This is a genomic window from Noviherbaspirillum aridicola (assembly GCF_019656455.1).
Taxonomy (GTDB): domain Bacteria; phylum Pseudomonadota; class Gammaproteobacteria; order Burkholderiales; family Burkholderiaceae_D; genus Noviherbaspirillum; species Noviherbaspirillum aridicola.
Genome location: NZ_BPMK01000012.1, coordinates 111,149 through 160,725, shown reverse-complemented (window position 1 = coordinate 160,725; position 49,577 = coordinate 111,149). Strand labels below are relative to the sequence as shown.

At 65.4% G+C, this 49,577-nt stretch carries 45 protein-coding genes and 1 rRNA gene (1 of these 46 cut by a window edge); 18 read left to right on the top strand and 28 right to left on the bottom strand.

What is annotated here, in order from left to right; all coding sequences use genetic code 11:
* Positions 1–211 (bottom strand): 16S ribosomal RNA (locus NCCP691_RS14650); the annotation flags it as partial.
* A gap of 471 nt (positions 212–682) precedes the next feature.
* Here NCCP691_RS14650 and acnB point away from each other — a divergent pair.
* The gene (acnB, locus tag NCCP691_RS14645; protein ID WP_220809283.1) at positions 683–3,268 is read left to right on the top strand and encodes a bifunctional aconitate hydratase 2/2-methylisocitrate dehydratase; all 2,586 of its coding nucleotides are present in this window, start codon (positions 683–685) and stop codon (positions 3,266–3,268) included.
* Positions 3,269–3,606: 338 nt separating this feature from the next.
* On the opposite strand, the gene NCCP691_RS14640 is transcribed toward acnB, so the two are convergent.
* The 6 genes from NCCP691_RS14640 to NCCP691_RS14615 all read right to left on the bottom strand — a co-directional run bounded on the left by NCCP691_RS14640 (position 3,607) and on the right by NCCP691_RS14615 (position 13,995).
* Positions 3,607–4,863 carry a metal-dependent hydrolase gene (locus NCCP691_RS14640; protein WP_220809282.1) on the bottom strand — a complete coding sequence of 419 codons (1,257 nt, stop codon included), beginning with the start codon at positions 4,861–4,863 and terminating at the stop codon, positions 3,607–3,609.
* Positions 4,864–4,921: 58 nt separating this feature from the next.
* Complete coding sequence (locus tag NCCP691_RS14635) at positions 4,922–7,774, bottom strand: insulinase family protein (protein WP_220809281.1); 2,853 nt, start codon at positions 7,772–7,774, stop codon at positions 4,922–4,924.
* Between the two features lie 44 nt (positions 7,775–7,818).
* A complete protein-coding gene (locus NCCP691_RS14630; protein ID WP_220809280.1) occupies positions 7,819–8,847 on the bottom strand; it encodes a site-specific integrase in 1,029 nt (342 codons plus the stop codon).
* Positions 8,848–8,951: 104 nt separating this feature from the next.
* A complete protein-coding gene (locus tag NCCP691_RS14625; RefSeq protein ID WP_220809279.1) occupies positions 8,952–10,763 on the bottom strand; it encodes a site-specific integrase in 1,812 nt (603 codons plus the stop codon).
* Between the two features lie 1,062 nt (positions 10,764–11,825).
* Complete coding sequence (locus NCCP691_RS14620) at positions 11,826–12,803, bottom strand: ParB/RepB/Spo0J family partition protein (RefSeq protein ID WP_220809278.1); 978 nt, start codon at positions 12,801–12,803, stop codon at positions 11,826–11,828.
* Positions 12,804–12,813: 10 nt separating this feature from the next.
* Positions 12,814–13,995 (bottom strand): AAA family ATPase, encoded by a 1,182-nt coding sequence (locus NCCP691_RS14615; RefSeq protein ID WP_220809277.1) that lies wholly within the window; start codon positions 13,993–13,995, stop codon positions 12,814–12,816.
* A gap of 515 nt (positions 13,996–14,510) precedes the next feature.
* On the opposite strand from NCCP691_RS14615, the gene NCCP691_RS14610 reads away from it, so the two are divergent.
* Entirely contained in the window at positions 14,511–15,884 is a 1,374-nt protein-coding gene (locus tag NCCP691_RS14610; protein ID WP_220809276.1) for a replication initiation protein, read from the top strand.
* 48 nt (positions 15,885–15,932) lie between these two features.
* On the opposite strand, the gene NCCP691_RS14605 is transcribed toward NCCP691_RS14610, so the two are convergent.
* The 13 genes from NCCP691_RS14605 to epsF all read right to left on the bottom strand — a co-directional run bounded on the left by NCCP691_RS14605 (position 15,933) and on the right by epsF (position 29,730).
* Positions 15,933–17,255, bottom strand: a complete 1,323-nt coding sequence (locus NCCP691_RS14605; RefSeq protein ID WP_220809275.1) for a UDP-glucose dehydrogenase family protein — start codon at positions 17,253–17,255, stop codon at positions 15,933–15,935.
* 31 nt (positions 17,256–17,286) lie between these two features.
* Positions 17,287–17,760 carry a glycosyltransferase gene (locus NCCP691_RS14600; RefSeq protein WP_220809274.1) on the bottom strand — a complete coding sequence of 158 codons (474 nt, stop codon included), beginning with the start codon at positions 17,758–17,760 and terminating at the stop codon, positions 17,287–17,289.
* Positions 17,757–18,212: a glycosyltransferase family protein gene (locus tag NCCP691_RS14595; protein WP_220809273.1), complete on the bottom strand. Its 456-nt coding sequence runs from the start codon at positions 18,210–18,212 to the stop codon at positions 17,757–17,759. Before NCCP691_RS14595 ends, NCCP691_RS14600 begins: the two co-directional genes overlap by 4 nt.
* On the bottom strand, positions 18,209–20,164 hold the full coding sequence (locus NCCP691_RS14590; RefSeq protein WP_220809272.1) for a heparinase II/III domain-containing protein: 1,956 nt from the start codon (positions 20,162–20,164) through the stop codon (positions 18,209–18,211). The genes NCCP691_RS14595 and NCCP691_RS14590 overlap by 4 nt, the downstream gene beginning before the upstream one ends.
* Positions 20,165–20,240: 76 nt before the next feature.
* Positions 20,241–21,689: a lipopolysaccharide biosynthesis protein gene (locus NCCP691_RS14585; protein ID WP_220809271.1), complete on the bottom strand. Its 1,449-nt coding sequence runs from the start codon at positions 21,687–21,689 to the stop codon at positions 20,241–20,243.
* Positions 21,690–21,692: 3 nt separating this feature from the next.
* Positions 21,693–22,664, bottom strand: a complete 972-nt coding sequence (locus tag NCCP691_RS14580) for a glycosyltransferase family 2 protein (protein ID WP_220809270.1) — start codon at positions 22,662–22,664, stop codon at positions 21,693–21,695.
* 16 nt (positions 22,665–22,680) lie between these two features.
* Positions 22,681–23,148 carry an acyltransferase gene (locus NCCP691_RS21565; protein ID WP_220809269.1) on the bottom strand — a complete coding sequence of 156 codons (468 nt, stop codon included), beginning with the start codon at positions 23,146–23,148 and terminating at the stop codon, positions 22,681–22,683.
* Positions 23,149–23,159: 11 nt separating this feature from the next.
* A complete protein-coding gene (locus NCCP691_RS14570) occupies positions 23,160–24,167 on the bottom strand; it encodes an acyltransferase family protein (protein WP_220809268.1) in 1,008 nt (335 codons plus the stop codon).
* Positions 24,164–25,330, bottom strand: a complete 1,167-nt coding sequence (locus tag NCCP691_RS14565; RefSeq protein ID WP_220809267.1) for an O-antigen ligase family protein — start codon at positions 25,328–25,330, stop codon at positions 24,164–24,166. The genes NCCP691_RS14570 and NCCP691_RS14565 overlap by 4 nt, the downstream gene beginning before the upstream one ends.
* A gap of 37 nt (positions 25,331–25,367) precedes the next feature.
* Positions 25,368–26,225 carry a polysaccharide biosynthesis tyrosine autokinase gene (locus NCCP691_RS14560; protein ID WP_220809266.1) on the bottom strand — a complete coding sequence of 286 codons (858 nt, stop codon included), beginning with the start codon at positions 26,223–26,225 and terminating at the stop codon, positions 25,368–25,370.
* A 67-nt stretch (positions 26,226–26,292) separates the two neighbouring features.
* Positions 26,293–27,207, bottom strand: a complete 915-nt coding sequence (locus tag NCCP691_RS14555; protein WP_220809265.1) for a polysaccharide pyruvyl transferase family protein — start codon at positions 27,205–27,207, stop codon at positions 26,293–26,295.
* Complete coding sequence (locus NCCP691_RS14550; protein WP_220809264.1) at positions 27,204–28,241, bottom strand: glycosyltransferase family 2 protein; 1,038 nt, start codon at positions 28,239–28,241, stop codon at positions 27,204–27,206. Before NCCP691_RS14550 ends, NCCP691_RS14555 begins: the two co-directional genes overlap by 4 nt.
* Before the next feature lie 76 nt (positions 28,242–28,317).
* The gene (epsF, locus tag NCCP691_RS14545; RefSeq protein WP_220809263.1) at positions 28,318–29,730 is read right to left on the bottom strand and encodes a chain length determinant protein EpsF; all 1,413 of its coding nucleotides are present in this window, start codon (positions 29,728–29,730) and stop codon (positions 28,318–28,320) included.
* A 309-nt stretch (positions 29,731–30,039) separates the two neighbouring features.
* On the opposite strand from epsF, the gene NCCP691_RS14540 reads away from it, so the two are divergent.
* Positions 30,040–30,237 (top strand): hypothetical protein, encoded by a 198-nt coding sequence (locus tag NCCP691_RS14540; RefSeq protein ID WP_220809262.1) that lies wholly within the window; start codon positions 30,040–30,042, stop codon positions 30,235–30,237.
* Positions 30,238–30,285: 48 nt separating this feature from the next.
* On the opposite strand, the gene NCCP691_RS14535 is transcribed toward NCCP691_RS14540, so the two are convergent.
* Positions 30,286–30,528, bottom strand: coding sequence for a hypothetical protein (locus tag NCCP691_RS14535; RefSeq protein WP_220809261.1), 243 nt, complete (start codon positions 30,526–30,528; stop codon positions 30,286–30,288).
* On the opposite strand from NCCP691_RS14535, the gene NCCP691_RS14530 reads away from it, so the two are divergent.
* The 5 genes from NCCP691_RS14530 to NCCP691_RS14510 all read left to right on the top strand — a co-directional run bounded on the left by NCCP691_RS14530 (position 30,528) and on the right by NCCP691_RS14510 (position 34,552).
* Positions 30,528–32,534, top strand: a complete 2,007-nt coding sequence (locus NCCP691_RS14530; protein WP_238482451.1) for an AsmA family protein — start codon at positions 30,528–30,530, stop codon at positions 32,532–32,534. The two genes, NCCP691_RS14535 and NCCP691_RS14530, sit on opposite strands and share 1 nt — an antisense overlap.
* A 3-nt stretch (positions 32,535–32,537) precedes the next feature.
* Positions 32,538–32,768: a hypothetical protein gene (locus tag NCCP691_RS14525; RefSeq protein WP_220809259.1), complete on the top strand. Its 231-nt coding sequence runs from the start codon at positions 32,538–32,540 to the stop codon at positions 32,766–32,768.
* Positions 32,769–32,853: 85 nt separating this feature from the next.
* Positions 32,854–33,873: an extracellular catalytic domain type 1 short-chain-length polyhydroxyalkanoate depolymerase gene (locus NCCP691_RS14520; protein WP_220809258.1), complete on the top strand. Its 1,020-nt coding sequence runs from the start codon at positions 32,854–32,856 to the stop codon at positions 33,871–33,873.
* A 9-nt stretch (positions 33,874–33,882) separates the two neighbouring features.
* On the top strand, positions 33,883–34,182 hold the full coding sequence (locus tag NCCP691_RS14515) for a hypothetical protein (protein WP_220809257.1): 300 nt from the start codon (positions 33,883–33,885) through the stop codon (positions 34,180–34,182).
* A 19-nt stretch (positions 34,183–34,201) separates the two neighbouring features.
* Entirely contained in the window at positions 34,202–34,552 is a 351-nt protein-coding gene (locus tag NCCP691_RS14510; RefSeq protein WP_220809256.1) for a hypothetical protein, read from the top strand.
* A 7-nt stretch (positions 34,553–34,559) separates the two neighbouring features.
* On the opposite strand, the gene NCCP691_RS14505 is transcribed toward NCCP691_RS14510, so the two are convergent.
* From NCCP691_RS14505 to NCCP691_RS14480, 6 genes are all read right to left on the bottom strand, one after another.
* Positions 34,560–34,919 carry a hypothetical protein gene (locus tag NCCP691_RS14505; protein WP_220809255.1) on the bottom strand — a complete coding sequence of 120 codons (360 nt, stop codon included), beginning with the start codon at positions 34,917–34,919 and terminating at the stop codon, positions 34,560–34,562.
* Positions 34,920–34,932: 13 nt separating this feature from the next.
* Positions 34,933–35,931, bottom strand: coding sequence for a Dot/Icm T4SS effector Zinc-dependent metalloprotease LegP (gene legP, locus NCCP691_RS14500; RefSeq protein WP_220809254.1), 999 nt, complete (start codon positions 35,929–35,931; stop codon positions 34,933–34,935).
* Between the two features lie 66 nt (positions 35,932–35,997).
* The gene (locus NCCP691_RS14495; RefSeq protein ID WP_220809253.1) at positions 35,998–36,162 is read right to left on the bottom strand and encodes a hypothetical protein; all 165 of its coding nucleotides are present in this window, start codon (positions 36,160–36,162) and stop codon (positions 35,998–36,000) included.
* A gap of 96 nt (positions 36,163–36,258) precedes the next feature.
* Positions 36,259–37,851 carry a M6 family metalloprotease domain-containing protein gene (locus NCCP691_RS14490; protein ID WP_220809252.1) on the bottom strand — a complete coding sequence of 531 codons (1,593 nt, stop codon included), beginning with the start codon at positions 37,849–37,851 and terminating at the stop codon, positions 36,259–36,261.
* A gap of 367 nt (positions 37,852–38,218) precedes the next feature.
* The gene (locus tag NCCP691_RS14485; protein ID WP_238482450.1) at positions 38,219–39,991 is read right to left on the bottom strand and encodes a methyl-accepting chemotaxis protein; all 1,773 of its coding nucleotides are present in this window, start codon (positions 39,989–39,991) and stop codon (positions 38,219–38,221) included.
* Between the two features lie 28 nt (positions 39,992–40,019).
* Positions 40,020–40,526 carry a chemotaxis protein CheW gene (locus NCCP691_RS14480; RefSeq protein ID WP_220809251.1) on the bottom strand — a complete coding sequence of 169 codons (507 nt, stop codon included), beginning with the start codon at positions 40,524–40,526 and terminating at the stop codon, positions 40,020–40,022.
* 188 nt (positions 40,527–40,714) lie between these two features.
* Here NCCP691_RS14480 and NCCP691_RS14475 point away from each other — a divergent pair, with 188 nt between their 5' ends.
* Positions 40,715–42,751 carry a cache domain-containing sensor histidine kinase gene (locus NCCP691_RS14475; RefSeq protein ID WP_220809250.1) on the top strand — a complete coding sequence of 679 codons (2,037 nt, stop codon included), beginning with the start codon at positions 40,715–40,717 and terminating at the stop codon, positions 42,749–42,751.
* Positions 42,748–43,368, top strand: a complete 621-nt coding sequence (locus tag NCCP691_RS14470) for a response regulator (protein ID WP_220809249.1) — start codon at positions 42,748–42,750, stop codon at positions 43,366–43,368. Before NCCP691_RS14475 ends, NCCP691_RS14470 begins: the two co-directional genes overlap by 4 nt.
* A gap of 4 nt (positions 43,369–43,372) precedes the next feature.
* On the opposite strand, the gene NCCP691_RS14465 is transcribed toward NCCP691_RS14470, so the two are convergent.
* On the bottom strand, positions 43,373–43,576 hold the full coding sequence (locus tag NCCP691_RS14465) for a hypothetical protein (RefSeq protein ID WP_220809248.1): 204 nt from the start codon (positions 43,574–43,576) through the stop codon (positions 43,373–43,375).
* A gap of 257 nt (positions 43,577–43,833) precedes the next feature.
* Here NCCP691_RS14465 and NCCP691_RS14460 point away from each other — a divergent pair, with 257 nt between their 5' ends.
* From NCCP691_RS14460 to pnuC, 8 genes are all read left to right on the top strand, one after another.
* Positions 43,834–45,090, top strand: coding sequence for a cytochrome P450 (locus tag NCCP691_RS14460; protein WP_220809247.1), 1,257 nt, complete (start codon positions 43,834–43,836; stop codon positions 45,088–45,090).
* Positions 45,091–45,212: 122 nt separating this feature from the next.
* Positions 45,213–46,634: an APC family permease gene (locus tag NCCP691_RS14455; RefSeq protein WP_220809246.1), complete on the top strand. Its 1,422-nt coding sequence runs from the start codon at positions 45,213–45,215 to the stop codon at positions 46,632–46,634.
* Between the two features lie 14 nt (positions 46,635–46,648).
* Entirely contained in the window at positions 46,649–47,242 is a 594-nt protein-coding gene (locus NCCP691_RS14450) for an SAM-dependent methyltransferase (RefSeq protein ID WP_220809245.1), read from the top strand.
* Positions 47,243–47,380: 138 nt separating this feature from the next.
* On the top strand, positions 47,381–47,626 hold the full coding sequence (locus tag NCCP691_RS14445) for a hypothetical protein (RefSeq protein WP_220809244.1): 246 nt from the start codon (positions 47,381–47,383) through the stop codon (positions 47,624–47,626).
* 15 nt (positions 47,627–47,641) lie between these two features.
* Entirely contained in the window at positions 47,642–48,310 is a 669-nt protein-coding gene (locus NCCP691_RS14440; protein ID WP_220809243.1) for a hypothetical protein, read from the top strand.
* A 203-nt stretch (positions 48,311–48,513) separates the two neighbouring features.
* Entirely contained in the window at positions 48,514–48,690 is a 177-nt protein-coding gene (locus NCCP691_RS14435; RefSeq protein ID WP_220809242.1) for a hypothetical protein, read from the top strand.
* Positions 48,690–49,340 (top strand): uracil phosphoribosyltransferase, encoded by a 651-nt coding sequence (gene upp, locus NCCP691_RS14430; RefSeq protein ID WP_220809241.1) that lies wholly within the window; start codon positions 48,690–48,692, stop codon positions 49,338–49,340. The genes NCCP691_RS14435 and upp overlap by 1 nt, the downstream gene beginning before the upstream one ends.
* Before the next feature lie 53 nt (positions 49,341–49,393).
* Positions 49,394–49,577, top strand: partial view of a nicotinamide riboside transporter PnuC gene (gene pnuC, locus NCCP691_RS14425; protein ID WP_220809240.1) — the 5' end (the start) only. Its footprint extends 437 nt past the window's final position; only the first 184 of its 621 coding nucleotides appear in the window; its start codon is at positions 49,394–49,396; its stop codon lies off the right edge, out of view.

The following is a 49,577-nucleotide window of genomic DNA, read 5'->3' as shown; positions in this document are numbered from 1 at the left end:
GAGGTCTTGCGATCCCCCACTTTCACCCGTAGGTCGTATGCGGTATTAGCTAGTCTTTCGACTAGTTATCCCCCACTCTAAGGCACGTTCCGATATGTTACTCACCCGTTCGCCACTCGCCGCCAGGGTTGCCCCCGCGCTGCCGTTCGACTTGCATGTGTAAGGCATGCCGCCAGCGTTCAATCTGAGCCAGGATCAAACTCTTCAGTTCAATGCCTGTTTTGTGCCCTCTCGGGCAGGTTCCGTAGAACCGTCGCTCACTCAAAATACTGACAGGTAGTTCTCTTGCGATTCCTACCTATATTTTGTGCGAGCACTTGATTACTTTTTAGCTTCGACGATTGCTCGTCTACGCACCGTACCAAGTACCCACACTTATCGGCTGTTGATTGTTAAAGATCCTGTCTGCCGCACCCGCCATTCTTTCCTTGCCGGCGCTTGCTGCGAATCGTTTTGTTCGTCAGCAGCAGAGAAACGAGATTATGGAGAATCGCCTCGTTTCCGTCAACACCTTTTTTGCGAAAAGTTCGCCGGCTCGATCGACAGCAGCTTCCTGTCTTATGTCTTATAGAAGACTTGACTGTCCGAAATGGTATAATGCCGCGTCCTGCGGGAGTAGCAGCAAGGCTGCTACTCTGCGGAGCGGCGTCAATACCATTCATCCAACTCTGCGAGAACGTCCATGCTAGAAGCCTATCGCCAACATGTTGCCGAACGCGCCGCGCTCGGCATTCCTCCGCTGCCGCTGTCGGCGAAACAGACGGAAGAGCTGATTTCCTTGCTCAAGAATCCGCCCAAGGGCGAGGAACAATTCCTCGTCGATCTGCTCGCATACCGCATTCCTGCGGGCGTGGATGACGCGGCCAAAGTCAAGGCTGCGTTCCTGGAAAAAATTGCGAAGGGCGAAGACTCCTGCGTCCTGGTCTCGCGCACCAAGGCCGTCGAACTGCTGGGCACGATGCTCGGCGGTTTCAATATCAAGCCGCTCATCGACGTACTCAATGATGCCGAAGTGGGCACGGCGGCAGCTGAGGGTCTGAAAAAGACCCTGCTGATGTTCGACTATTTCCATGACGTCAAGGAGCTGGCGGACAAGGGCAGCGCCAATGCCAAGGCCGTGCTGCAGTCGTGGGCCGAAGGCGAGTGGTTCACATCGCGCCCGGAAGTGCCGCAGAGCCTGACCGTGACGGTGTTCAAGGTAACCGGCGAAACCAATACCGATGACCTGTCGCCGGCTCCGGATGCGACGACACGTCCGGATATTCCGCTGCACGCACTCGCGATGCTGAAAAACCCGCGTCCGGGAATCCAGGCCGATGAGCCGGGCAAGGTCGGACCCATCAAGCAGATAGAAGCGCTCAAGAGCAAGGGACACCAGGTCGCATATGTGGGCGATGTGGTCGGTACCGGTTCTTCCCGCAAGTCGGCAACCAACTCGGTGCTGTGGTTCACCGGCGAGGACATTCCGTTCATTCCGAACAAGCGCTTCGGCGGCGTCTGCCTCGGCAGCAAGATCGCGCCGATCTTCTATAACACGATGGAAGACGCAGGCGCTCTGCCGATCGAACTCGACGTTTCGAAAATGGAAATGGGCGATGTGGTGGAGCTGCGCCCGTATGAAGGCAAGGCACTGAAGAATGGCGTAGTGATCGCCGAGTTCAAGGTCAAGTCGGATGTGATCTTCGACGAGGTGCGTGCCGGCGGCCGGATTCCCCTGATCATCGGTCGCGGCCTGACGGCAAAGGCACGCGAAGCACTCGGCCTGCCGCCTTCCACCCTGTTCCGCCTGCCGCAGAACCCGGCTGACAGCGGCAAGGGGTTCACGCTGGCCCAAAAGATGGTTGGCCGTGCCTGCGGTCTTCCGGAAGGCAAGGGCATCCGCCCGGGCACTTACTGCGAACCGAAGATGACGACCGTCGGCTCGCAGGATACCACCGGCCCGATGACGCGCGACGAACTCAAGGATCTTGCCTGCCTCGGTTTCTCGGCTGACCTCGTCATGCAGTCGTTCTGCCACACCGCGGCCTATCCGAAGCCGGTGGACGTGCGGACGCACCTGACACTGCCGAAGTTCATCTCGACTCGTGGCGGGGTTTCCCTGCGTCCGGGCGACGGCGTGATCCACTCCTGGCTGAACCGCCTGCTGCTGCCCGACACCGTCGGCACGGGCGGCGACTCGCATACCCGCTTCCCGATCGGCATCTCTTTCCCGGCGGGTTCCGGCCTGGTTGCGTTTGCGGCAGCGACCGGCGTGATGCCGCTGGACATGCCTGAATCGGTCCTGGTGCGCTTCAAGGGCCAGATGCAACCCGGCGTGACGCTGCGCGACCTGGTCAATGCGATTCCGCTGTACGCGATCCGGCAGGGTCTCCTCACCGTCGAGAAGCAGGGCAAGAAGAACATCTTCTCCGGCCGCATTCTCGAGATCGAAGGCCTGCCGCAGCTGAAGGTGGAACAGGCATTCGAACTGTCGGATGCTTCCGCCGAACGCTCGGCCGCAGGTTGCACGGTGCGCCTGGACAAGGAACCGATCATCGAGTACATGAACTCGAACATCACGCTGATGAAGTGGATGATCGCCAACGGTTACGAAGACAAGCGCACGCTGGAACGTCGCATCAAGGCCATGGAAAACTGGCTGGCCAAACCGGAACTGCTGGCCCCGGATGCGGACGCCGAGTACGCCGCCGTGATCGAAATCGACCTGGCCGACATCCATGAGCCCATCGTCGCATGCCCGAACGACCCGGATGATGTGAAGACCCTGTCCGAAGTCGCCGGCGACAAGATCGACGAGGTGTTCGTCGGTTCCTGCATGACCAATATCGGGCACTTCCGCGCGGCGTCGAAGCTGCTCGAGGGCAAGTCGGATATTCCGGTACGGCTGTGGATCGCTCCGCCGACCAAGATGGACCAGCAGGTTCTGATGACCGAAGGCCATTACGGCACGCTGGGCCGCACCGGTGCGCGCATGGAGATGCCCGGATGCTCGCTGTGCATGGGTAACCAGGCTCAGATCCGCAAGGGTTCTACGGCGATGTCGACATCGACCCGCAACTTCCCGAACCGCCTCGGCCTCGATACGCGCGTTTATCTCGGTTCGGCGGAGCTGGCCGCGGTCTGCGCGATGCTCGGCAAGATTCCGAGCAAGGAAGAGTACATGGCGAATATCGGCGTCATCGACAAGAACGCCGCCGACATCTATCGCTACATGAACTTCGACCAGATCCAGGACTTCCGCGAAGTGGCGGACACGGTCCAGATCTAAGCCGTACGATGCAACAGCAAGGCCCGCAGATGCGGGCCTTTTTTTCGACTGACGGATGGGTGACGGCAAAAAAAAACCCGCAGGTCTTTCGACTTGCGGGTAAATCCAATTCAAGGAGAGTTGGAGGAGACGGGTTGAATCTTAACGAAACGCAAGAGAGCCGTCCGCTTTCAGTTCGTGATGCCTGTTATTCACGCCCTGAATATAAACAAGCCCGCCGGGATCGCCGTCGGGCTTGTGTCTCGCTCGATTCCTGAACTGGATTTTTTTGGGTACTGCCGGCCCAATATGAGCGGGGTTTTCCCCGCTGTGCCATACAAAATTTTGTGAATTCGTCCTTATTGAAAATCATTCCCATCTGAGAGTGTTTTCAGATTCAGCAGGTCTGCGCGTGGATGGCGCCATTGGGGTACGTTTTCCGGACATGGCGAGGAACGGAAGTCCGACAAGTCCATCTCGGTGAAATTTCCCCGCGCACTGCTCCTGAAGCGAAGATCGCTGGCGACGCCTTCCTCGAGCAAGGGCATCCGCGCAAAACGCAGCCAAGCATCGAAGAAGCAGTCCTGGGCTTGGGTCTCCCTCAACTTCTTCAGGCTGCCCCTGGTGTCGTCGACGAAGACGACTGCCTCTCGCCCCGCGCTGCCCGACAGGATGTTCAGCGCCTGCGGGCAGGCTGCGGCCGGTAGATGATCGGGCGCGAGGCTGACGACGCCCCGTGCAAGCCTGTATTCGTCCTTTCCTTCACTGCTCTCGATGGCCGCAAACACCCAGCAAACCGGATGGCTGGGAAACGCAGTGAGCGCGACGTCGTGCACAACGCCGGGCTCGGCGCGCATCTGCATCGCGGCGCGCACCACCTGACCGGCCTGGCGCGACGCTGCGGCCTGCACGCCGACGAATACGCAGAGCATGGTGATGCCGGCGGCGAGCCCCTTGCAACCCCGCGGACCGGTCCCGAGCTGGGCCAGCGCGCCGAAGGCTGCCACGGCGTACAAGACGGCCAAGGCATACCACGAGAGGAAGGACTTGACCGTGAAGTACAACGGTACGGCAAGCAGGAGCGACAACCAGAGCAGCCGCCAGCGGCGGCTGGAGATGGTCATGGCCAATGGCGCGCCGAGGGCGATCCAGAACATCGGCTCGAGTATGAAAACCATGTCGCCATACAGCCAACCGGCGTCGAAGGGATGGAAGGGATGCAGGCCATAGGAGTTGAGGTAGTCCATGGCAAGGTGCAGGCCGAAACCCAGTGCCAGCGCGAACAGAAATCCGGTGCGCGAGACCCTGCTCGCCGTTAGCTGACGCCTTGCACCGGGCCAGGCCAGCAGCATTGCGGCTGCCAGCAACAGCATCTGCGGCAGCGCGTACAGCAGCGTATGGGTATGGCCCCGGTGGTGGAGAAGGTATCCGAGCGGCGCCGGCAACAGCGGCGTGAGAACCAGGTCGAGGTCGGGAAAATTCCCGGCCAGCGCTGCCGTGACGAGCAGCAGACGATGGCGGGTCGAAGCGGCGCGAGGATCGCTTTCGGCAGGCAGCAGGCGGTGGAGAATTTCGCCGGCCGCTAGGCCGGCCAGGGCATGGCTCAGATTGTCCATGCTATCCCCCGCCCATGCGCCGCCACCCTGAGGGAATGTCCTGCACTGGCGATCACGGTCAGCCCGCCAGTTCAGCCAGTCGCAGAAGCTCTAGCCCGGCAAGGGCTTGCTCCGACCTGCCGACGAAGGCCGCACGGCTGAATGGCTTGTCCTTGAGCCAGTCGGCAGCGGCTTGCTTCAGGCGCTCGGTCGTGCACTCCAGCACGCCGGTCCGATAGCTGCGTCGTATTTCATCTGTTATACCGCGCTCCTGCTGTTCCCAGGCCCACATGACGGCCTCGAAAGGCGTGCGCGGCCGGTCGAGCGATTGCATCACGCAGATGATGGCTTCCTCCACCTTTTCCCGTGCGATGTCGCTGTCGAGTACCCACTCAATCGCGTCCTGGAAGACCTCATAGGTCTCCTCAAGCCGCGGATCCCGGTAGGACATCATCACGAACAGATTGGAGTCGGTGGAATAGGCGGCATGACCGCCATAGGCGCCGCCCTCCTCCCGCAGAGACTGATGCAACACCAGGTTGGTCATCAGTTCGCCGAGTACGGCCAGGACTGGCGCGTCGGGATGCGATAAGGTGGGGCCCGGCCACGCGGCGAAACAGTGATTGACCTGCGCCGGCGCATGCAGCGCGAGATTGGCAAGAGGCGCTGCGGCGGGTGCGCCGCATGACGGCTGCGAAGGCGCGGTGCCTGAAGGCAGTGAAACGCCCTCGATCAGCTTGCGCACGTCGTGCTCGGCGCCGGCTGCGAGGACCGTGCCTGGCGCCGATGTTATGCGCCGGTGCATGGCGGCGAGTTTCTCGGCAATCCGGCGCAAGCCTTGATCGTCCCTCGATTGGCCGTGCAGGCGATGGAAGAATTCCAGCCAGGCGGAGCCCCGCACCATCTGTTCATAACGTCGCAACGGCGAAAGCGGAGCGGTTGCGGCGAGCTTGGCGTAATCATCGCCATTCTCGGCCAGATCGTCGCGCAGGTCTTGCATATTGCTGTCGATGAGGTAGGCGATGCGGTCGAGTTCGTCGAACCGGGCGCCCTGCACCGAGTCCTTCAGGACCTCGGCTATCGCGGCATTTTCTTCGCTCAGGCCTTTGGCATAGAAGTCGGCGATGATGCGCAGGCCGCGAGAGTCGCCCTGCGTCTGCATCACGTGCACGTTCATGTCGAAGTACGGAACCTTGTCGTGACGCCATGCATCGGCTTCCAGGTAGGTCCGGCTGCCGACACCGAGTTCGGTCACGATCTCCGCATAGAGCTGGAGCCACGGCCAGTCCTGTTCGGGCAGATCCGAGAGGTCGTACAGCACGCGCGCGTACGACACGGCGTTGGAGGCGATGACGATCGGTGCGGCACCGGAAGCATCCTTCCGTACCGCTTCGACGGGGTGAGGCGTCGGATCGAGATCCTGCGGAAGAATGCGCGGCAGGACATCGTTGTTTACCGGCGCCCGTTGCCGTTCGACGAGTTGCTCCGCTTCGCGCTGCAGGCGCTGCTTTTCGCTCTCGGTCAGGGCGGTGCGCCGTTGTTCCAGTTGCGCACGCTCGGCCTGTTCGCGCTTGTCGAAGTAGTCGGGATCGGGCAGCACTTCGGCGTCCAGGCGCGTGGGATTGTCGAGCAGACCGCGCACGAGCGTCTTGAACCATGCGGGGTCGGCGATTTTTTGCTGCAGATCGCGCAGCACATCCTCGTTGTCGAAGCCGAGCATCACATCCCCGCCGTACATCTCATAAGGGATGGCGCGCAGCAGGCGGCGCATCGAATTGGGCAGGGATCCGGCGGCGATCTCGCGCTGGCGGAAGCGATGATCACGAAGGCCGGCTTCTAGGACCGAGCGCGGAACCCCCTCCTCGGCGGCGCGTTCAAGCGCGCGCCATATCTGCTCGCGCGCCTGGGCGACCTGGTCTTCCTGCAGTCCTTCCATGCCGAGGTGGAAGACGAGCTGGCGCATGCCGGTATCGACGCCATTCATCGCCGATGGCCGCCCGAAGCCGGCGCTCTCCATGGCGTTCGCCAGCGGCGCGGCGGCATTGCCGAGCAGGCCGGTGTCAAGCAGGATGGCCTCATAGTGCGCGTTGACATCGACCGATTGTCCCAGCAGCCAGGCGAACTGCATGCCATGGTCGCGCCCCGGAATGCTGATCCTGGTCGACTTCGGCGCCGGCCACTGTCCGGCCAGTTCGGGCAGGAGCCGCGGCAGCTTGCCGTGCATCTGGCTCAGGACGTGCTCGTCGATGACCTGCTGGATCTCTGTCGGGTCGATCGCCCCCGCCGTCATGAAGACGGCCTGCGATGGGTGATAGTGGGTTCGGTGAAACTCGCGCAGTGCCTCGTGCGTCAGCGATGGAATGTGCAGGGGATCGCCGCCGGACTCGTGCGCATAGGTGGTACCCGCGAGCAGTTCGGCTGCAATGCCGGCATCGAGGGCGCGAACCGGATCGGCGAACGCGCCCTTCATTTCGTTGAACACGATCCCCTGATAGCTCAGCTGATCGCCCTCCAGCACGAGACGCCAGCCTTCCTGCAGAAAATCGAGATAGTCGAGCCGCGGAAAGAACGCGGCGTCGAGATACACATGCAGCAGGTTGAAGAAGTCGGTGCGATCGGTGCTGGCAAAGGGATAGACGGTCTTGTCGGCGTACGTCATCGCATTCATGAAGTGCGCGATCGAGCGGCGCGACATGGCGAAAAACGGATCGCGCACCGGATAACGCCGGCTTCCGCATAGCGCAAGATGTTCGAGGATATGGGCGCGGCCGTCGCTGGCATCCGGAACCGTGGGGAAGGCGACGAGGAAGACGTATTCCTTGTCACTGTTGGCGAGGTGAATGTGGCGCGCGCCGCTTGCGGGATCTTCGAATTCCTGCACCTCGGCCTGCATGGCGGCGATCTTCTTGCTGCGTAGTTTCTGGAAAGGCATAAAGGGGGCTGCGAATATCGATTGAGCGGCCCTTATCATAACTGTTAGGCGCCGCGGCCGCCGCCGAGCGCGGCGGCGACGAGCGGGCGGTACTGGGCAATGCTGTCGGCATCGCGGTAGCCGAGCCAGCCGGCCACCCGTTTTTCGTCTTCTCCCGCGCGCAGATGTGTAAGCGCGAAGCTATGACGCAGGCGGAACAGGCCGCCCGGTCCAGGGGACAATCCTGCGTGGACGAGAACCTGCTTGCACGCCTCCTGCGATCCGGTATGGGACCAGGGCTTGCCGTTCAAGGTGGACGGAAAGACGTAGGTGCCGGCTATGCCCAGCATCAAGCGGCGCTGGCGCCAGCGATGCAGGATGCTACCTGCCCAGGCCGGCAGCGGCACGTTCCGGGCATGCCCGTGGTCGCCGACCGAACGCAGCTGTGCCGGCGCGCGGCCGGTGGCCGAACATGGAGGAAGACTCTCGAGCCTGAGCTGTCGCATTTCGGCCGGCGTCAATCCGGCGCCCAGCATCAGGGCGACTGCCGCCCGGTCGCGCTCGGACTTCCAGCTGGCTTCCCCGCCCTCGCCGGCGGCTTGGAGATACGCGAGCAGGCGGCGAAGTTCGTCCGGCGAGAGACAGACGGGGGTCTTGTCGTTGTCGACTGCGTTCGCATGCCGGTAGGGCGTGCGGCGCAGGAGATGCAGCGAAGCCGGGTTGCGTACTCCGCCACGCCGCATTGCATCGTGCTCGAGCATGCGATCGATCAGATGGAGCATGCGCCACGCGTAACGCGCGGAGAGCGGTCCGGAGCGGCGCTTGTCATGATGTTCTCGCGAGTGGAGATAGCGTTCGATATCGGCTTCGCTCAGGGAATCGAGGCTGAGGCGCTCCTGCACGCAGAATCGCCCGAAGGCTTTCCACATTTCGAGGTATATGCGCGTCGATGCCTTGGTCAGCGTCTTCACCGATGCAGACGTGTCGAGGCGCCCTGCCCCGTGCGCCACCCAATCGTCGAAGAGTTCCACCCAGTCCGCACCGACGCCGGCTTGTTGCGCCCGCCTCGTCTTCTGTGTCGGTCGTGTTCCCATCGCTGTCATTCTACGTTCTAAAACGTACTAACGGCGGCATAACGAGGCCAACTCTTTCGGAACGGCGTTTGCGCTTTGAAACCAGACGGCGGTCGGCTGTTCGATCAGGCGTTCGCGCCGGCAGAGATGCGCCGCAGCCAGCTTGCGCTGGCTGCTTCCAATGCAGCACGGTCCTCGGGGGGGGCATCGGTGGCGGCTTTGGCACAGGCGGTGAAGAAAGTTTTGAACTGGTCCCTCAGCGTACCGACGGCAATGCCGGCTTTGGCGTTTGCCTGCCGCAGGTGCTGTGGAGACCATGGAGCGCGCTCGTGTACGTCCAGCGCCGGGCCGAGCAGGTAGGCTCCGGCATTGGCTGGGTTGACTGGGTCCGGGTGCAGGCCGCGGGACTCGAGATACCGCGCAAGATGGGACAGCAAGGGGGGCGGCAGCGGAACTCGGCGTTCCTTGCCTTCGCGTACACCAGTCAATAGGATCATTCCGGCGGGCGTGCGTTGCACATCATCGAGTTTAGCTGCGACCGCTTCGGAAAGGCGCAGGCCGGTCTGACCGATCAATTGCAGCGCAAATACCAGGCGCGCATTGGCTGACGTCGCGGCGAGAGAATCCGCAAACCGCTCTATGCGCTGCCAGTGCGCGGCGGAGAGCTGCTGCCGCGGCTGTTTCTGCTGAGCCGGCAACGCGAGTTCCTGCCAGGGGCTGGCGACGAGGTAGCCGTTCGACACCAGGTAGCTGAACAGATTTTTCAGCACCACCGCCGCGTGACGACGCGCGGCATCGGAAAGCGGCCCTTCGAAGGGGCGCCAGAGCGGGCTCCATTTTTCTCGCCCCCGCGGACCGCACCACCTGGCGGACGGCTGCGGGTCGGTCATGAAGGCCTGATAGGCGACGCAGTCCGCAGCCTCGAGGGATGAAAGCGCGCGGCCTCTTTCCAGTACCGCCCACAAGAGGAAGCGCTCGCCCTCCTTCAGATAGGATCGCCGGGTGCTGGCGTTGGCTGCCTTGGATTCGACCCAGGCGAAGATTGCCTGCACATCGTTCGTGGCCGGGATCCGGCAATTTTCCTTTGGCGCGCGAAACCGGCCGTCGGCGCCGTCCAGTCCGGGAGGGGCAACGAATTTTTCGATGGGGACGACCTGGGTGCCGCCCTTCACGAGCTGGCGAAGATCCGACGTACTCGTCTGCTGACGCGGCTGGTCGACGTGCGGACCCAGCGTCATGCCCAGGCTGGACTCTTGCGCTCTCAGCCAGCTCACGATGCGCTCGGCCTTGCCGATCCCTATGCCCGGGATTCCCGCCCACCAGCGGTAGCCGACACCATTGATGCGCAGTACGAGTGCTTCAAGGGAGTCGATGCCGGCCTGCTCCAGCCGCGCCGCGATATCGGGGTGTATCCACGATCGGGGCGGATCCTGGGCCCGAGGGGGTTCCGCGACAAGTTCTTCGAGCCATCGCAGCGCTTCCAGCTGACGGGCAATAACCCGTCTGCGCCTGGCTGCCCCGGTTGGCGCAATCCCGTAAACCTCCCGGTAGAAATCCAGCTGTTCCGCCTGTGAAAATTCCTCGAGACCACGCTCAGCCGCAAACTCATCCAGCGTCGGCAGTTTGCCGGCCCGTTCGTCGATCCGGTCCGCGTCCAGCTGGATCAGGCGGGCGATGCCATGACGCGCGTGCCTCCGTGCGGCAGAGGCAAATTCATCCCGTATGCGTTGAATCGTTCGCCTGACGTGGCGAATGTCGTCATGCTCTCCCTCCAGGCGCAGGTACCGGTCCCAGCTTTGGCGAGTATCCAGTCCCTGGATGACGGCCCGCATGAACGCGAAGTGACCCGCATGCAGACGCTGGCCCTGGACACCAGCCTGCTTTTTCTGCGCGGCAGAGCGCTCGGGAGAGATCGTCGGCAGGTGCTGATTTTCCATTGGTGCGCGTTGTTGTCCGCCATAGGGGGTAGGTGAAGCAGCCGGCGCCCTATTATCATTTATCGCAAAAAATGTTTCAAGACAGTACCGCGTGCAGACCGACCGGTTTCTTTTCCTTTGAGATCAAGGGCTTGCAAGGCGCCGTATCAGGGGGACCGATGAGGGGACGCCGTCGCCACGAGCAGGGCGGGCAGCGCGATTTGCGTCTCGATTGAGGTGAGAAATTTTGGGATGGTGGGTTCATTCCCGCCCTTCTAAATCCCGCGCGTCTTCCCGCGCCCCGCAAGATTTGTACGGTACAAGTGGAAACTGCGCGTGCCGCTTTGGCCTGGATCCGGTGAGAAGTTTTGGGAGTTGATCGGGAGCCTTTGTAGAGCTCGGCAACTGCGGCACGTCCCACCCGTACTTGGCGCCGTTAGGTGAGAAGAATTGGGAGTATCCGTTAAGCGGCAGAATGCGCGCGGACAAAGGAGCAAAAGTCGATTGCCGAGTAAGACGGCGGGCTATCGCGAATTCGGCGGCCCGGGTGTGATTGCGGCGCCATCTGGTCGAAGCCACGCGTCTTTGCTCCCGGCTGCCGCATGAAGTAACAGGAAGACCCCGTTGAACAAGTCTTTTCTCGGGGCGGGTTTACCGCCTCACGTGATTTGAATGCGAAGCCTTAACGCGGCCACCAGCGACAAGGTGAGAAGTTTTGGGTGTCTCGGGCAGGCGCTTGTACGGTACAAGAAGCGACTCCTGGGACCTGCCCCCTGACTTGTACGGTACAAGAAGCAGAACAAAGTCCGACTACTCTTGGCATTTGCGGAAGGACGCGCGGCATCGTTCCTGCCGGATGCGCTACTCGAGGCTCGGCCCTCGTCGTTTTGGCTCCAGTCCCACAAGTACCAATTGTTTTACGACGGGCACGAGAGTCTGCTTTCGCTGCAGATGCTCACCGAGAGCGAGGCTAGTGCATGCCGGTCAAACCCGGCCGTCGAATCCGACGCGCTGGCTAGCGCGGGGCAAAAAAAAGCCCGTCTGCTGACGGGCTTTGGTCTTGTACGGTACAAGTCGAACAGTTCACTCAAAAAATGTCTTCAGGTGCTCGGACAACGCTTTCAACTGCGACCGCTCAACAGCGCCGCGCGCAAACTGAATGGTCGTCTTGCTGCCATCAAAAACAATTTTTCCGACCGCCTTGCCATCAACCAGAATCGTCTCAGTCGTGGCCTGCGACACGGCAGTCCCGCAAAGGATCTCAAATACTTCTTTCGCGTTTTGCGCCATCGAGCGATTTGCTGCCAGCTCCTGCGCCCTCGCGACAACGCCTTCCGGGTCGGCCTGTAACGCGTCGTTCAGGGCCTTGGCCCACCGGTACTGCAGGTCGAGCGGCGATGCAAAAGCCTGCACGATGCTTTCGGGCAGATTAGCCAGGCGCAGCGCCTTGCTCATATTGCCCGGATCCACACCGAGCTCTCTTGCAAGCTGATCCTGCGAACTGAACAGCTGTTCCGACAAAGCCCGGCGGTACATCACACCCTGCTCCCAGGGCGCGAGATCCGCCCGAGCACGGTTCTCACGATCCATCTCCTTGAAGAGTTCCTGATCGCTGATCTCCTCGACCACGGCCAGCACCGGAAGACCAAGCTCGAAACATGCACGGTGACGCCGGTGGCCGAATACGATTTCATAGCGATCCTCGCCGCCTTTCAGCGGCCGCACCTTGATCGGCTGCACGTTGCCACCGGCCTGCGCGATCTCGTCTTTCAGCACCCTGAAATCCTGCCGCTCGTAACTGCGGCTATCCCGGTTTGCCCACTTTGATGGAATGATGCGGTCGGCGTCGATGAGTTTTACCGGCAGCGATCCCTCGAATTCCTTGAGGCGGGCTTCCAGCATTTCCAGCTTCTTATTGCTCTCCTTCATCAGGGAGTTCACCATCAGCATCTGGCCGGGCCCGGTACGGAGCGGGGCGGCGCCGGGCGCGGTGTTGCCCTCGGACTTGCCCGGCACGAGCAAGCCCTCGGTTTTCTTTGCAAGTCGGTCCTTTATCGACATGAGGTTCTCCTTAGGCTAGCTGTGCGTTCCACGAACTGCGGATGGAAATTTCGACGAGGTCGTTCACACGGTCGTACGCATCGCGGGCTCTGCTATAGGTCTTCATGCTGCCGTCGTACCGACTGATGTCGTAGACGGTTCCGAATTCCGCAGAACTGGACGAGGTGACTGCCGTCTTCGGAATCTCGACCGGCAACACTTTCTCTGCATAGGTGGCGGAGATCCAGGAGCGGACAACATCGCTGGCGACATCGGCGGAATCAACGCGGGCCAGCAGGACGTGAATGAAGTCGAAGGTCTTGCTGATACCGGCGCTTTCCACGAGATTGGACGCGAGATCGCTGAACAGGCTCCAGAACTGCGCTGAACTTGCGAAGTCGAGCGCGTTAGGAGGAAGAGGAACCATGAGGCCGTCCGCAGCCATGAACGCGTTGATCGTGACATAGGAAAGCGAGGGCGGCGTATCGATGATGATCACATCATAGTCATCACGTACATCTTCGAGCCCGAGATTGAGCACGTCCCAGAACTGGAACTCGGGGTCTTTCATCTGCCGCGATGGCAGCACGAATTCGGCAGAGAACAGGCTTGACGAAGCCGCCACCAGGTCGATTCCGTCCCAGTAGGTTGACTGAATGGAGGGCTTGATCGTGGTGGTGTCACCATAGACGAGCGGGGCGATGGTCTGATCTTCCGTTACCTCGGTGTCCGGCATGATGCCGAACAAGGTGGTCAGCGACCCCTGAGGGTCGGCGTCGACCACGAGCACCTTGTGTCCGCGCAGACTCAGTCCCTGCGCCATCACCATCGCCGTAGTGGTCTTGCTCACACCGCCCTTGAAGTTGCCGATTGCGAGCGTGATTGCACGGGCGCCTTCCGGGCGCAGGTAGCTCGATCGGTAGTGTTGAACCCAGGCCCGGGCTTCCTGCAGGCTGAATTCGCGACGCGAGCCTTTGTCATTCAACTGACCTGCGGGCAGATCACCTTTACTAATGCGGTAGGCAACCTGACCCTTATCGATACCGCACAGCGCGGCAAGCTGGCTGGAAGAAAACACCGGCGGGTTTTTGATGGCATTCGGCGCCAGCATCCGGGACCGAATCTGGTTGACCATCTGCGCCGCCCTCTCGGCCTGCTCGACGATATCGCTTATATGGATCTTCTGGTTACTCTTCAGGTCTGGCGCAATCATAGAACTCCCATTGGTTTTATTTACGTGAAATATTCTACGCCAGCCAAGCGTTCATCCGCCATCAGAAATTCTACGAAAATCCGCGGATTGATCAGAAAACGAAAAATCTTCGCTCGTACTGATTCCGGAAAAGAGTTTCCATTTTGCCTGGCCGCTAGAAAAAGTAAACCTACTTCAAGATCTTTAAGAACTATAAGACACGATATTTCGTTTAAAAACAGATGGTTATAGTTAGATCGGTGAGAGGTTTTGGGGAGTAGGGTGAGAAGAATTGGGAGTAATGGTGAGCAGCAATGGGAGTATTGGTGAGCGGCATTGGGAACAAAGGTGAGGGGATATAGGCCTGCCGGGCAGGGGCAGGCAGTCATTCCAAGGTGAGAAATTTTGGGAGAGGAGCCGCAACGACCGTTCTCACGAAAGAAAAACAGGGTGCCCGGCAAGCGACAGGTGAGATTGCACTTCGCTTGAACTCACTATAGACTCTCATGCAATCGAGAATACCCTGCAGTCATTTCATGGCCGAAGCCAGCAAAACCACCCGACGAAGCCGCAGCACGAAAGCCGCCGAGCCGGACTACCTGCTGCGCAAGCCGGTCAACACGCTCGCCATCGTCCCGAAATCCGAAAAGATCACGGTCACCGCACGCAAGATCTATAACGTCATGCTGCAGTATGCCCAGCGACAGGGCGTCGACCAGGAGCGCTACCGTGCCCGCCTCTCCGAAATCGCCATCGGCATCGATTTCAACTCGAACAATACCGAGATCATTAAACAGTATTTCAGGCAGATGGCGACGACTGGCGTCGAATGGCAGTCTCCCACGACCGGTGAAGGCGCGCGCTGGAGCATCTCCGCGCTGATCGCCCACGCCGACCTCATTCAGCGAGGGAACGAACTCACACTGGAGTGGAGCTACGCGCCCAATATCAAACAGGAACTGCTCGATCCGCAGCGTTTTGCCAAGATGTCGCTCCAGGTCCTCGCCGCGCTCAATACGATGGCGTCGCTCGTGCTGTACGAGATCTGCTGCCGCTATGCGGACAACCCCGGCGGGCTGACTGCCCGACAGGCCTGGGCATGGTGGCGGCCGGTGTTGACGGGCACCCCGGACAGTCCGGCGAGCGCGTATCAGGAATACAAGATCTTCAACCGCGACGTCGTCAAGAAGGCCGTCAAGAAGGTGAATGAAGTCACCGACCTCGAGGTGGAACTGATCGAGCACAAGAACGGCCGCTCGGTGCAGGACCTGCAGTTTCGCGTACGGCGCAAGCAGGCGCAGCTCGGCCCCGCGCAGCGGCCGATCGAGCCGGTGGATCTGCGCACCATCGGCAATGCGATACGCGCCGGACTGCCGCAGGACCGGGCAGAAAAGCTGCTCCTGCGGTTCGGCGCCAAGGCGCTCGACGATGCGATCGCCATCATGAATGAGCGGCAGCGGCGGCAGGACATGGAGCCCGTTCGCGCGCCGGAGAAATACCTGCTCACCATCCTGCAGTCGGGTCAGCTCGCGACTGAAAAGGAAGCGCCGCCGCCGCTGCGCAAGACATTCGACACCAAGGCCGAGCGGCTGAAGCTGATCGAACAGTTCATGGCCAACAAGCGCGCCGAACTGTCCGAGATGTTCCAGGAGATGCCGGAGCAGGACCAGCAGCAATGGATCGTCCGCTTCGAGCAGGAAGCCCTGCCCGCATCCGGGGCGATCCGCAAGGCGTTCCAGAGCAAGGGCATACAGAGCCAGATCGTTCGCCCGGTGTTTCTGAAGTTCCTCGGCAATGCGGTCTGGGAGGACGGCTGGGAGAAGCCGTCGGAGTCGGAACTCACCGACCTTGCGATACGCATGAAGAACGAACAGCTGGCCACGGTGGACATGCGCATGCGGCTGCGCTGAAGAGGCGCTGCCAGCGAGCGTACAGGCGGCCGGCAGCGCCGCCCGCGTCTATCGTCTGCCGATGCCGATGTATTCGAGTCCGTAGCCGCGCACCGACTCCGGATCGTAGAGATTGCGCCCGTCGAAGATGACCGGATGCCTGAGCAGTTCGCGCACCATCGCATGATTGGGCGATCGGAATTCCTTCCACTCGGTGACGATGACGAGTGCGTCGGCGCCGCGCAGCGCGTCCATCGCGGAGTCCGCAAGGCTGAGCCGATCGTCGTTGCGAAACAGGCGGCGAGCTTCGGGCATGGCGACCGGGTCATAGCCGACCACACGCGCGCCGGCATCGAACAGGCCTTTTATCACGACGCGGCTCGTGGCTGCCCGCATGTCGTTGGTATTGGCCTTGAACGCCAGACCCCACATGGCAAAACGGCGCCCCTTCAGATCATTGCCGAAACGGGCCTTGATCTTGTCGAGCAGCAGGCGCTTCTGCGCTTCGTTTGCATCGTCGACGGCTTCAAGCACGCCCAGGCGCACGCCGTTGTCGCCGGCGGTACGCAGCAGTGCCCGCACGTCCTTCGGGAAGCACGACCCGCCGTAGCCGCAGCCCGCATAGAGGAAGTCGAAGCCGATGCGCGGGTCGGAGCCGATGCCTACCCGCACCCGTTCGATGTCCGCGCCGACCTTGTCGGCAAGATTGGCGAGTTCGTTCATGAAGGAGATGCGCGTGGCCAGCATGGCGTTGGACGCATACTTGGTCAGTTCGGCGGAACGGGTGTCCATCACCATCAGACGATCGTGATTGCGCACGAATGCCGAATAGATGCTGCGCAGGCAGGCAATCGCCTGCGGGTCGTCGGCACCGATGATGACGCGGTCGGGGCGCATGAAATCCTCCACCGCGGCGCCCTCCTTGAGGAACTCCGGATTGGAGACCACCGCGAAGTCGACATCGGCGCCGCGGCGCGCAAGCTCCTCGCGAATCACGGCGTCGACGGCATCGGCCGTGCCGACCGGGACGGTGGACTTGTTGACCACGATGGTGCGGCTGTCCATGTGGCGACCGATGTTGCGTGCGGCGGCGAGCACATACTGCAGATCGGCCGAGCCGTCTTCCCCGGGCGGCGTGCCGACGGCGATGAACTGTACGGCGCCGAAGCGGACCGCCTCCCGCTGATCGCTGGTGAAGCGCAAGCGTCCGGCGGCGACATTGCGCGCGGCGATTTGCTCCAGTCCTGGTTCGTAGATCGGAATGCGGCCGTCGTTGAGCATGGCGATCTTGGCTGTATCGACGTCCAGGCACAGGACGTCGTTGCCGACTTCGGCCAGGCAGGTCCCGGTGACCAGGCCGACGTAGCCGGTGCCGATGACGGTTATGTTCATGCGCGACTCCCTTCTATGACTGTTGGAATGATTACTGTGAAACGAATTCGCGCAGGCGGGCGAGCAGCGCGGGGTCGGCGTGATCGCTGATCGCCTCGCCGGATTGCAGTACCTCGCGCGCGTTCAGCAGGCGGGCGACGTCGTCGGCTTCCTCGGCCACGAATACGCCTGGCTTCCTGCCGAGCCAGCGGGCGGTGGCCAGCTGATGCTCATTGCGATGCTCGCCAAGCGATGCGCGGCGCGGCAGGATCAGGATGCGCTTCTGGTACTTGAGCGCGGTCAGGATCGACCCCATCCCCGCATGCGAGACGATCAGGTCGGCCTTGCGGAACAGGTCGTCGGCGAGCGCCGGCGCGAGGTAGTCGGCATGCTCGCAGTGACGCGGCCGATACTTGCCGGCGCCGGTCTGGGCGAAGACCCTGGCCCGGCTGGCGCCGGCCCAGTCATCCACCGCCGCCACCAGGCGATCGAAGGGCAGCTGTGTGCCAACGGTCAGGAAGATCACAGCACACCTCCCCAGTACTGCGGACCCGCCGGCTGGGACAAGTGTGCCCACTGGGTGAGCCAGACATCGGCGTAGCGCCTCGCATACTTCCCCGAGACGGAGAGCTGTTCGGAGTTGGCGATGCTGTCGATCCAGACGGTGCGGGCGCCGAACAGGCGGCCGAAGAGAATCGCGGCGAAGCCGGGCGCGGCGCCGGTCGACACGACGATGTCCGGGCGCAGGCGGGCGACGTGCACCAGGACCTCGAAGAACATGCGCAACAGCCGCAGCTTTTCCTTGAGATTGGCGTCGGCCACGGTGATGAGGCTCGCATCCACGTCCCGCGCGTATGCGGCGTTGGTCGTCATGTAGGTCACGTCGCTGTCCACGAAGGCCGGGCGCAGCCGCAGCAGCTGCACCCAGTGGCCACCGCCCGAGGCGACCGCAAGGACATGTTTTCGTGTGGTGTTCATGTTTCTGGCCCTCCATGTGAAGATCGAAGTAAGGGATGGCGCGCCGGAAGGGATCGCGCCGGCGTGAGACTGGACATCGTGGAAGACGGTTTTCCGGCTGTGGACGCGGGCAGGGTTTCGAGCTGCAGCTCCACCCAGCCCGGTCCCCTGGCTTCCATGCCAACCAGGAGCGCGGTACGACGGCGGGCGGGTCCGAGGGCGGGCGCCGACAGCTGCGAAAGCGTGAAGGGGCCCGAGCCTGCCATGCGCAGTACGAAGGACCGGGCGCCGCACGTGAGCCTGGCTGTCCAGGTTCCGTCGCTGCGCCACGAGGCCTGCGGCTGCAGCGCACCGAAGCCCGCCGCCTCGGGCAGCGGATCCGGGCCCGAGGCGGCGGGCGTGGCGGGCGTGGCGGCGAGCGCGCAGTCGGTGTGATAAATGGCGCCGAAAACATGTGCGGCGCCCGGCCCGGCCCGGAACTGCAGCCGATCGGTGAATACCCGTTCGCGGGTCCGGAGCTGCCGCTGGACCTCGACGCCCCGCTGAAACGACCTGATGGTGGCGGCGACGGCGCTGTCGGCGGCATCCGTCGCCGTCGGCCGCGCGAACCAGTTGCTGATCCCCTGGCTGTCGACAAGCGGCACATTGTGGGCGGGCGCGCGCTTGTAGTAGTCGCGGTGCAGCGAGGATCCGTAGGCCGGCGTCGGCGAGTGGCGGAATACCCAGGTGTCGCCATGCTTGAGTTCGAAGCTGAGTATGTCCTGGTGGGCATGAAAGCGGGCGCCCTGACCGGCACGCAGGATGGCTTCCCAGTGCTGGTCGCGCAACAGCAGCGATTTCAGGCCCGCAATGTCGTGCGCGCCGTCGTCGCCTCGTACCCTGAGCAAGGGTGCCTGTCCGGGCGGGTCGAGCAAACTCTCCCAGTCTTGCTCCCGGTTGGCGGCGTCGGCTCCCTGCGCGGTAGGGACGGTCCGCCTCACCCTGTGCAGCAGGCCGAGGTCGGGAATTTGCGGATGCCGATTGCTGTCGTTGATGGTGGGGCCATCGCCGCCGCGGAATCCGACGCGCAACGGAGAGGCAAGCAGAGACAGCATTGGCCGATGCAGCGCTTGCCAGTCTTCGAACCGCCCGCGCAGGGACGCGGCGAGCAGAGTTTCGTGCACCGCCTGTACGACGTAATTCTGATAGCCGAGCGACAGCTCCAGCCAGTAGCCGTCCGGCGAAGTGCCGGCGTCAAGCAGGGCCGGGAGGGAGGCGGGGCCGTTCAGCGTTTGCTTCAGCAGGTCCTCGTCGCTGCACTCCATGGCCGCGATGGCGGCCGCCGAGCTGTACCAGACGGCAATGTTATGCACCTCACGCTGGCTGGCCATCAGTTTTCTCGCGGCCGGCAGCAGCAGGTTGTCGCACCACCCGGCCGCGCGGGAGCCGGAGCTCATCGGCCGCAACAGACGTACCGCGTCCGCCAGCAGGGGCATGACGTTCGCCACGTCCAGCCCCTGTCTGAACAGTCCCCCGGCGCCTGCCCTGGCGGTCCTGGCCGACAGGCGCGCATACATGTCGAGCTGGGCCGACGCCCACTCGGCAATCGGGCGCGAGCGCGTCAGCACCGCGAGCCGGGCGGCCGCGTGCAGCATGCCCATGTTGCGGTGACGGAGCAGGGCGATGCAGCCGGCGCGCTGCGGTCCGGATCGCGAGGCTTCGCAATCACTGTCGGGAGGTGCGCTGCGGAAGGCGCCGGTGGCTTCATCCTGAAATTCGTGGATCCAGCCCGCTTCCGCGCTTCCGCGATCCCGCTCGCGTGCCATCCAGGTTTCGATGCGCTGCGACTCCTGCTTCAGCCAGGCGCGCCAGGTTTCATCTGCGCCGACCCGCATCCTGGCCCCCTCCCAGTCCTCCGTCGCCGGCCGGACCTGGAGCGTGCCCGCGCCGCCGGCCGCCGCGGCGGACACGGCAAGACCGGCGAGCAGGATCATTGACATCTGCCGAAAGCGCATCACGATGACCGATTCCCTGTTGGATGACGGACTGATTCCGCGGAAGTGACGGACCTCACGGCGAGGGCCTCCGCAGCGCCCGCCAGTCGAACCAGAGCCCGTACAGCTGCCGTCGCCCGAGCGCGGCCAGTGCGACGAGATAGGTCGCGCCGCCGATCGAGGCCAGCATGAGCAGGCGTACGAGCGCCGTCGCGTGCGCTACCGCATCGGCATCCCGTGCGAGCGACATGGCGATCCATGCGAGGCATCCGCCGAAAAGCGGCAGCCATGTGCAGCCGATCCAGCCGCGCCACGCCGCTTTCAGGTGCCGATGCAGCAGCCAGAGATTCACGGGGGCGACAAGCAGCTGCGATGCGACGAAAGCCATGGCCACGGCGGCGAGTCCGCGGTCGTGCGCCAGCCATACCGCGAGCAGGGCGCCCAGGGAGCGCGCCGCCGACAACATCAGCGTGAGTCCGGGGCGGCCCAGGGCATTGAGCACGGCGGTATCGAATTTCTGCAGGACTTGCAGTGCCCCGAGCAGCGCGACCGGCCCGAGTACCTGGGCGCAGGCGGTCCAGCGGGGACCGAAGGCGATGAGGGCGATTTCCGGTGCAGCAGCGGACAGCACGGCCCATGCGGGCGTCGCCGCCAGGGCGGCGGCGCTGACGGAAGACAGATAGGCCGCACGCAGGCGGTCGAGGTCTGCGGCAAGGCGGGCGTAGCCCGACTGGGCCACGTCGGACAGGGCGAGGCCGAGCAACTGCATGAAGATGTAGTGGATCTTGGTTCCCACGGCATAGATGCCGAGCGCATGGGGACCGAGCAGCATGGCGATCAGCAGCTCGACGCCGCGGGTACCGGCGTACTCGACGAGGCGCATGCCGGTCACGTGCGTGCCGAAGCAGGCGAGCTGCCCGACGCCCCTGAAATCCGGGCGTACCCGCAGGGACCACGCAGGACGAAGCCACAGCGCGCCGGCGTTGAGTGCGGACGACACCAGCAGTTGCACCACCAGCGCCCACACGCCGTGCCCGGTCGCCGCCAGCCACACCCCGACCGCGCCGCCGACGATGGTGGAAAACAGGGTGCGCATCGCCAGCCGCCGGAACTCGAAGCGCCGCCGGGCCATCGCTTCCTGGGCAAAGCCCGCGCTCGAAAAAAGCAGGGTCAGACACCCCACCTGCAGCACGGCGCCCAGGCGCGGGATGCCGACCAGGGTTTCCACCAGCGGCGCGGCAGACCACAGGACCGCCGTCAGCAGTACCGCGGCAAGCATGTTCAGCAGCAGCACTGCGTTGAGCTGCGCCGGCGTGACCTGCGGACGCTGAACCACCGCCTGCACCATGCCGAGGTCGGCGAATATTTCGAGGAAGACGAAGACCGCGAAGGCGGCGGAGAACAGCCCCATGTCCTCGGGCGCAAGCACGCGCACGAGCTGGAAATAGATCGCGAAACCGGCGAGGCGTCCGCCCCAGGTACGTACGAGCGACCAGGCAAGGCTGGAAAGAATGGGAGGATTCATGGGTCACCGCCGGGCCGGATGGACGGGTTCCCGGTCAGGGAGGCTTATCGCCGGTGCCGGCGTGAACCAGCCGCCGAGTCCCGCGCGGATTCCCTCGCGAAGTTCGCGGGCGGACAGCTCCCGCAGCGCAAGCAGCGATACGCCGACCGCCAGCTTGCGCAGCATCTGCGCGGTGAGCCGCGGCCGCGAGCGGGCGGCGCGCGCCAGGGCAAACAGGCTGCCCGCGAAATAGCGCGAGCGCACCCAGGGCATGCGGTCCCGGTGCCCGATCAGCGGATCGGCGGCGACGAGGGCTGCGCCGTTGCCGCGCGCGAGCGCGCGCAGCGCGTAGTCGAGGTCTTCGCCGCCGTTGATGCGGGCGCCCACGCCGAGCCGCTCGTCGAATCCGCCGACCGCTTCCACCACCGAGGCGCGCACCATCAGCGTATTGGAGGACACGACGCGCACCAGGTCGCCATACCCGCGAAGCGGACGAAACGCCCGCGTCGCCGCGCCGCGTTGCAGCGGCACGGGATCCGCGCCGTAGCGGCAGGTCACGAGGGCGAGCGAGCCGTGCGCGGAAAACAGGCCGTTCACCTCCGCGAGCACACCCTGCGGATACCAGGCATCATCGTCCGGAAAAGCGACCCACAGCGCACGGGAGAGCGCGCCTTCCTGTCGTGCACGGCACAGAAGCAGATTGCGCGCCCGCGAGAGGGAGACCCGATCGCCGATGGCCATCACGCACGACGTATCCCCGGCCGCGGCGAGAAGTTCCGCGGGCGGGCCGCCGGGCGCACGCTGCAGCAGGATGTAGTGACGTATCGTCAGGGGCGCCGCCTGCATCGCGTGCTGCACGCTGCCGAGCAGGCGCAGCAGTTCCGCGCTGCGGCCGCCGGCGAGATCGCAGGTCGTCAGCAGCACGATGCCTTGCCGGTCCCGCGGCGACGGGATGCAGCGCGGGGCGGCGGGATCGGGTGTCGGTCTGATTGCCATGGTCTCAGTCATGTCCTCAGTCCAGCGCATGCTCGGCGGTGTGGCGGCGCTGGACTTCATCGGCGCCGGCCAGCCTGCCGAAGCGGCCGGTCTCGATGTTTTCGCGAATCACGCGCGCAGGATTGCCGGCCACCATGCAGCGCGGCGGAACGTCACGGAGCACCACCGAGCCGGCGCCGACAATGACGTGGTCGCCGATTTGCACGCCTGGCAGGATGATGCTGCGCGCGCCGATGAAACAGCAGCTGCCTATGCGGGTATGCAGGCGCACCCCGCGCGTGAGGTCGTGGGTCAGAATGGCGGCATCGAATGCCACGTAGCTCCAGGCGCCCACATGGACGCCGCGCGGATTGGTCTTGTCGAACCTGGCCGACAGCGAGAACTGGCAGGTGGGGTGCAGATCCATGCCGAACACGCGGCGATAGATGACGCGGGCGGCGGCGACCAGCGCATTTCGCAACCAGGAAAGATGTGAAAGCCGCATCCTTGATCCTTTCAGCTGATGTAACGGTGAATGAGCGCGGTGCGGGAGGAAAGCCCGGTGAGCCACGCAAGCAGCAGCGGCGCGCCTATCCCCGCGCAGAAGGTGACGCCCAGCAGCGGCAGGAACAGCCCCGGTTCATAGGTGAAGGTCTTCAGGAAGAAGGCCTTCGCCGCACCGATCGCGATGACGTTGAAGAGATAGACAGGCATCGAGTGGCGCCCGCAGAAATGGAGGACATCGAGCAGTCGGGCCGGGGCGTGCCGCAGCGCGGACGGAATCGCGAGCGCGGCGGCCAGCCCGCAGACGACGAGGCCGGCGGTCCGGTCGAACGGCAGGGCAAGCAGCAGGGCGAAGCCTCCGCCGAGCAGCAGCGCGAGCCAGGGACCGGGCAGCCGCTCCAGCCAGCGCCGCGACTGCGCGATGCCGCCTGCCACGAAGAACAGATAGAACTCGGCGAGTCGGTTGGCGAACAGGATGTCGGGCACGGGCAGCGTGTACAGGAATGCGGCGAACAGCGCGAGGAGCGCGAGGCGGCCGCCGGCAAGACGGTAGAGCACGGGCGTCGCGACGCAGAAGACGAACAGCACGAACAGATACCAGATCGTCAGCACGGGGCTGTTCTCGGTATCCATCACCAGCCCGCGCAGCGCGTGCGCAAGGGTTGCCGGCGCTTCGTCGACGTAGGCGAAACCGGACAACAGCAGCTTGCCGGCCACGATGAGCATGCCGAGCCCGAAGAACGGAACCAGCAGCCGGTCGGCGCGTCGGGCGGCGTAGCCGGGCAGCTGCGAAAGCCGTTGCAGCTGGGCGCCGCGATGAAAGTACACATAGCCGCTGGCAAACATGAACAAGGGCATGTGGAAGAGATAGACCTTGTACTTGAACAGCTCATACCAGTCGGTCGCTCCCAATGTGCGGTACTTGACCAGGTGCGCGGCCACGACGAGGATGATCGCGACGCCCTTGAGATGCTCGATGGCGTCGAGTCGGACGCCTGCGGTGCTGCCTGCGGCGCTCATCCCGGCCTCCGTGCCGCTCGCAGCGGCGCGCCGACGGCGATGCACAGGGGTACGAACAATGCATAGCTCAGATAGAAGACATTGTCGGTGGATGCATAAAGAAAGAAGATCGCGAGCAGCAGCACGCCGAGCGGCCACGTCGCGCGCGAATACAGGCGGCGACCGAGAAACAGCAGCAGGATGCCGAGCAGGAAAGCTGCCTCGCCCGCATAACCGAGTTCCACCAGCAGGCGCAGATACTCGTTGTGCGCGGCCGTCGTATTGGTCAGGCGCAGCACGTGCTCGGGAATGAGCAGGCCGTGATGGCCGAAACCGACGCCTGTGAGCGGATAGCGGTCGACCCATGGCGCGAGCGAGTCCCAGAGCTTGTCGCGGCCGCTGGAGGAACCGGAAAGGATGCGGATCAGTATCTGGTCGCCGGCCGTGAGCAGGAATCCGGTGCAAAGCACGCCGCCGCCGGCGGCCAGCGCGAGTCGTGCGCCGGCGCTGGAAAGCGCCGTCATCAGGATGAGCGCGGCGCTGGCCGCCGCGCAGGCGGACGGCATGCGTGTGCCCGACAGTGCGCACAGCGCGAGCGCGACACCGGCAACCAGCATCCACCGGGGCTTTCTATTCTCTGCATAAAGGAAGCTGGCCGCCACGGTCGCGGCGTAACTGGCGGCGGCGAGAAACGCGGGGATGGTGGCGCCGCCGAGGCGGGATGCGCCGGTATGGTCCCGCATGAACAGCGGCCTGCCCAGGAGTGCGGCGAGAAGCAGGCTGTAGGCGATCAGTATCAGCGGCGCGCAGGCGATCGACACCAGCATCAGGCGCCGCTGCGCGAGGGTCGGCGGGGCCAGGAAGAATGCGGCGAGCGCAATCAGGGCGATCAGCGCGAACAGCAGGCGCACCCAGGAAAATGCGGCAAACGGCGTCAGCAGGCCGGTGATCATCGTGCTCAGGCACATCAACGCGAGGCCCGCGCCCGCGACCGGGTCTCGGGACTTGCCGTGCAGGTAGCAGACGGCGGCGGCCAGGAACAGCATTTTCTCAAGCGCGTTGATATTGCCCAGGCCGAGGACCTGACCAAGGTTCAGGACCAGCATGGCCATCGCCAGCGACCAGAAGACGGTGAAAGCGGGCGTCCGCGCCGCCGCATGGGCCACCCCGTCCGGGAGATGCATGAAGAATGGCTGAGCCTGTGACATCGCGCGCGTGACCTCAGAAATCGTTGAGCACGGCGCCAGCGATCTCGATGCCGCCCGCATGCAGGTGCGCGCTGAGGGCACGCATGTCCGACACGCTCGTCCTGTGCTGGCGGGCGACCACCAGGACCGCGCCGGCGCGTCCGGCCACCGCAAACGCGTCGTCGGTCAGGGAAACCGGCGGCGTGTCGTACAGGATGACGTCGTATCTCGGACGAAGGCGGGCACGCAGTGCGTCGAAAGCGGGCCGTCCCAGCAGTTCCTGCGGATTCGGCGGCGGGGTGCCGGCGCACAGGACAGAGAGCGACGGGACGATATCGAGCTCGACGATCGCCTCGGTGCCAGCGCGCCCGGCGAGCGCGTCGGCCAGGCCGTGGCGGGCGCGCAGGTTGAAGATCGCGTGCTGACGCGGTCGGCGCAGGTTGGCGTCGACGAGCAGCGTACGCGCGCCCTGCTGCGCGAAGCAGACGGCGAGGTTCGCCACGAGCAGGCTGACGCCGTCGCCCTGGTTGACCGCACTGGCCGCGAGTTCCGCTCGGCCGCCGGCGAACCATGTCCGCGCTAGCCGGGCGCGCAGGCTGCGCATGCGCTCCGTCTCCCTGGAGAAGGGCCGATAGACTGTCGCCAGTTCCGGCGCCAGTCCGCCGGCGCCGGGCCGCAGAAAGCAGTAATCGAACTGGCGCGCCAGCGCATGCTGGACATCCGCGTCTTTCACCACCCCCAGCAGCAGCGCGGCCTCGCCGAAGCGCATCGGTTTCTGCTTCTGCAGCAGCAGGATGCGGTCCACGTCGGCCGCGGTGAGCTTGCCGTCATCCATCAGCAGCCTGCCGATCGTCGGCTTCATGCTGCCGGCGCCGGCGGCCAGGGCTTTCATAGAGCGCAGAGTATTGTCCATTGCATCGAATTGGGAGGTTGATGGAAGTTCGTGCAGTGCGCGCGCGTCATCTCCGGCAGTCACGCTTGAGACAGTCGAGCGATTCGAGCAATCGCGTGACGGCCTCCTGGTGCGCGCCATCGCGGCTGAGTCTGGCCTCGCCTTGTTCGGCCACCCATGCCAGCCCGCGCACCACGCTTTCTTCCACTTCGCCGGCATTGGGCACGGGCGGCGCGGCGGCACGCGACAGGCCCGCTCGCCTCAGGCCCTGGCGCAGATATCCCTTGAAGCGCTTGCCCGGCCCGGCCTGTCTTGCCTGCGCCGCGATGTGAGCGCCGTCCCAGATGCGCGGCAGCTGCAACGGACGGTAGGACATGCCGAGCGACTCGCACCAGTCGGACCACTTGAAGTCGAGGATGTGGTCGTAGCAGGAAACGGCAATCCAGGGCACGCGGAAGGCATCGGCCACGATCGCCGCATGCATGGCCTCCGCGATCACCAGACGCGACTGCCGGATGCGGGCGACGGTTTGCGCGACGTCGTCCGCCGGGTCGAGGTAACGCAGTCCGGCCTTTTCGCACAGGCCGCGCCAGTCGGCGTGGCGAAGGCTGGCGTGATGCGGCATGTAACTGACGAAAGCGCCGGGCGTGGGCGCCGGGATCGGCATGCGGGTGAGCAGCACGGCGGGATCGGAGATGGCCATCGATCTGTCGAGACCAAGGCATTGGGCGGAACGAGGACCGCGTACGCAATAGAACTTCCACTTGTGATCGATCCGGGGCGGACGGTGGTAGCCGACGCCCGAACCGAACACGACCTTGCGCGGCCGGGCGGGGGCCTTCGAATTGATCAGCGTCCCGATGCCGACCAGCACCGTGGAATCGTCATCGTCGAAAAGCTCGGGCGCGAGCGCATTCCAGATCCAGGGATTGAGGTCATCGCCGAAATTGCCCCTGCGGTCTTTGTAATAGAACAGCTTCATCGCATCTCCTGTTGCGGTTGAACCGTGTCGACACTCAGCCGCCGTGCTGCGAAACGCCCGCAGCGATAGGCGAGGCGCTTGAGGCGCAGGCCGATGACGGTCGGCACGCGCCGCAGCGTGATGAGAATGAAGCGGGGGGATCGCAGCAATGCCAGGCAGGCGCCCGCCGGGTCGCGCGCGCGCAGCGGACAGATCACTTCATAGAACACCAGCAGGTCGCGGGTCGCCGCCGCGCGCCGCACCAGGGCCTTGCGCGCCTCGGGCCGCTTCTGGATGCAGGGATCGTCCAGCAGCCGCTGGTTCAGGGCGATCGCCGCCCGCACCATCGCCACGCGCGAGGTGGTGAGGGAGCCGGTGGCGCCGCGCCGCAGATAGTAGAAGGTCTCGCGCGTGAGGAGCACGCGCGCGCCGCCGATCAGCCACGACAGGTAGAGCAGGTAGTCCTCGCCGTAGCGCAGGCTTTCGTCATATCTGTGCCCATGCACGGAAAACAGCGATCGGCGGAATACCGGCTTGAGCGCGCCGATTTCATGCGCAAGCAAGTCGGCCGGGCTCAGCCAGGCGCCGTCTTCCAGTCCGCAGGAGGCCTCGGTGAACAGCGTCGAGCGCGGCCGGCTGCGCCCGTCATCGATGATGAAAAGATCGTCGACGATCGCGTCCGCGCCGTGCAGCATGGCGCGCGCGCATAGCCGTTCCAGCCGTTCGGGACGGAACCAGTCGTCGGCGTCGAGCAGCGCGACCCATTCGCCGCGTGCGGCCGCGATACCCCGGTTGCGGCAATAGGCGGGACCGTGATTGCTGTCGTTGCACAACAAGCGTATGCGGGGATCGGTGCAGGATTCGACGACGGCGCGGGTGTCGTCGGTCGAGGCGTCGTCGACGATGATCAGTTCGAGATCGTCCAGCGTCTGCGCGAGGACGGCGTCGATCGCGCGGCGTATGTAGCGCCCGCAGTTCCACGCGGGCATGACGACCGATACCCGCGGCACGGGACCCGGGCTGTCGGCTGGATGAGGTGCGTCGAAATTCGTCATGTCATGTCCTTGAAGGCAAAGCGGGGCCTCCGGCGCCTTCCGTGCAGGGGCGCCGTGTCGTACTGGGATGGTTTATTTATCTGCCCGGCAGCAGGCGCTGCAGTCCGCCGCCGCGCAAGGCGGTGCCAGGCCCGTCCGCGCCGGCCTTTTTCCACTCGAAGGCGGCGAGCACCGGGGCTTGCAGCGCATCCGCGAGGTCGCGTGCCGTGTGCACCCGGCGTCGGAAGAACTCGGACAACAGGGCGCAGCCAACGCCGAGGAACAGACCCAGGAAAACGGCGGCCGCAAGATTCAGCGGCAAGCGCGGGAACCACGGTTCCGTCGGCGCGATCGCGGGACTGAGCACGGACACATCGGGCAGGTTGGCATGGCCCTCGAGGCTGGTCTGGTTGAAGCGCTGGACCGCTGCATCATGGGCGCTGCGTGCGCTTTCGACATCCTTGGCGAGCACCGACAGCTCATCGCGTGCACGGTTGAGCGCGAGCACCCGCGACTTCTGCTCCGCCACCGCCGCACGCAGATCGCGCTCCCGCTGTTCAGCCGCGCGGGCGGTGCTGACGATGCTGCCGGAAGTGGCCTTGATGTTGGCGGCCAGCTCCGACCGCAGCTTGTCGACTTCGGTCTTCGCGGCCTGCCAGAGCGGATGCTCGGGCTGATACTTGCCGGAGGCGACCGCCAGCCGGGCCTCGGCCTGCGCGAGCGACGCCTTGAGGGTCTGTATCAGCTGGTTGGCAATGACTTCCGGGGCCTCCCGGCCGCCGCCGGCCTGCGCCTCCCTGCTGCGGGACCGGGCATCGATCAATTGCGCCTGCACTTCCACCAGCTGGGTGGAGAGTTCGTTGAGGCGGGCGGATTCGACATCGAGCCGGTTGTCGGTATCGACGATCCCGTGCTCCTGCTGATAGCGCGACAGCCTGTTGCGGGCCTGTTCGAGCTTTTCCCGCAGCGCCGCGATCTGCGCGACGAAATAGGTCGAGACTTTCTTCAGCGGATCCGTGTTCAGTTGCACGCTCGCCTGCATGTACTGGGTGGCGAAAGCATTGGCGACGGCGGCGGCGAATTCGGGATCGCGGCTCTTGTAGGCGATCTCCATGACGCTGCTTTCGCGCGAGGGCGTGACGCGCACGCGGCCTTGCAGCTGCTCGGCGATCCAGTGGCGGATGTCACCCTCGCCGCCGGCGGACCGGAACGCCTCGACGAAGTCGGGATCGCGCTGCAGGCCGAGCGCGTCGACGACGCGCAGCGCCACGCTTTTGCTGGCGATGATGTCGATCTGCGTCGCGACATAGCCGGGCATCAGCTGCGGTGACATCGACAGCCCGGAGACCGGATCCACCCCCTTGTAGTTGAGCACGAGGCTGGTGCTCGCCTTGTAGGTCTTGGGCCAAAGCAGGCTGAGAGTCAGCGCGCAGGCGACCGATGCCAGCAGGGTGCCGGCGATGAATCGCTTGCGCGCGCAAAGCGCAATCCAAATCTGATGCAGGGTCATTCCCGATCCTTCATGTGCGGTCGATGTGCGCGGAGGTGCCGCGCTGCCGGCGCTGCGAGTGGCCGGGCATGTCGAAGACTTAAGCTACAGCATTTAATTCCGGAATCAGATGCATGACGACATCGCTTTTGATGTGTCACAACGGATTCGCAACACTGAAACAGCAATCGACAAAGCGAACACGCCGATGCACTGAGGTGGCGCAACGCAAAAAGATCGATCAGTTCGATTGATTGGAGAACGGGCTCCCGGCACGGGGCCTGGAACATTGCCATGCGGTCGAGGTCGCACTTGTTTTTGGAGGACGCGATGAACAGGAACGCGAACGACGCCGGCACCGGAAAGGGCGGCAAGAACGAAGGCATGCTGGAGAAGCTTGCGCAGGCGGTGGATCCGCCCGGCAGGGAAATCAGCGACGAGGAAATTCTCGACCCCGGCGCGAACATTCCGCGCGAGCCGATGGAGCGCGTCGACAGGAACAAGCCGGCGGGCGGCGACCGTCACTGACGCGCACGGGGCCGCCGGGCGGGGCGCCAGGACGGCGTCCCGGAAGTCTTACATCACGAAGAAGATCAGCGCGAGGCCGGCGAGCATGGCGGCAACGAGCATGGCGACGAGAACGGGTGGCTTCACGTTTTTTTCCTTTTCTTCAATGAGCGCAATGCCGGTTTGAAAAGGCCTGCTGCAATTCGTTCCGTCGCTTGAGCTGCGCCCTCCGGCTTGCGTCCCGCCAAGCACGCGCGGCATGCCGTCGAACTGAATATTGACGAACTGATCAAACCGGCATGAACCGTGCATTGAAAATCGTCGCAGCCGCCCTCGGCATCCTCGTCGCGCTGGTGGTGGTGCTGCTGGTCATCGCATCCACCTTCGACTGGAACCGGGTCAAGCCCTGGATCAATGAAAAGGTGAGCGTCGCCACCGAGCGCCGATTTTCCATCGACGGCGATCTCTCTCTCAGCTGGGAACGTCCGCCCGAGCAGCAGACGGGCTGGCGGCGCCTGATTCCGTGGCCGCATCTGCGCATGCAGGACGTCAAACTGGGCAATCCGGACTGGGCAAAGAGCGGTCCCTACATGGCGCAGATCCGCCAGGCCGACGTCAGCCTCAACCTGCTGCCGCTGTTGCGCAAGACGATCAGCGTCGACTCCATCGTTCTCACCGAACCCAATCTCGCGCTGGAAAAAGGCAGCGACAACAGGAACAACTGGACTTTCCCGAAGAAAGAGGACGGCCAGGAATCCTCTTCCGGCTGGGGCTTCGACATCAACGAGCTGACCATCCGCGAAGGCAATGTGCGCTATCTCGATCCGGCCAAGCACGCGGACGCGAGGGTGCGGATCGATACCGAGCAGGACGGCACCACCACTTTCAAGCTGGGCGGCACCTTCAATGAGGAACCGCTCAGTGGCGGCGGCAAGACCGGCTCGCTGCTGGCGCTGCGACAGAGTAACGTGCGCTACCCGGTGCAGGCCGTGGTGAAGGTGGGCGAAACCACGATCACGGCGGACGGCACGCTGACCGACCCCAGCCATCCGAGTGCGCTCGACATCAATCTCAAGATACTCGGCGCCAGCATGTCCGACCTGTTTCCGCTGTCCGGCGTCGTGCTGCCGGAGACGCCGAAGTTCTCGACCGAGGGCAGGGTGGTCGCCACCTTCGCGGAGGACCGGCTGCGGGTGCGCTACGAAAAGTTCAAGGGCCGGGTCGGCGACAGCGACATCGGCGGCACGCTCGAATATGCGCAGCAGGAGCCGCGCCCCACGCTGCGCGGCGAGGTCACCTCCAACCAGCTGGTGCTGGACGATCTCGGCGCCATCGTCGGCGCCGGCGACGACGAGGGCAAGAAGAAAAAGGACGAGCCCAAGATCCCGCCCGGCAAGGTGTTGCCGGTATCGCCCTTCAAGACCGACCGCTGGGGCACGATGGATGTGCAGGTGACGTTCTCCGGCAAGAAGATCGTGCGCGACAAGATGCCGATCGATAACCTCCACACCAACATCCGGCTCGAAAAGGGCGTGCTGTCGCTGGCGCCTCTGGACTTCGGCATCGCCGGCGGCAAGCTTACGACCGAGCTTCGCATCGACGGCAGCGCCGAACCGGCGAGGGCGCGCATGAAGGTCTCGGCGCGCGGGCTCAGGCTCAAGGAGATGTTTCCCAAGGTGGAGTCGATGTACGCCAGCGTGGGTCAGCTCAACGGCGACGCCGAACTCACCGCGGCCGGCAATTCGGTCGCGGCGCTGCTCGGCTCCATGAACGGGGAGGTGAAGTCGCTGATCAACCAGGGCAGCATCAGCAAATTCGTGCTCGAGGCCGCCGGCCTGAACGTCGGCAGCGCGGTGATCGCCAAGCTGTTCGGCGACCGCCAGGTACCGCTCAACTGCATGGCGGCCGATCTCGTGGTCGACAAGGGGGTGATGCAGCCGCGCACCTTCGTGCTCGACACCACCGATGCCACCGTCCGCATGGAAGGCGCCATCGACTTCGGCGAAGAGCAGATGAATCTCACCATCCGTCCCGAGAGCAAGGGCGTGCGTCTCATTTCCCTCCGTTCGCCGCTGTATGTCGGCGGCACTTTCAAGAACCCGGATGTCGGCGTCGACAAGGGAGTGATCGCGCTCAAGGCAGGCGCCGCGACCGTGCTCGGCGCGGTGGCCGCGCCGTTCGCCGGCCTGCTGGCACTGATCAATCCCGGGCCGGGTGAGGACCCGCCCTGCGGCGCGCTGCTGGCGGAGGCCAAGGAAAAACCGCGCGCGCCGTCACCCGCCAAGGCTGCCGCGCAGCAGCGCCAGACCCGGGAGTGAACGATGGCGGAAAACCCTTGCCCGGCATGCGCCGCACTGGAAAACGCCCCGGTAACGGTGTCGCCGCACGCCAGGCTGCTGCTGCACTCGGACGCACCGATCAATTTCAGCGCCACCGCCACCGGCTACGTCGAATACTACGTCTGCCATGATTGCGGCATGCAGTGGGAGCGGGCACGCGCCCGCAGCGAGCCGGGCGCGCGCTGGCAGCACAGCAGCAAGCCGCTTGAATAAATCCCTTCCGCGCGACTCTGATCTCGCGCAAGTTGGTGGGCGCTCACTCGGATAGGCTCGATATCCTCCATGCGGGGAGGGGAAAATGCGCGTACTACGATGGAAGCGCCTGCTGTCGACCGCTTTGGCGGCGATTCTTGCCGTGCCGGTCATGACGTTTGCGCTCGGGCGCTGGTCCGGATGGCCAATCGACTGGGGCGGACAGGGGCTGCTGACCGAGGTCGATGATTTCGGCAGCAATCCGGGCCAGCTTCGCATGTTCAAGTATGTGCCCGAGGGCCTGGCGCCGGGAAGGCCGCTGGTGGTCGCCTTGCACGGATGCACGCAGCAGGCATCCGGCTATGACGACGAAACAGGCTGGGTCGCGCTGGCGGACCGTCACCGTTTTGCCCTGCTGCTGCCGCAGCAGACCGTCAACATCGCCCGCTGTTTCCGCTGGTTCGATCTCGCGCACAGCAGGCGCGACCAGGGCGAGGCCCTCTCGATACGGCAGATGGTCGAGAAGATGGTCGGCGACCACCGCATCAATGCCAACCGGGTGCATGTCACCGGGCTGTCGGCCGGCGGCGCGATGACGGCCGTGATGATGGCGGCCTACCCCGAGATGTTCGCCGGCGGTGCGATCATCGCCGGCGTGCCCTATCGCTGCGCCGGCAATGAAAGCGAGGCGCAGAGCAGTTGCGGCCTGTTCGGCAGGCCGCTGGCGAGGGGCAAGGACATGACGCCGCGGCAATGGGGCGACCTGGTGCGCGCCGCCGGCGGTCACCAGGGTCCTTTCCCGCGGGTGTCGCTGTGGCATGGCAACCGGGATGCGACGGTCAATCCCGTCGTCCTCAACGAACTGATGGAGCAGTGGACCGACGCGCACGGGATCGATCAGACGCCGGATGTGGAAGATCAGCCGGCCGGGCATCTGCACCGCCGCTACCAGGACAGTGAGGGCAGGGCACTGGTCGAAACCTGGTTGATCGAAGGCCTGGGCCACGGCACGCCGGTCAACCCCGGGGCCGGCGATGAACATTGCGGCCGCGCCGCGTCATTCGTGCTGGCCGCCGGGATCTGCTCCAGCGCGTACATCCTGCGTTTCTGGGGTCTTGACGAGTGAAAGGGAGCAATGATGGGAATGCACTCCGCGATGATGGTGGCGCCGAACCAGGCGCGGATACGGGCGACGATACTGCGCGCGGAGCGCGCGCCCGGGACCGCCGACAAGTGGCTGCTCGAGGTGGAGATCTGCCAGGCCATGCCGGTGCGCGGGCCGCAGCGCGCCGAGCCCGGCCTGCGCGCGCCGGCATTCACCTGGCGGCCGGACTGGGACCTGCCGCTGCCGGTGCAGGTGGAAGCCGATGCCGAGTACATCGGCGGTCCGCGCCAGGGCAGCTTTCAGCTGCTGAACCTGCATGTCTGCCCCTGACGGTTCCGCGCCGCGCAGGATGACGAGGATATACGGCGAGGCGGCGCTCGACGCCGTGCCCGCGGCGATCGACAACGCCACGCTGTTCCTGCGGGTGGAGGACTGTACCCGCGCCGACGCCTGCGCGCTCACCATCGTCGAGCACAGGATCGCCGGCATCTCCCGCGCCGCCGGCAATACCGATCCGGTGCAATTCGCGCTCATGCTGCCTGCGCCGCCGGCCGGTCCCGGCTGGACCCTGCGCGCCTCCCTCTGCCAGGATCCCTCCGGCAATCTGCGCCAGGGGGATTACGTGAGCAACCGGCGCTATGCGGTCGGCGGCAGCGCGGCGGGCCGGCCCCTGCGCATCATGCTGCACCGGCTCGCCTGAGCGCCGCCTAACCGCCGGGGCGCGGCATGTTTCCCGCCTGCTGTCCGTCATGGCCGCCGCCGCCGTCGAGCGGCGTCGGCAATCCTCCCCCCGCCGCGTCCGGGCCCGAGCCGCGCGCCTGAGGGGAGCCGATCCCCGTGGGCGCGCCCGATGCCGACGTGTCGCTGCCGCCCGGGAAATCGAAGGGTGTCGGCAGATCCTCCTGCGCAGCGGACGACTGCGCCTCCCCGCCGGCGGCGGCATTGCCGCCATTGCCGGCGGTGAAGGGCGTGGGCAAATCGCCGTCCATGGATCGGGACCGCTCGTCCGAGGCAACGCGCGCGGCGTCGGCGGACAGATTGAAATTGAGGACGATATGCGGATTCATGGATGTCTCTCCTCTATGCAAAGTACATGATGGACATGTCCTGGCCGTCGGCGAAGACATGGACGCGCTGATTGCCCGCGAGCGCCTCGCAGCACGCCGCAAACATGTTGGTCACGCCGTCCCTGGCATTCGGACGGAGCTTGCGCCAGCCCAGACCCTCGACGTTGGCCCAGGCATTCTGCGAGTCGCTGGACGCGAAGGTGTTCCAGACGCGCCGGTTGTAATGCCACAGCCGGTAGATCGCGTGGATGGCGGCGATGTCGCCGGCGCTCAGTCCGTTGCGCTGGCCGATGGTCACGCCGGATTGCAGCGGCTCGATGGTCGGCTGATTGTTCTTCGAGAACGCATACGCCCCGTAGTGCATGATCGAGCCGTAGTCGTAGGCGCCGATGTCGTCGCCGTCCGTGATCTGCTGGTCGAAGTTGTGTTCGCGTCCCGCCTCGATGTTTTCGTAGCGGATGCGCACGAAGCGATTCCTGTCCTCCCGGCTCTGTTCGTGCCAGAGGCCGAGCGCATGACCGATTTCATGGATGGCATTGCCGGTCGAGCATCCGCTGTCCAGGCTCAGGTCCTGGCGACCGCCGCGCCGCCCGACATGGGACCAGCAGCCGCCGGCGGCGGTGAAGTACACATAGTCGGGGTACTGGGCGGCGTTGGCGCTGGTGCGTCGGATGAAGCGGATGCCGGTGTTGGCTTCCCAGTGCGCGATGGCGTCGGTCACCCTGTTCTGGTTCGGCAGACCGGGGTCGATGTCATACGGCATCACCCCGTTCGGCCACCGGTACTGGTCGCCGGTGATAGCGACGCCACGGTCGATGCCGTCATCGCCGCCCGCGCGGATGGCCGCCGCGCGTCTTTCCATTTCCTCCACGGTGCCGAGCACGATGCATCCCTCGTACACCGCGAGGCCGTTGACCGCGGTGTACCGGACCGGTTTGTTCCTGAAGGTCTTGCCGGAGATGTAGCCGGTCCGCACATCCCCGCCTTCCAGAAAGCCGTCGTAGCCAGCCATGATGTCGCTCCTCCTGAAGCGTTGAAAGAATGCGCCGCGCGGGCGGCGCGCGTCAGTCACTGCGCCTCAGTTCAGATAGGCGATCGTGATCAGCTGGCTGGCGTCGTCGATGAACACGTTGACCGTCCGGTTGTTCGCCTTGGCGGCGTTGAACATGATGTAGAGCTTGGTGACGCCGTCCGTCGCGCCGGTCTTGATCGCTTCCAGCCGAGTCCCGGGAAGCTGACCCACGCATTCTGCGCGTCGTTGGAGGCAAACGTCTGGGAGACGCTGATGTTGTTGTTCCAGGCCATGATCTCACTCCTTCAAGAAAGACAGCTAAAACGCTTAGTCGAGGTATGCGATGGTCACTGCCGACGCGTCCGCATACACGTGGGCCTTGCGGCCGTTTGCGAGCGCCTCGCACAGCATCGCGAACAGGTTCGTGATGCCATCGGCCGCTCCTGGGCTGACGCGTCGCCATCCCAGTCCTGCCAGGTTGACCCAGGCATTGCCTGCGTCGGCGGATGCGAATGCCTGGGTCACCGTCCTGTCGTTGTGCCAGACGAAACCGCCACCGCCACCGCCGGCATCGCTGCCCGCCCTGACGCGCGCGGTGATGCCGGTCCCGGCGCTGGCAATGGCCGAGATGTCGACGCGCGAATCGGCGCCGTCATAGGTCTTGCTCGATGGCGTCGTGCCGGCGTTGAACGCGCTCTGCCCGCCGGCGGGCCAGGCGTCGCCGGCGTCGCCCGCGTTCTGGTTGAGATTGAGCTGGCGCAGGCCGTCGCATTGTTCGATGTCGACCAGGTAGTGGTTCTCGTCGGTGTTGTTCTGCTGGTTCTCGTCGACGTGCTCGATGAGCAGGCCTTCGCCCGGGATGTGCGCATCGAAGCCGAGCTTGCGCCGGTTCGACAGCAGGAAGTACTGCTTGCCGTCGGCGCTGCCGACGGAGACGCGGACGACGCTGTTGCTGGTGGCGTACGGCGGCAGCGCGATATCTCGTTCCGCATCGAACACGGTATCGATGTTCGCCCAGCCCACTTTCGACTTGACCCAGGCGCAGGGATGGGCCGGGGTGTCGCCATTGTTGTTCCAGCTGCCGGCCGCCATCAGGTCCCAGCTGCCGGTGCCGCGGGAGCCGTAGTCGATGTCGTACAGGTCGGGCATGCCGAGCAGGAGGTGGCCGAGTTCGTGCGCCATCACGCCGACCTTGCCGTCCTCCGGTGCCATGAAGTAGGCGGTCACGCGCTTGCCGTCGACCGTCTTCGGCGTGATCGACCACTTGTGCGACCAGAGATCGTCGATCTTGAGCGTCTGCTCCGCGCCGCTGCCGGCGGCGATCACGACCAGCGCCTCGACCACGCCGTTGCCGTCGTTGTCGAAGGGCGCGAAGTCGACCACGCCGTCGGCGAGGTCGAGCACGTCCTCGACCAGCTTCTGCGCATTGCGCGGATAGGCGGCGAAGCCGTAGTCGCCGTTGGTGTAATAGGACTTGGGCTGGGGCGCGCGCAGCCACCCGTGAACCTCGCCGCTGACGTCGAGCCGGTTGCCGGAGACTTCGGCGTAATAATCGCGCATGCTGCCGCTGGCGAAGGTCCCGCGCGAGAACAGCAGCTCATGGATGCTCTCTTTCGAACGCGTGCCGGGCTTGTCCGGGAAATCGACCAGCAACACGATCACCTTGCGCGAGCCGGTCACCGGCGCGCGCTCCGAGCGGGTGATGGTGAGCGTGTTGGCGCGCGTGGCGGGCGGACGGGCGAGGATGAGCGCCAGCGTCTTCAGGTCGAGCTGATCGGCGGTCGGCTTTTCCGGCAGGGCCATGCCGGCTTCCAGGCGCCGGCGGCTGGCGTCGATGCGTTTCTGCGCCTCGGGCGAAGGCGGCACCCGGCATTCAATGGCTTCGGGGCCCGGGCGGGAATGTTCACAAAAAGAAGACATGGCTGCTCCTCGCGCGCAAGACGGTTGTGGTTGCAAGTGCCGCGTATCGGGGCCGCGGCAGGATGGCCGGATCAGCGCGGTGGCTGTGCCGGGAGTAGTCCGGAGTGGATGTGCGAAGCGCTGCGGCCGACGGCCGCCTGCGCCTTCTTTTTTTAGGCAGCGGATGCGGGGGGGCGGATTCGAAAGCCGGCCAGATGCTGCCTGTTGATGAGGATCAGCTTGGCAAGTGTTCACTCAAGCGCAAGAGCTCGCGGCGCGGAAAGCTTGAGGAGGCGCAAGCCCCCAAAGTCGGCGCAAAAACCATGCGCCCAGGTAAAAAAGCCCGCCGGGCGGCGGGCGCGCGGCGGGCGGTTGGCGGGCGGGAGGGTCAGAATTCTTCCCAGTCGTCGCCGGCCGTGACGGGCACGCGCGCGCGCGCCTGGGCCGGCACGGCAGGGGCCTTTGCGGACGCCGGCTTGCGCGCGGCGGGCGCCAGGGCGCGTGAAGCGCGTGCGGCGGGTGCCAGGGTTGCAGCGGGCGCGGGGTGCGCCACGGTCTGAGGGCGCGGCGCGGCGGCCAGGCCCTGTACCGCCGCCGCCTGCAGGCGGAAGATGCCGACCGCCTGGCCCAGCTTGCGGGCCTGGTCCTGCATCGCCTCCGAGGCGGCGCTCGCCTCTTCCACCAGCGAGGCGTTCTGCTGCGTGACCTGGTCCATCTGCGCGATGGCCTGGTTGATCTGTTCGATGCCCGCGCTCTGCTCGTCGCTGGCGGCCATGATCTCGCCCATGATGTCGGTCACGCGCCTGACGCTGTCGACGATCTCGTTCATCGTCGCACCGGCTTCATCCACCAGGCGCGCGCCGGCGTCGACCTTTTCGACCGAATCGCCGATCAGGGCCTTGATCTCCTTCGCCGCGGCGGCGGAGCGCTGGGCGAGGGTGCGCACTTCGGACGCCACGACCGCGAAGCCCCGGCCCTGTTCGCCGGCACGCGCCGCTTCCACCGCCGCATTCAGGGCCAGGATGTTGGTCTGGAAGGCGATGCCGTCGATCACCGAGATGATGTCCACCACCTTGCGCGCCGAATCGTTGATCGCGCCCATGGTACCCACCACCTGCGACACCACGCTGCCGCCTCGGGTGGCCACTTCCGAAGCGGAGATAGCGAGCTGGTTGGCCTGGCGCGCATTGTCCGCGTTCTGGCGCACGGTCGAGGTGAGCTCTTCCATCGAGGACGCGGTTTCTTCCAGCGAGCTGGCCTGCTCTTCGGTGCGGGAAGACAGGTCCTGGTTGCCGGCGGCGATCTCGCCCGAGGCGGTGGAGATGGCGTCGGTACCCTGGCGCACGTCGGCGACGATGCCGGCCAGGCTGTCGCGCATGCCCTTCATCGCGTACAGCAGGCTCGAGGTGTCGCCGCTGCGCGTCTCGACCTGCACCGTCAGATCGCCGGCGGCGATGCGGGCCGCGATCTCGGCCGCATAGTCCGGCTCGCCGCCGAGACGACGCACCAGGCCGCGGGTGATCACGAACGCCGCCATGACCGCCGCGGCGAGTGCGACGGCGCCGAGCGCCAGCATCAGCGCGCGCGCGGTGGCGTAGGCATCGCTCGCGGCCTTGACCGCTTCATCGTTGAGCCGCGTCTCCAGGTCCATCAGCTCGGTCAGCGCTTCCATCCACTGGCGCTGCACCGGACGCACGTCGTTCATCAGGTAGCGCGTCGCCTCTTCCAGCTGATTGGCCAGGCCGAGTTCCATGCCCTTCGCGAGCATCGGCGCGATGCGCGCCTCGACTTCCTTCACCTTGGCCAGCAACTGCCGCTCCTGCTGGCTGCCGTTCTCGCCGGCGAACATTGCGGCCAGTTCCCGCTCGGCCTCGTCGTATTTCGCCTGCTGCGCCTTCATGCGATCGGCTTCCTGCGCCATCGCCGCGGCGTCGGTCAGCAGCGCGATGTTGCGGATCGCGATCATGCGGTCGGTGACGGTCGCGCGCATCTGCGTGACCAGCCGGAGCTGGACGTTGTTGACCCCGGTGATCTCGTCGATGCGGCCCTGCATCCGGCTCATGCTGCCGATGCCGACCCAGGTCACCACCAGCATCAGAACGATTACCAGCCCGAACCCGCAGGCGAGCCGGGTACCCACTTTCATGTTTGCCATCTTCATGCTTGTGCTCTCAATGTGCGAACCGCTTTCACGCGGCAACTTTCAGCGCCGATGCGCTGTCAATCCATCCGGCTTCTTCGCCGGACAGCATTTTTTCGATATCCACCAGGATCACCATGCGTTCATCCAGGGTGCCAAGACCGATCAGGTGCTCGGTACTGAATGCGCCGCTCATGGCGGGCGCCGGCCTGATCTGTTCGCTTGTCAGGCTCACCACGTCCGACACGCTGTCGACCACCATGCCGACGACGCGCCCGGGCAGGCTGAGGATGATGACGACGGTGAACTGGTCGTAGACGGGGCTGGCCTCGCCGAGCCTGATGCGCAGGTCGATGATGGGAACGATGATGCCGCGCAGGTTGATGACGCCCTGCAGGTAGTCGGGCGCGCCCGCGATCCTGGTCACTTTTTCATAGCCGCGCAGTTCCTGCACTTGCAAAATATGAATTCCGTATTCTTCACGGCCGATCCTGAACGACAGATATTCGTGCGCGTGCGCCGGGTCGGCTTTGGCCGGGGGGCTGGCTTGTTGCATCAAGCTTCCTTTGTCATGCTGACTGGTTGTATCCGCGCCCTGACCGGCAGGCGCAGGGCTCATCGCGAGGGTAGTGCATCCGGCGTCGGCCGTGAATCAGACGTCCTCATGTCGCGTACTAGGAAAAATCCGATGGCGCAGGTCGGGAAAACATGTTCTCGCGCCGCGTCCTTGCTGCCCTGACAAGCATGTTCCGCAGATATCACACCTCTCTTCAGATCAGGGACTGGCGGCTGCCGATCGCGGTCGCATGCTGCTGCGCACTGCTGATCGCACTGATATGGCAAGGCCTGCTGCACAAGTTCGAACGCGAGCGGCTGCAGGCCTTCGCGCATGCCCGGCAGCGCAACGACAACCTCGCGGCGGCCTTCGAGGGCTACGTCACGCATGTGATCAACATGGCCGAGGCCGGGAGCCGCCTCGTCGGGCAGGGCTACGCGCAGCACGGCGCACGGACCGACATCGACGCCATGCTGCGCGCGCGTCTGCTCGACCCGGCCGTGTTCGCCGCGGTCGAGATCATCGACGGCCACGGCCGCGTAGTGCAAAGCAGCCACCGGCACCGCATCGGAATGGCGGCGGGCGAGGCGGAATATTTCCGCGTGCATGCAACCGACGCAAGGTTGGAGCTGCAGATCAGTCGCCCGGTTGCCATCCACGGCGACGGCCGCCTCACGATCGCTTTCACCCGCCGCATCAACGATGGCGACGGCAGCTTCGCCGGCGTCGTCGCCCTGCATGCCGAGCCTTCCCGCTTTACCGGCTTCTACCGCGATGCCTCGCTGCGCGAGGGCGACGTGCTCGCGCTCGCCGGACTGGACGGCACGCTGCGGGTGCGGCGCCGCGGCGAGTCCATCAGCGCCGGCGCGGACGTCAGCGATACGCCGATACTGCGCATGCTGCATGAGCGCGCCCGCGGCACCCATGTCGGTCCAACGCCGCTCGATGGCGTGCGCCGCCACTTCAGTTACCGGCGCCTGCAGGACTATCCGCTGGTCGCCATCGTCGGCGTGGCCGAACAGGACATCCTGGCGCCTCTCGATGCGATGCATGCGGGGGAAATGCGCGAGGCCGCCCTGGCGACCCTGCTCATCGCCCTGTTCGGCGGCGGCATTTCCGCCGCCTGGCTGCGGCAGGCGCAGACCCTGCACCGCTTGCGCGAGAGCGAGCTGCGCTTCGCCGCGAGCGCCGCCAATATTCCCGGCATGGCCTTCCAGCTGCGCGCCGCGCCGCAGGGCGGCAGCTTCGTGTTCGTCAGCGAGCGCGCGCAGGAAGTGTGCGGCATCAGCGCCGAGCGCATCGTCGCCGACAGCGACGCGTTCTTCGGCCTGATCCACCCGGCGCACGGCTACGGATTCCGTGAAACCATGGCTTGCTCGCTCAACGGCATGCAGGACTGGAACTGGGAGGGCAGGCTGCTCACCGGCCCGGACGGCGAGGAGAAATGGATCAACCTGCGGGCGCGGCCGCGTGCCGCCGGCAGGCTGGGCGTGGTGTGGGACGGTGTCATCTTCAACATCACCCGCAGCAAGCGGCACGAGGAAAACCTGCAGCAGGCGCGCGCCAGACTGCAGCAACTGTCGGCCCACCAGACCGCGATCAAGGATGAAGAGCGCAAGCGGATCGCGCGCGAGATCCACGACGAACTCGGCCAGCGGCTGACGGTGCTGCGCATGGACGTGATGATGCTGCCGCGGACCGTCGCCACGCATCCGGCGGCGCTGCGCGAGGGAGTGGAGCAGATGCGCGCCGCGATCGACGACATCCTGCGCATCGTGCGCGACATTGCGAGCGAACTGCGTCCCGCGGTGCTCGACATCGGCATCGTCGAGGCGATCGAATGGCTGATGGACGAGTTCCGTGCCAGCCTCGGCATCGCCTGCGGCTTCCGCAATCTCGCCGGCGACGTCTCGCTCGATGAGGAACGGGCCACCGGCGTGTTCCGCGTGCTGCAGGAATCCATGACGAACGCGGCGCGCCATGCGGGCGCCGGCCGCATCGATGTCGTCCTGTCGCGCGGCGCGGGCATGCTGTGGCTGGAAGTGCGGGACGACGGCACGGGATTCCGCGCGGAGGATGTGCGCAAGGGTTCCTGGGGCCTGGCCGGGATGCGCGAGCGTGCGGCGATGATGCATGGCGAATTGACGGTGGTCAGCGCACCGGGCGAGGGCGTGCGCGTGCGGCTCGGGATTCCCGATGCGACGGAAGTGGAGGAACAGGCATGATCAGGGTGATGGTGGCGGACGACCATGCGATGATGCGCGCCGGTGTGCGCCGCATCATCGATGCCGAGCCCGACATGCGGGTGACGGCCGAGGCGGTGGACGGCGGCGACGTGCTGAAGCAGATCGAGGGCCTGGCGTGCGATGTGGTGATGCTCGACCTGACCATGCCCGGCGTGAACGGCACCGAGCTGATCCGGGCGCTGAAGCAGGCCAGGCCGCGGCTGCCGGTGCTGGTGCTGAGCATGCACAATGTCGGCCGTATCGCGGCGGCCGCGCTCAGGGCGGGCGCCAGCGGCTACCTGACCAAGGACAGCGACCCCGAGCGGCTCATCGAAGTCATCCGCATCGTCGCCGCCGGCGGCCGCCATGTCGACCCGGCGGTGGCGAGCAAGATCGTGCTCGAGGGCGCGGCGGAGCAGGCGCCGCACGAATCGCTGTCGCCGCGCGAACGGGAAATCTTCCAGCTGATCGTCGGCGGCATGAGCACCGGCGAGATCGCCGCGCGGCTGCACCTGAGCGCCAAGACCGTCAGCACCCACAAGAAGAACATCCTCGAGAAGATGCAGCTCGACAGCACCGCGGAGCTGGTGCGCTACGCGGTGCAGCACCAGCTCTGAGCGTTCACGCCGTCGGATACTCCGGCGGTGTCGCATCCGGACTGATCTCGGGGCCGGACGGCCCGCCCGGATCGGCGACGTCGGGCGGCGGCGGCTCGATCTCGGGGCCGGCCGGCATCGGCGCGATCTCGGGTTGCGGGCTGGGCGTGGACGGCACTTCAGGGGGCGAGTGCGGCGGGTTCTGCTGCTGTTCTGGCATGACGGACATCGGATTCCTCCCTTATCGGCAAGTGATGCGGCAAGTGATGCGGCAAGAGTGCGGCCGGAGGCGCCGCGGCGGGCGGTGACGCGGCTGCCTGGCGGCGCGGAGGGACTGCAATATTTACGCCGCTGCGAAACAAATGCCGTGCCGAGGCGGCGCTCTCGCCGGCGCGGCACGCCAGCCCGCCTCGCGTGCAACATCCGTTCCAGCCGCTGGCACTGTGCGTGCATGCGCATCGGTCTCTTCCGCCTGCCGATGCCGCCATGTACCCGATTCCACGCGAACCCGTTGCCGACGCAACCCTGTCCCTGCTCTCCGAGGGTTACCGTTATATCTCCCGCCGCTGCGAAAGCCTCGACTCCGACATCTTTCAGACGCGGCTGATGATGAGCCCGGCGATATGCATGATGGGCGAGGAGGCCGCCAGCGTGTTCTATGCGCCGGGCCGCTTCGTGCGCAAGCATGCGATGCCGCCGACGGCGCTGCGGCTGTTGCAGGACGTGGGCAGCGTGCAGCTGCAGGAGGGGGCGGAGCATCTGCTGCGCAAGCAGCTGTTCATGTCGTTCATGACCAGGGACGCGATGGAGCGGCTGATGCAGCTCAGCGCCGCACATTGGCGCGCGCGCTTCCGGCGCTGGGAAAGTCTGCCGCAGGTCGTGCTGCTGGAAGAAGCGGAAGCCGTGCTGTGCCGCGCGGTGTGCGCGTGGTCCGGGCTGACGCTGACGGAGCGCGAGGCGTCACGGCGCACCGCGGAGTTCTCCGCCATGATCGACGGCGCCGGCGCCGTCGGACCGCGCAACTGGCGCGGCATGCTGCGCCGGGCGAGGACCGAGCGCTGGGCTCGCGGCGTCATCGACGCCGTGCGGAACGGCGGCCTGCGCCTCGCCCCCGGCAGTCCGGCGGAGGCCATCGCCCGCTTCGCCGGCAGCGACGGCCGGGTGCTCGACAGCAAGACCGCGGCGATCGAACTGATCAACCTGCTGCGGCCGACGGTGGCCGTGGCGCGCTACATCGTCTTTGCCGCGCTCGCGCTGCATGCGTTTCCGGCCTGCCGGCGGCGCCTGCTCGGCGGGGATGAAGACTATCTCGACATGTTCGTGCAGGAAGTGCGGCGCTACTATCCGTTCTTCCCGGCGGTCGGCGGCATCGTGGACAAGGCCTTCGACTGGCGCGGCATGCATTTCGAAAAGGGAACCTGGGTGCTGCTCGACCTGTACGGCACCAATCACGACGGCAGGCTGTGGGAGGAACCCTTTGCCTTCATGCCGGAGCGATTCGCGCAATGGAAAGGAAGCGCCCACAGCCTGATACCGCAGGGCGCGGGCGATTTTTTCCACGGTCATCGCTGCCCCGGGGAATGGATCACGATCGAGCTGGTCAAGACCGCGGTGAGATTGCTGCTGCACGAGGTCCGTTACGAGGTGCCGCGGCAAGACCTGCGGGTCGACCTCGGCCGCATGCCCGCCATGCCGGCGAGCGGTTTTATCATCGGCAACGCGCGGCGCACGGGACTTCATTGATCCACCTCCAAGTGATGACGGGAGGCAGGAACCTCGGCGCGCCGGCCATTATCTGATTGGCGCTGACGCAAGTCCGGCGAGCCGACATGCCGGGCAATCCTCCACCTATAACCATCATTGCCATGCGTGTCGAACAGGAAGGGCTTGCCGCTCCGGGTACGGACAGCGCGCCGCGCGCCATGCTCGGCCTGCGCGAAGCCGTCGCGCTGATCGTCGGCGTCGTGATCGGCGCCGGCATCTTCAAATCGCCCGCCATGGTGGCCGGCATGAGCGGCAGCGCCGGCTGGATGTTCGCCGCCTGGATACTCGGCGGCGTCATCTCGCTCATCGGCGCGCTCTGCTACGCCGAACTCACCACCGCCTATTCGCACGCCGGCGGCGACTACCATTTCCTGCACCGCGCGTACGGACGCAATGTCGCCTTCCTGTTCGGCTGGGCGCGCTTCGCGGTCATCACCACCGGCTCCATCGCGCTGCTGGCCTTCGTCTTCGGCGATTACATGCAGCAAGTCCTGCCGTTGTCGTTTCTGCCGGGCGGCGCCGGCTCGGTGGCCTGGGCATGCGCGGTCATCGTGGTGCTGTCGCTGCTCAACCTGCGGGGCATACGCGCCGGCGCGCTCGCCCAGACCTGGCTGACGCTGGCCGAGATCGGCGGCCTGCTGCTGATCGTCGGCGCGGCCGCCTTCTTCACCGACGCGCCCGCCGCGGCGCCGGCCGAACCCGCCGCCGCTCCGGCCTCCTTCGGCCTGGCGATGGTGTTCGTGCTCCTGACCTACGGCGGCTGGAACGAGGCTGCCTACATCAGCGCTGAAGTGCGCGACGGCCGCCGCAACATGGTGCGCGCGCTGACGCTGTCGATCCTGATCATCACCGCGCTCTACCTGCTGGTGGCCTGGGCCTACTGGAAGACGCTCGGCATGCAGGGCATGGCCGGCTCCGAGGCGCTGGCCGCCGATGTCATGCGCCGCGCCTTCGGCCCCGCCGGCGAAAAGGCGATCTCCCTGCTGGTGGCGATCTCGGCGCTGACCTCGATCAACGCCACCATGATCGTGGGTGCACGCACCGGCTATGCGATGGGCCGCGACTGGCCGCTGCTGGAAAAGCTGGGCCGCTGGGACGGCGAGCGCGGCACGCCCTCCACCGCGCTGCTGATACAGTCGGCCGCCGCGCTGCTGCTGGTGGGCGTCGGCGCGGCCGCCGGCGGCGGCTTCAAGGCCATGGTGGAATTCACCGCGCCCGTGTTCTGGCTGTTCTTCCTGCTGACCGGGATTTCGCTGTTCGTGCTGCGCCGGCGCGAACCGTCGCTGTCGCGGCCTTTCCGCGTGCCGCTGTACCCGGTGCTGCCGCTCCTGTTCTGCGCCACCTGCGCCTACATGCTCTGGTCCAGCCTGTCCTATGTCTACAGCCAGTCGCTCGGCGGCCTCAACGCCGCCTGGATTGGGGTGGCCGTGCTGGCGATCGGCCTGCTGCTGCTCGCGCTGATCCGCCGCAGCGAACAGCAGCAGCGCCGCCACAAGAGTCTGATGCCGTTTGAATCCCGTTAGAAGGAGAAGAAAACATGAATCACTCGCCCCGCCGCCGCACCCTCGTATTTTCCGCCGCTCTGGCCGCCGGCATGCAGGCGCTGCCGCTGCGCGGCGCGCTCGCCCAGGGCACCGAGTCGCCGCCCAAGCTCGACGTGCCCTATGTGCCCACCCCGCAGGAAATCGTCGACCGCATGCTCGAACTCGGCAAGGTCGGCAAGAATGACGTGCTCTACGACCTCGGCTGCGGCGACGGCCGCATCGTGATCACCGCGGCGAAGGAGCGCGGCGCCCGCGGAGTCGGCATCGACATCAACCCGGTCCGCATCGCCGAGGCCAAGGAAAACGCGAAGCAGGCCGGTGTCGAGGACCGCGTCAGCTTCAAGGTCGGCAACCTGTTCGAGGCCGACTTCGCGCCGGCCACGGTCGTCACGCTCTACCTGCTGCCGGATGTGAACCGCAAGCTGCGGCCGCAGCTGTGGAAACAGCTCAAGGTCGGCACGCGGGTGGTGTCGCATGACTTCGACATGGGGCCGGAGTGGCCGCCGGAGCAGACGGTGCAGGTGGGCGGAAAGACCCTGTACGCCTGGACCATCACGCCGGCCCACAAAAAGTCCGGCAAGGCCTAGCGTTGGGGCGCCGGGGAGCCGGCGCATGCGGCGATACTTCCCGGCGCCGGACAGTCGACGGATCGATGAAGAAATGGCCCGGCGGGAGCCGGGCCATTCGTCGTTCTCAACCCGTTCTCAAGCCGCTATCAACGGCTGGTGCTGCCCGTGCTGCCCGTGCCGCCCGTGCCGCTCGATGACGGCGGCGTGGTCAGGGGCGGGGTAGAGGTGCTGCTGCCTGAGGTGCCGCTGGTGCCGGTCCCGCTGGTGCCGGTGCTGCCCGAGGTTCCGCCGGACGAGCTGTCGGTGCCGGTGCTGCCGGTGGACGATCCCGTCGTGCCGGATGTGCCGGTCGAACTACTGCCCGAGGTGCCCGAGCTGCCTGAGGTGCCTGAGGTGCCGTAATTCGGCGCCGGCGGCGTGCTCAGGTCGGAGCTGCCCGAGGTGCTGCCGCTGCTGCCGGTACCGGTGCTGCCCGACGACCCGCTGGTGCCGGTGCCGCTGCTCATGCCGGAAGAACCGCTGCTGCCGGTGCCGGTCGTGCCCGACGATCCGCTGGTGTCGGTGCCGCTGCTCATGCCGGAAGAACCGCTGCTGCCGGTGCCGGTCGTGCCCGACGATCCGCTGGTGTCGGTGCTGCCGCTCGTGCCGGTGGAACCGCTGCTGCCGGTGCCGCTCATGCCCGACGATCCACTGCTGCCGCTCATGCCGGACGAGCCGCTGCTGCCGCTGCCCGAGGTGCCTGAGCTGCCGGAAGTGCCGCTCATGTCCGAGGTGCCGGTCGGTCCGCTCAGGCTGCCGCTCGCGCCGGGGCTGCTGCTGCCCATGCCCGACGATGTGCCGCTGCTGCTGCTTCCCATGCCGGAACTGCCCGAGCTCGCCGAGCCGGGCGTGGTGGTCGTGGTGGTCACGCCGCTGCCGGAAGTGCCGGAGGCGGAGGGATCGGTGGTCGTGGTGGTGGTCGTGGTGGTCTGGCCGACCGCAATGCCCGCTGCGCCCATCAGCGAGAGGAAGAGGGCAATCGATAATTTCTTCATGTTCACTCCTTTTTCGTTCGAATGGATGCCTTCCTGGAGACTGCAGAAGTAAGCTTTTAGACTGCACAGGATTGACAGGTTCGCCACTTTTTCATGCGGCTCTGCAGCGTGCGTGCACGCAATTTCAGTCCTACCTGAAGGTGGAAAACCATTAATATGTCGGCCATGCATGCGACCACCCGACAAGCCGCTCCGGAACGAGGACTTCGTGCACGTTCCGGAGGCGCGCGCGTCCGCCGCCGGAACGTGCGTGCCGTGATCGCACTCGTACCCGGTGCGCTGTCCGACCGGCCCGGTTTCTTCAGGGCCGCCGGCTTCGTCGGCGGCGCCGCGCCGGTGTACCACGCGCGCCATGCCTTGCCTGATTGCCCGGCCGTGATTCGCCGGCTGGCCATGCGCTCGCAAGACCTGATTCAACTATCGGAATGCTGATGAAAAAAGACCCGCGTTTTCCCATGCTGTCCATCCTGGATCACCCGCTGATCCAGCACAAGCTCACGCACATGCGCGACAAGGACACTTCCACCCGGACCTTCCGCGAACTGCTGCGCGAGATCACCCTGCTGATGGGCTATGAAATCACGCGCAACCTGCCGCTGACCACGGTGCCGACCGAGACCCCGCTGGAAACCATCGACGCCCCCATCATCGCCGGCAAGAAGCTGGTGGTGGTGCCGGTGCTGCGTGCCGGCATCGGCATGAGCGACGGCCTGCTGGAGCTGGTGCCCTCGGCACGCGTCGGCCATATCGGCGTCTACCGCGACCCGGACACCCACCTGCCGGTCGAGTACCTGGTGCGGCTGCCCGAGGTCACCGACCGCACCTTCATCCTGTGCGATCCGATGCTGGCCACCGGCAATTCGGCGGTGCACGCGGTCGATGTGCTGAAGAAGCGCGGCGTGCCCGACGACCAGATCATCTTCGTCGCGCTGGTCGCCGCGCCCGAGGGCGTCGAGGTGTTCCAGAAAGCGCATCCGCAGGTGCAGGTCTATGTCGCCTCGCTCGACCGCTGCCTGAACGAGCACGCCTACATCCTCCCCGGTCTCGGCGACGCCGGCGACCGCCTGTTCGGCACCAAGTAAGCCGTCGCGCCGGCCGCCCCTGCATCACGGGGCGGCGCTTTCCTTTCCTGCCCATGAACGAAGCGATTCCGTTTCTCGGACTGAGCACCACGCCGCTGGAGCTGGTTTCCTTCCTGCTCGCGGCGCTCACCGTCATCCTCGACATCCGGCAGGTGCACTGGGCCTGGCTGTTCGCCATCCTGTCCTCGGCCGCCTATGCGGTGGTGTTCTTCGGCGCGCGCCTGTATGGCGACATGG

What these genes read in the sequence shown, in the direction of transcription:
- NCCP691_RS14580 (WP_220809270.1), bottom strand. Translation starts at nt 22,664, where the DNA reads ATGGCAATCAGACCGACACCCGATCCCGCCGCCCCGCGCTGCATCCCG.
- NCCP691_RS14595 (WP_220809273.1), bottom strand. Translation starts at nt 18,212, where the DNA reads ATGAACACCACACGAAAACATGTCCTTGCGGTCGCCTCGGGCGGTGGC.
- NCCP691_RS14540 (WP_220809262.1), top strand. Translation starts at nt 30,040, where the DNA reads ATGAACAGGAACGCGAACGACGCCGGCACCGGAAAGGGCGGCAAGAAC.
- NCCP691_RS14485 (WP_238482450.1), bottom strand. Translation starts at nt 39,991, where the DNA reads ATGAAGATGGCAAACATGAAAGTGGGTACCCGGCTCGCCTGCGGGTTC.
- NCCP691_RS14565 (WP_220809267.1), bottom strand. Translation starts at nt 25,330, where the DNA reads ATGCATCTCCCGGACGGGGTGGCCCATGCGGCGGCGCGGACGCCCGCT.
- NCCP691_RS14570 (WP_220809268.1), bottom strand. Translation starts at nt 24,167, where the DNA reads ATGAGCGCCGCAGGCAGCACCGCAGGCGTCCGACTCGACGCCATCGAG.
- NCCP691_RS14505 (WP_220809255.1), bottom strand. Translation starts at nt 34,919, where the DNA reads ATGAATCCGCATATCGTCCTCAATTTCAATCTGTCCGCCGACGCCGCG.
- NCCP691_RS14460 (WP_220809247.1), top strand. Translation starts at nt 43,834, where the DNA reads ATGTACCCGATTCCACGCGAACCCGTTGCCGACGCAACCCTGTCCCTG.
- NCCP691_RS14450 (WP_220809245.1), top strand. Translation starts at nt 46,649, where the DNA reads ATGAATCACTCGCCCCGCCGCCGCACCCTCGTATTTTCCGCCGCTCTG.
- upp (WP_220809241.1), top strand. Translation starts at nt 48,690, where the DNA reads ATGAAAAAAGACCCGCGTTTTCCCATGCTGTCCATCCTGGATCACCCG.
- acnB (WP_220809283.1), top strand. Translation starts at nt 683, where the DNA reads ATGCTAGAAGCCTATCGCCAACATGTTGCCGAACGCGCCGCGCTCGGC.
- NCCP691_RS14610 (WP_220809276.1), top strand. Translation starts at nt 14,511, where the DNA reads ATGGCCGAAGCCAGCAAAACCACCCGACGAAGCCGCAGCACGAAAGCC.
- epsF (WP_220809263.1), bottom strand. Translation starts at nt 29,730, where the DNA reads ATGACCCTGCATCAGATTTGGATTGCGCTTTGCGCGCGCAAGCGATTC.
- NCCP691_RS14480 (WP_220809251.1), bottom strand. Translation starts at nt 40,526, where the DNA reads ATGCAACAAGCCAGCCCCCCGGCCAAAGCCGACCCGGCGCACGCGCAC.
- NCCP691_RS14620 (WP_220809278.1), bottom strand. Translation starts at nt 12,803, where the DNA reads ATGTCGATAAAGGACCGACTTGCAAAGAAAACCGAGGGCTTGCTCGTG.
- NCCP691_RS14515 (WP_220809257.1), top strand. Translation starts at nt 33,883, where the DNA reads ATGATGGGAATGCACTCCGCGATGATGGTGGCGCCGAACCAGGCGCGG.
- NCCP691_RS14520 (WP_220809258.1), top strand. Translation starts at nt 32,854, where the DNA reads ATGCGCGTACTACGATGGAAGCGCCTGCTGTCGACCGCTTTGGCGGCG.
- NCCP691_RS14470 (WP_220809249.1), top strand. Translation starts at nt 42,748, where the DNA reads ATGATCAGGGTGATGGTGGCGGACGACCATGCGATGATGCGCGCCGGT.
- NCCP691_RS14465 (WP_220809248.1), bottom strand. Translation starts at nt 43,576, where the DNA reads ATGTCCGTCATGCCAGAACAGCAGCAGAACCCGCCGCACTCGCCCCCT.
- NCCP691_RS14555 (WP_220809265.1), bottom strand. Translation starts at nt 27,207, where the DNA reads ATGAAGCTGTTCTATTACAAAGACCGCAGGGGCAATTTCGGCGATGAC.
- NCCP691_RS14455 (WP_220809246.1), top strand. Translation starts at nt 45,213, where the DNA reads ATGCGTGTCGAACAGGAAGGGCTTGCCGCTCCGGGTACGGACAGCGCG.
- NCCP691_RS14625 (WP_220809279.1), bottom strand. Translation starts at nt 10,763, where the DNA reads ATGGAAAATCAGCACCTGCCGACGATCTCTCCCGAGCGCTCTGCCGCG.
- NCCP691_RS14585 (WP_220809271.1), bottom strand. Translation starts at nt 21,689, where the DNA reads ATGAATCCTCCCATTCTTTCCAGCCTTGCCTGGTCGCTCGTACGTACC.
- legP (WP_220809254.1), bottom strand. Translation starts at nt 35,931, where the DNA reads ATGGCTGGCTACGACGGCTTTCTGGAAGGCGGGGATGTGCGGACCGGC.
- NCCP691_RS14640 (WP_220809282.1), bottom strand. Translation starts at nt 4,863, where the DNA reads ATGGACAATCTGAGCCATGCCCTGGCCGGCCTAGCGGCCGGCGAAATT.
- NCCP691_RS14510 (WP_220809256.1), top strand. Translation starts at nt 34,202, where the DNA reads ATGACGAGGATATACGGCGAGGCGGCGCTCGACGCCGTGCCCGCGGCG.
- NCCP691_RS14615 (WP_220809277.1), bottom strand. Translation starts at nt 13,995, where the DNA reads ATGATTGCGCCAGACCTGAAGAGTAACCAGAAGATCCATATAAGCGAT.
- NCCP691_RS14475 (WP_220809250.1), top strand. Translation starts at nt 40,715, where the DNA reads ATGTTCCGCAGATATCACACCTCTCTTCAGATCAGGGACTGGCGGCTG.
- NCCP691_RS21565 (WP_220809269.1), bottom strand. Translation starts at nt 23,148, where the DNA reads ATGCGGCTTTCACATCTTTCCTGGTTGCGAAATGCGCTGGTCGCCGCC.
- NCCP691_RS14490 (WP_220809252.1), bottom strand. Translation starts at nt 37,851, where the DNA reads ATGTCTTCTTTTTGTGAACATTCCCGCCCGGGCCCCGAAGCCATTGAA.
- NCCP691_RS14635 (WP_220809281.1), bottom strand. Translation starts at nt 7,774, where the DNA reads ATGCCTTTCCAGAAACTACGCAGCAAGAAGATCGCCGCCATGCAGGCC.
- NCCP691_RS14525 (WP_220809259.1), top strand. Translation starts at nt 32,538, where the DNA reads ATGGCGGAAAACCCTTGCCCGGCATGCGCCGCACTGGAAAACGCCCCG.
- NCCP691_RS14605 (WP_220809275.1), bottom strand. Translation starts at nt 17,255, where the DNA reads ATGAACATAACCGTCATCGGCACCGGCTACGTCGGCCTGGTCACCGGG.
- NCCP691_RS14630 (WP_220809280.1), bottom strand. Translation starts at nt 8,847, where the DNA reads ATGGGAACACGACCGACACAGAAGACGAGGCGGGCGCAACAAGCCGGC.
- NCCP691_RS14590 (WP_220809272.1), bottom strand. Translation starts at nt 20,164, where the DNA reads ATGATCCTGCTCGCCGGTCTTGCCGTGTCCGCCGCGGCGGCCGGCGGC.
- NCCP691_RS14535 (WP_220809261.1), bottom strand. Translation starts at nt 30,528, where the DNA reads ATGCACGGTTCATGCCGGTTTGATCAGTTCGTCAATATTCAGTTCGAC.
- NCCP691_RS14560 (WP_220809266.1), bottom strand. Translation starts at nt 26,225, where the DNA reads ATGAAAGCCCTGGCCGCCGGCGCCGGCAGCATGAAGCCGACGATCGGC.
- NCCP691_RS14550 (WP_220809264.1), bottom strand. Translation starts at nt 28,241, where the DNA reads ATGACGAATTTCGACGCACCTCATCCAGCCGACAGCCCGGGTCCCGTG.